The following is a 57,671-nucleotide window of genomic DNA, read 5'->3' as shown; positions in this document are numbered from 1 at the left end:
CCGGCAATTTCTTTCGATAGCTGCCTGGCTTTCTTAATTTTGCTTTTATCAAGATTTAGTTTCGAATCCATCATATTGTCTTCCCTAAATAATCATTTGCATTTTTAATAATATCTTTATTTAAACCCAGCAAACTGGCAATACTCAAGGCATCTTGCTTATAGCTTTCTTGCTTGTCAATCTCCACTTCAAATTGCATAAATGAGTTGATGAGTTTAATTCTATCTTCAATGGTTTCCTCCTGATTGTGGAGGTAATGTTTTTCAAATTCCTTTCGGTTCAAACCTTTCATTCTATATTTACCAACGCCTTCTATTATTGGTAGTTTGATGAAATGTGTAGAGAAAAATCCGGTATAGTTAGTATGCGAGGCTACCCATTTTAACACACCATATAAAATGGCTTTTGCCTCAGTAGCATTAGTTGTTTTGGCTAATTCGTCAGCCAGAATTAAGGTGGTTTTATTTTCGTTTTCAAGCGCTGATGATAAGCTAAATACTTCTTGTCCGAATGAACTCAAACCTTCAACTTCTTTATTTTCATAGGTGCTAAGTATATGAATGGAATCATATAGTTTGGTTTTGAACTTTAATGCGGGCACTCTAAAACCTAATTGGGTAAGCAGTTGTAGAAATCCAATGGTTTTAAAAAGCACAGTCTTTCCTCCCATATTTGATCCGGATAAGAGTGAGGTGTTAGTATCGAAAGTAGCGCTAAGTGGCGTGTATTTGGCTCCGTTTCTATTTTGCCTGGCTTCCAATGAAAGAAATCTTCCTTCATCGATTTGAAGTCCATCGCAGTCATCTATTTCTGGTTTTATTAGATTGAATAAATTCGAAACACGCGCTTTAGCCAAATGCGAGTCAATGTTTTCAATTACTTCTATATATTGTTTTAGTTGTTCTCTCTCTTTAGAAACACTAGCACTTAGTCGCTTTAGTACCTTAACTTCTGCTTCCGCTTCTTGTTGTAATAGAGCTTTCTTTTCCATTTGGGCAATTGTGTATGATTTTGGGAAAAGTGCTTTTACTTTTAAAAGGTTGGCATCATATAGTTCAATGTAAAGAAGTGCAGAGTCTAGTTTTTCTGATTTATTTTGATCGACCAGAATGAATTCCCTGCTTTCAAAATCAAGCTCGAATTTATCTTTTATATCACTGAGTGTTTCTTTTTTTATTTTATTGAGAAGCTCATCGGTTTGAGAAATTCTATTACGGACTTCTAGAAGCTCATCACTAAACGATGATGAGAGGTGAAAAGCTTCCGAATCATCATTATCAGGCATTAATTCAGTAAGTAGCTTTTGTGAATTAAATTCTGAATTAAAAATCGTTTTCCAAATGTTTGGCATAATGGAAGCGACTGCCTTAAAATGGATAAGTAATTTTTTTATTAGGAATAAATCAGCTGCATCGAATACCTCTTTATCCAAATCATTTAAACGATCTATTCTGCTTAAATGATGCTCTATTTTTAGGACAGCATTATTGTCTTCCTCAATAAAACTTAATACCGTCTCACCGATGGCATGTATTTTATTAAGTTCGTTGGCATTAGTAATGAATCGACACTTTATTTTTGCATCAATGCCATAAGGAGTCAGTGGTTTGTACTTCTCGTAAAACCAATTGAACTCGGTAAATTCTATGACTTTATTAATGCCCATAAGGATTGTCAATTAATTCGATGTTTAGATTGCACTGCTCATACAGTTTTCTAAAAGTTAGTTTTTCAACATCTTTCGTTACAAGAACAAAGGCGTTGAGTTTGCAGTTGTTTTCTGCCAAAATATTATGTTTCTGACTTAACGCTTTTAGTTGTTTGAAGGGTAGAAAGACTGATGTAAGGTTGTTTATAGAAATGGTTTTAGTTTTGTCAGGTATGGTGGATATTTTATTAGCTGTAAGTGCCCCATCAATTTTATATGGTGTTTCCTTTTGCGATTTGTCGTAAATAGGAAACGATGCAGATAAGCATAGCAATTTTAGATTTTCAAGTGCTTTATTCATGTTTCTTTTATCGACGTATTGCACGTAAAAGAAGCCCGCTTCTGATATGGCACTAACAGGAGTGAGACGGTTTGCTGCTCCATCTATCACTATTGTTTGGCACTTGATTTCATTCTTTAAAAAGTCAATTATATCGGATAACTGAGCATTGTTTTCGGGGCCAACCAATTCGATGGTTCCGCCGCGAAGTGTTTTTGCTACCACTAATTGGCCAAGAACAGTTTTGTATGGGAATACTTTTAAAAGTTCAAAAAGACCATTGCTTTTATCCAATAAAGGACGAGTGGTTACCAGATAATCGCCCGGAAGTGTTGTTATTAGAGGTTTGGCTCTGCCATCAATTAAATCATTGCCTTCTCCATCAACACCAATGGTTGCAAATGCAGGTGCTTCAACTTTACGAATCTGGTTTAAAGCCACATTCATAAAAGTTGTTTTGCCAGCATTTTTTTTACTTCCAAGTATGAAAGTAGTGGCACCTATAAAATGATATGTCCAAGGTTTTATCTGCAATGTTTTAAAGTAAATGTAGGAGCGGCTCTTTATTTTAATAATTTTATAGAGAGAGCCGCTCCTTAAGAGTTTGTTTATTAATGCTTGCCGTTACCATTGGTACGAATCTCGCGTCGCATTGACTGCGGACGAATTGTACCACCTTCGTTTAGCAACTTAGCTACACCATCTTTAGCTACTAATGATTCATCATTACAGAAATCACAATCTTTCATTTTATGCCCTTGGTAATCCGAAGGCTGCGTGTAACTGGTAATCATACCTTCGTAGTTACGCAATACAACACGTTTTTCAGTTTGTGAAATCAAGTAGTCAGGCATAACCGGAATTTTGCCACCACCACCTGGTGCATCAACCACAAAAGTAGGTACTGCCATACCAGAAGTATGTCCACGCAGATTTTCTATAATCTCAATTCCTTTTGATATAGTTGTTCTGAAATGAGAAATACCTTCCGACAAATCACACTGATAAATGTAATAAGGCTTAACACGAATTCGCAGTAGGTTGTGCATTAGTGATTTCATGATATTTGAACAATCGTTGACCCCTTTTAGAAGCACAGATTGGTTACCCAATTGAACACCACAGTTAGCAAGCTTTTCACAAGCTTCACGCGCGTCATCGGTTATCTCTTTTGGATGATTGAAGTGCGTATTTACATATACCGGATGATGCTTTTTAATGATGTTGCATAGTTCGTCGGTTATGCGTTGAGGCAATACAACAGGCATACGGCTTCCGATACGAATAACTTCAACATGCTCAATTTTACGAAGCTCAGTCAAAATGTAATCGATACGGTTATTACTTAGTATTAGTGGATCACCACCTGAAATAACCACATCCCTAATTTCGGGCGTGTTGGCAATGTATTCAAAGGCTTTCTCAAGATTGCCTTTCCCCATCTCTTCATCAGTTTCGCCAACTATACGACGACGCGTACAATGACGACAATACATCGAGCATTCGTGTGTTACAAGCAAAAGAGCACGATCCGGATAACGATGTGTTAATCCAGGTACTGGCGAATCAACATCTTCATGCAAAGGATCACTTAAGTCCGATTCATCAATATGTAATTCGTTTAAGATTGGAACGGCTAATTTACGAACTGGACATTCACGATCTTCCTTATCCATAAGTGCAGCATAATAAGGCGTGATAGCCATTTTAAACTTACCCAATGTTTGAGAAAGGTGCTCACGTTCCTCTTCGCTTAATTCAAGAACTTTTTCTAATGTTGGAATGTCGCGAATGGCATTACGCATTTGCCATTTCCAGTTATTCCAATCATCCACGCTCACATCCTTGAATAATGGAATGCTTTTATAATCGACTTTTGAGAATTTTATTTTCATTTGTTTTAATTTTAAAGCAACTAGCTGCCAGCTTCTAGCTAATAGCTATGGACACGGCGCTTTTAAAAATCTGTTTATTATTTCTTCGGACTTCTCCCTTCTGCTTTCAAGCATCGGACTTCGGACTAATTAGGTATACAACTCTTCGTATAGTTTTCTAATCTTTTCATCCTTGCGAAGAATATCAATAGCCATGTCGGCATGCCCAATTGCATATCCGTTACCTATTAACATATCCACATCTTTGCCAACACCTTCAGCACCCAAAGCAGCTTTTGTGAACGAAGTTGCCATACTGAAAAAGTAAACGGTACCTCTGTCCTTACACATCAGGATGGTTCCCATTTCGGTATTTGGAATATTAACGTTGTTGATAACCACATCAGCAAGCTCACCTTTTGTGATAGCTTCAATCGTTTCATAACAATCAAGCGCATCTGTAGCATTTAGCTTTATAGCTTTATCACAGACTCCAACCTGAATTAAACGTTCGATATTTTCATCGGAATAATCAGCACCAATTACAAGCCCATCATCGCCAACAATAGTCTTCGCTACTGCACAACACAAAATACCTGATTTTCCACCTGCACCTAATACTACTACGGTGTCACCTTTCTTAACCAAACGCTCTGTTTGAGCTGGTGCACCGCACACATCTAGCACGGCCAATGATAATGTTTCGGATAAATCAGCCGGAAGTTTGGCATAGATGCCACTTTCGAAAAGAATAGCTTTCCCTTTGATCTTAACCTGATCTATCTCTGGTTTAATATCAATTATCTCTTCGATGAACAAAGGTGTTAACGATAAAGAAACCAAAGTTGCAATACGATCTCCTTCTTTTAGGTCGATACTACCCTGCAAAGCTGAACCAATTTTGGCAATTGATCCGATCAACATACCTCCAGATCCTGTAACAGGGTTTTTCATTTTTCCCTGCTTAGTAACAATATCCAAAATAATGCATTTGATTTCTTCGGTATTGCCTTTGGCTTGTTCTTTTATTTGCGTGAAACTGGCTGAGTCAATATTTAGTACATCAACGTCAATCAAAATCTCGTTATCGAAAAGCTGACTCATATTATTATCAACTTTTGTAGCCGGTTGTGGTAGAACTCCTTGTGGCTCAATAACGCGATGTATTCCGTATTTATTTCCTGTTTTCATTTTATTTCAAAGCTATTAGCTACTAGCTGCTGGCCACTAGCTTAATGCATTCTTTATTTTTTATAGATAATAAAGAGCTATAAGCTAGTAGCTATAGGCTATAGGCTTTTTACATTCCCTTCAATTGCAACATCTCTCTCACATCAGCAGGCGTTGCGATTTCGTAACCTGCATCTTTTGATAATTTGGCTGTGCGTTCAACAAGTTGTGCATTGCTTTCTGCCAATACGCCTTTCTCGTAATAAACATTATCCTCAAAGCCAACACGGATAAAGCCATTGCCAAGTGCATAAGCCCCATAATGAGCTGGTACACAAGCACGACCAACGCCCATAACTGTCCAGTTAGCACCTTCAGGAATTCGGCTAACTAATAAGTTTAGTAACTCTATGTCGTAAGGAATGGCCCCTGGGACGTTCATTACAAAACCATAATGGTAAGGAGGCTTAAGAAGTCCTTCTTTAATTAAAGTGTCAGCAGCCACAACGTGAGAAATATCGAAACACTCTAATGTAGGTCGTACATTATACTTAATCATTTCTTTGGCGAAACGACGCATTGTAGGAAGTGTATTAACAATGTACTCATCACCAAAATTAACGGTACCGCAATCTAAAGATGCCATTTCTGGTTGGATGGCTTCGATAACAGCAACACGCTCATCATCGCTCATACCCACAGCACCACCAGTCGTAATTTCAACAACTATGTCGCAACGCTCACGAATCAATTTAATGGCCTCTTTAAAAACTTCAGGATCTTGAGTTGGACCGCCATTTTCGTCACGCACGTGAAGATGAACAATGGATGCACCTGCTTTGTAGGCATCAAAAGTTGCATCCGCAATTTCAAGGGGAGTTAATGGTAAGTTTGGATTGTGCTCGCGAGTGGTTTCTGCTCCACATACTGCACAGGTGATTATCATTTTTTTCATTATAGTAGATTTTTTTATTTTATTACGGAACGGTTCTTTCAACACTATTTTTGATTAGAGAACCGTTCCCTAGTTTCATTTAGTTTATTACCCTCGGCCAATTATTACACCCGATGGATCTACCTTTTCTCTTAAAAGCTTTAATTCCAATTCGCTTGGCTCAACAGTTGTTTCGTAATTATCAGGAATGATCACTTCGAACTCTGCATTTGCTTTCACATCATCAATGGTTTTACCTGGATGTAAGGATAAAAGCATCATGGCTTTAGAATCAGGATGATAGCCATAAACACCTATGTCGGTAATTACTTTGTAAGGACCAGTGTTAGCAGGTAGTCCTGCATCAACACGTGAAGTGCCGCCTTCAATAAAGCCTGGTGTAGTTACAAAATCAACCTTATTGGCAAAGCGTTTTTTGTTTTGAGGCGTTACAACCATTGTTTTCCAACAAAGTGAGGCTAAGTCGTTAGCACCACCACTTCCAGGGAAACGTGTTTTAGGTTTTTCATAGTTATCGCCAATTAGGGTAGAGTTAAGATTACCATATTTATCGATTTGAGCACCACCTAAAAAGCAGTAATCCACGATTCCAGCCTGACACAATTCCATAATTTCAGCCATGGATGTTGCTTTCAGACCTTTATGTGTGGTTCGTGAGTCACCTACTGAGATTGGCATGGTAGGTAAAAGTGGTGCGATACCACCTGCTTCAAAAAGGATGGTCAAATTTGGTGACTGTGTCATTTGTGCCAACATCGCTGCTGCTACCGGAACACCTGTTCCGACCACTACCATTGCGCCGTCTTCTAAGTTACGTGCAGCAATCGTAATCATCAACTCCATTGGATTATATGTATTTTCCATGTTGTCTTGGTTTTAAAAGATTAATACAAATGTTCAGCTTGCATTAGTTTTCGCATCTTATTCATGCCGCCATTTTTCTCCAGATATTCGTAGAAGTCCTTCGACGACAAAATGTGATGTCCGATAAATTCCTCCAACTGCATTTCATCTTTTTCAGCCTTCAGCCAATCGGCTAAATGTTCTTCATCTGAGAAATATTCACCTGGCATATTACCTGGGTAGGAACCATAAGGCATTTCAATTACCGCATCAACACACCAATATGGAATTACTGTTTTAGATGGCTCACGTCTGATTTCTTCATTCGAGATAATCTTTTCAGTTGTGATGATAACACGTTTCGAAGCTTTTGCTATGTCATCGTCAGCCACTAAAATACCATCGATCTGGCAGTTGCCATGTACATCGGCACGGTGCACATGTATCATTGCTACATCTGGATATAAAGCGGGCAAAGCAGCCATTTTTTGTTGCGTGAATGGGCATTCAACCTCAATTGCAGCTGATCGCTTAAAAGTATCGGTACCAAGCATGGTGCGTGATGGTAAATAAGGTAAACCCATAGCTGCAGCTTTGAATCGCCATGATAAGGCACCGTTTGTCCACTCAGTAACTTTTACATTACCCGACTCAAACATACGTCTCGAGTTTTTCGATAAACCTCTTGCTTCGAGGCCAACAATATATGCCGCATCGCAGCGGTTGAATGATTTACCAGCACTTAATAACTGACAATCGTGTGTCGATACGTGACCAGCAAAACCAAGGTTTTTAATTTCTTTACGAATAATTTCATGTATAAGAGCTGTTGGTATACGAACGCCACCAAATCCACCTATTGCGAGGTAATCTCCATCTTTTACAAATTGATCAATTGCTTCCGATACAGAACTAAGCTTGTTTTTCATTTGCTTGCTCTTGTCCTTCAGAAAGGCTCTCATATCATCAGCATTTGGTGAAGTGAACAATTCACCAATACCCTTTTTTAGTTGTTTATCACTCATGTGTGGAATATTATAAAAAGCTAATAGCCCCGATAGTTATCGGGGTTGATAGCTATTAGCTTTTAAATATTAATACTTATCTTTTATATACTGTAAAGCTTCTTCAATTGCATTAACTGTGTAATCCAGATCTTTCTCCGTGTGACGATAGCAGATGTATCCATGATGATATGGCTGTAAGAATACTTTACGTCGGATTAACTGCGTGTAGAAGTCGTTACGCTTAGCTTTGTGTGTACCATCAGAACTTCTATCGAAGGTGATGAACATCATTGGTGGAATACCACTGATTCTGGCACCTATGTCATATTTTTCTAGCAAATCAGCAATGCGATTATTAAAAGATTCGCCACGCTCCCAAATTTTATCAAGTACTTTGTCGCGCTCTAATACTTCTATGGTTTTAAGGGCAGCTACGTAACTCAAACTATTAGGAAAGAAAGTTGAGGAAATAAATACGTTAGATTCGCCTTCTTTCATGATTTCGGCTTTACCAGTTACAGCACCAATAGGATACCCATTGGCCATAGCTTTACCAAATACAGCCAAATCAGGAGTTACCCCATAATGTTTTTGTGCTCCACCCAAAGAAACACGAAATCCAGTACGAATCTCATCAAAGATTAAAACAACCTTATATTTCTCACAAAGGGCTTTAACACCTTCTAAGAAACCTTTGTTTGGCTCCGTAATAGGTGCAGCTAAAGGATGACCAAGAGGAGTAATGATAACGGCTCCTGTATCATCGCCATGTTCTTTTAGTAATGTTTCAAGCGACTCAAGGTTGTTGTATTGAAACTCAAATACATCTTCGTATAATTTTTCAGGTACACCACCTTTTACCTCCACACACCAGTCATGCCAGCCGTGGTAACCACAGCGCATTACTTTTGTTTTTCCAGTATATGAACGAGCCAGTCGGATAGCAGTAGATGTGGCATCAGATCCAGTACATACAAACAAACTCATCTCAGCGCAAGGGATAAGCTCATTCATTTTTTCGGCTAGCTGGTTTTGATATGACTGAGTAAGCGAAAAACAAAATCCTTTATTCTGAATTTGATTTATAACAGCGTTGTCAATTTCTTCTTCACGATTACCAAGAATCATTGGACCATAGGCACACAAATAATCTATGTACTCGTTACCGTCGATATCGGTTACACGACCACCTTTTCCTTGATCAAAATAAACAGGAAATTCACCTTCAACAAAATTGTAAGGGCGACGAATACCAAGAACGCCACCAGGAATAAGTGATTTTCCTTTTTTAAGTTCGTTTAAAGAATTGTCTAATTGTAATTTTTTAGCTTCCATATCTGTATGTTTTGGACTTTAGCAATGTTAAAACCGGATGATGTCCAACAGTACAGCTGAAATTGACACAAGGGATGTATCATTTAAATAAGTGATGTAAATGTGGACAATATAATAACTACATAATAGCTGCAGCATCGGTAATTTCGATGCGCTCAAGTCTATCGTTCAGTAGTTTGTATATCCAGCTCATTGCCAACTCAAAGTTTTAAGAATAACAATATTTAAATCAACGGTGTAAAAATAATAACAAATACACGATTTTTGTTAAAAAACCAACATGTTTTTTAGCATGTTTGTATTTCTTAATGCTAATAGCTTGATGGTTTTTTAATTCGCATCGTTGATTTGACATCTATAGCATCAATACAAAACGGTCCTCTTTGAGCTATTCTCAAGGAAGACCGCTTTAGTGTATTTTCGAGTTAATAGTTAGTTGTTATCACTGGGTAAAAAATAACGAACCATTAATTATCAAGGTGATAAATTTACTTAATCACTTTCGCAGTTTGTATTAGTTTGGCCAGGTGTTCCTGTGTCACCTAGGCCTATGTCGTTTACAGAAATACACCAGTTTATAGGATCATAAGGGTTTGAATTATTGTATTGTGAGGGATCAAGTTGGAAGGAATCTCCTGCCGACAAAGGAAATGCAGAACTGTATTCTAAACGCGCCACTTCTCCCAAAACAGGGAAGGATAAAATGATTTCGTCAGCACTGTTGGTCAAAGTAAAGCCTGCATATTGGTAATCACAATGAATTCCACCATTTATATTTATATCTGCATTTCGGCCCAATACAAAACTTTGTTGCGGATAAATTATAAGATCTTCTGTTATTGTATGTGAATTTGAAGAATTGTCTGTTAGTTGTAATCCATTTAAGTTAATAGCTTTTTCACCAGGATTGTATATTTCAAACCATTCACCATAAGTATCGCTTACTGCTGACGGATTACTCATTACTTCCGTTATAATTAAATGCCCTTCGCAAGCAATTAGCATACCATCACAATTTCGATCCTCTAATTCATCGCATAGCTCTGGGGCTCCCGGATATATCGAAGCATCACTATCATTGCAATCGCCATCACTGATTGTAAAACCATCTCCGTCATTGTCTATGTTGTTGCTATTATCGTCTTCATCAATTAGACCATCGCAATCGTTATCGAGTCCATCGCCTGCAATTTCTTGAGCTTCTGGGTTAATTAAATTATTGCTGTCATTACAGTCGCCACTTTGAGTTATAAATCCTGCAGGTATATTTACTCCATCTGGTAGGTATATTAAATTAAAATTGTCACCAAAACCATCCTGATCTTTATCCCCAAAATAGAAATTGCCTTCGGCATTAGTTGTACCTACAGGCAATTCAACGCTGCCACCATTATCAAGCGAAAGCGTATTTTCCTGCAGTGATAGTTGTTGAGCATCTGTATTATCGATGTATGTGCTTAAGTCTATTTCTATTGGAGCACCATTTGTTGAGAGTGAAAGGATGTTGTTTTCAAGACTTAATACTTGAATTTCATTCTCAGGATTGGCATCAGCATCTTCAACACCATCTTGCAAACTAGATAAGTCTGTTATGATGGTTTCATCCCCTTCAAAAGTATATAGTGTTGTTCCGGATAAATACATGTCATTAATTTGCTCATTGTGAGGATCAGAATCTAAATCGTTATGATTGGATACTTTGCCCGCATAGAGAGCATATGGTACTGAAAGTAGTCTATCGCCTCCTTGTAATTTATAGTTTGAACCGCCTTTTGGGTCAATCTCGACCTTTAAAGAATAGGCACCGGCACCCCAGTCAATTCCGTCGAATATACCGTAAATGGAATTTCCCTCTCCGATGTTAACATCCATTAAGCCATATCTATTAGTTGTTATTTGATGATTCTCTTGATATACACCTATGTCATCTTGCATAATTGTAAATCTTAAGCTTACGTTACGCGACGACAATGGAATACCCCATTTACCTTTTGCTATGGCTTTGTACTTTAGTGCTTGTGGAACCTGAGCTTGAATAATCATTAAACTGGCGCATAGTAATACACCACCGAGAAGTAAAAAACGTTTCATATTGTACAGTTTGAGTGGTTACTTTTTGATGACTTTGAATGTGGCAATTGTTTGTTGATCGGTATCGATTAAATGAATAATGTACATGCTAGCCGGGAGCTTGCTAAGGTTGATTTGCATGGGGTTATTTGACCATTTTTGAGATAATACTCTCTTGTTTGAGGTGTTGTATATTTGAATAAGAACATCATTGTCAAACTCTGTTTTAGATTTAATTTGTACAAAGTCTGGAGTAATTGTAGGGTAGGCTGAATAGTAAGGTTGGTAGGAATGATTAATGGAATCCTGAAATGAGAGTTGTTCAAATAGTACGTCGTAATCAATTAAATTTTCTCCAACAATCCAATTAATACTGATGTCGCTTGAAACAATGGAATTACCAGAACTAATGATTATTTCTTCACTTTTTTCCTGGGCTTGAAGTTTAAAGAAAGTGAACAATAGAACTAATAGAAAGCTGTATTTATTCATGATATGAAGTTGTTTTAATAATGATTTTTAGAATTTTATTAGTGATCAAGATTTTTATTATAAAATCTCAATTTATTTAGTGTTTTTTTATCAGGCATGATTTATGTAGTTTAAATCATTAATATATAGAAGTTAGTGATTTGGTAATTTAGATTGCTGGAATAATGATATTCCTATTTTTTTAACAAAGTTATGTGTACGTTAATGTTTTGTCAATAGATTTTTGTGATAAAAAGCTATTTTAATAGAAGAAAAACGAAGTGTTTATATCTAGTTATTTTGATAGGTAGATTAAGTGGGTGTTATTGGTTTTGTAAGGATATTTTAAAAGGTACGTCCAACCGGGAAAACATGTAATTATGAAAGCAAAAAAAATGATACTCGGTATAGGATTAATGTTTCTTGCCATAGTAGTGAAGGCTCAGGATGAAGTAAAATATTTTAAAGGCACATATGATGAAGCTTTGGAGTTGGCTGCGAAACAAAACAAGCCCATCTTTATTAAAACGTATACCGATTGGTGTTATTACTGCAAGAAAATGGATAAGAAGACAATGGTGGATGAAAAGATTGTTCGTACTTTAAATGAGCAGTTTATCACACTAGCTATTAATATGGAAGCGGAAGCTGGATTGGAGCTAGATGAAAAGTTCAATATATCGGCTTATCCAACCCTGTTAGTTATAGGTTCAGATGGTAAGATGTTGGCAAAATTAGTAGGCTACCATAAGGCACTAGAATTGCAAGCTGAACTGGAAAAAGCATTGCCTTATTAGCATAGTTTCTTGATGTGGAAAATTATGAATCTATAATATGCCTTGATCGATTAATGTTTTTTCAACGTCGATCATTTCGTCGAAGAAGGCCTGGCCATACTTTCTGACAATGGGTTCCTTCAAGAACTTGTAAACCGGAACGCCTAACTTTCCACCTAGTTCACGTGCCGGGTGGCAAATAGGCCAGGTGTGATAATTTAAGGCTTCAAAATCGGGATATTGTGTAATTCGAATAGGGTACAAATGGCAGGAAATTGGTTTCTTGAAATCAACTTTACCTTCTTGATGAGCTTTATCAATGGCACATTTACAGATTCCATCTTCATCGAAATAAGTATACACACACTCTTTGCCATTAATAATTGGTGTTACCTTATCACCATCAGAGTCGATAACCCAGGTGCCTTGTTTTTCTATTTCAGCAATTGCCTGATCTGTTAGGTAGGGTTTTACGATGGGATAGATGTCTTCAATGATTTTTGTTTCATCATCTTCAAGAGGTGCGCCCGATTCACCTTCTACACAACAGTCGCCTTTGCAAACTGCAAGGTTGCAAACAAAACGTTTCGAGAAAATATCTGTACTAACTATTTTATCATCTATCTGAATCATCTCTATACCTGCTAAATTTTGAAGTTGCAAAGATAAAATAAATAACGAGCATACATATAAATACAAAAAAGGCCTTCTGTTCGTTAACAGAGGCCTCTTTATAACCTAAACCCAAAATCTATGAAAAAAAATCTACGCAAGTGAAGTTGCAATCGCTGTGCCAGAATTTAAAACGGCTGTGTTAAAGAGTGCAAAGAAAAACAAAAAGGTGTACCTCTCTAGTTCTGAAGAGATACACCTTAGTAATATATTCCAGCTGTTTAAAAGCTATTTGGCAGCTTTTTTTGCACGCTTTTCTGCTCTTTTTTCTTTAGGCGTTTTCGCCGCTTCCTTTTTTACATTTTTCTTAGCGTCTTGACCTTTTCCCATGATATTTTCTTTTTAAGTTATATGATCATTTTTTTCTCACCGAAATATGGAATTATAATCCAAAACGGTATTGAATACCCATTAGTACAAAATCGTTACCGTGGCCTTTCCCAAATTCCCCACGTGCTGTAAGGCTTTCATTTATTTCAAGGTTGAAACCAAACTGAACGCTCCAGTGGTTAATAATATCCTTTTTAATGCCATAATTAACATCCGATGAAACAAGGCCTTCAAAGGCTGTGTTGATTTCACCCAGTATTTCGTTTTTTCTCTCTAATTTCGCTATTTCTATTTGATCCCATATGTTATCAGGGTCAAGTTCTGCTATGGCATCGTTGTTTGCTTCTATGCGGCGGTCAATTTCAGGGAAAAGACGGCTGCCAATTTCGGGCAAAGCTTGCTGAATTCCAATGGCACCAAAGTTACCATCGTTATCTAAAAAACCTCGATACATTCCTCCAACATAGAGGGCAAGCATAGAATTTTTTCCAAGTTTAACACGATCTCCAACCCTTGCTGAAACAACACCAAATTTGGCGGGTTTATCCAAAAGCTCAGAATGCGACCAGGTAAAATTAGCATCAACCGAAAAGAAATAATCGTCGTATATCTTACCAACTACAGTTGTTCCAAGTCCATAGGTATTGGCCGAAAAATGAACATCACTTGTTATTTGAGGTAATGATAATACCAGGTTGCCATCATCATCGAACCATTGTGGTTGTAGCGATACATGTGTAGAGCCTGAGCTATTCGAATAAAGGCCGTAGAAATTCAGAAAAGGAAATACCCAAACATCTGCTCTAAGGTTCATGCCATTTGTTTTGGCAATGGTATTGGTAAAGTTTAATGTTTCGGTAGTGACATGTTCATTTATTAATTGGTTGATGTTTGAGTTTGGGTCATCTCCTATAGTCATTCCAAAAGATGAAATTTCCAAATCCATTCGATTGTAAACGTAGTTAATATTCAAACCATAAGGGAGCTGTATCTTATATCCTCGTTCAGCAGCCTTTTTACCAAAAATTGGCATGCTATATGGCCATTCATAGCCTTTTCGTGTGGTATCGATCTGTCCATAAGTTAAGGTAGAAGAGACCACCAATACAGCAAGTAATAATGTTTTCATAATTCAAGTTTTGGCTTCTATAATATTATTTTCTTTATAATCAGAATACATATCTATATACAGTCTGAAATTTACTTATTTCCAACCTAGCAAACAAAAAACCATGTAGTTCAAAATGCAAATAAGATAAACAGGCACCGTTTGTGTTGGTAAACAAGGTTTTGTTTTATAGGTTTTTATATTGTTTTTTAGCTCCAATACGTCCTGAGTATTTATAACAAGCGAAGTATTATAAATGATTAAGCTCTGGGTAAAATATCTCAGCAAAAGTTTTCAAAGCGATATGTATACGAGGCCCATTGAGCTGCACCAAATGGTGATCGACGGCAAAAACTTTATTGTTCTTAACAGCTCTAAGTTGATTGTAGTGTTCGTGCTGGCAAAAAGCCTCTTTCATGCTGTGTTGAATAAGAATGATGTCTGGGTCTTTTTGAATCAAAGCTTCAAGATTATAGGCCCAGCCGGTAATATCACTAGCGATGTTATTGCCTCCTGCCATAGTGATTAACTCCGAAATAAAAGTATCACTTCCTGCAGTGTAATCACCTCCTTTTCCAAATCCAACGGCGTAATATACACTTGGTTTTTTTACGTTTTTTGGAACTTGATTCATGGTAGCTTGCATGCTGTTTTGCATCAAGTTCCAGAGTGAATCTGCTTTTTCTTTTTCACCAATTAAGGTGCCAATGTTAATAATCAAATCACCTGCCCCGGCAACCGATTCCTGACTCATTAACCAGGCAAATGGCATTCCTAGTTCTTCGATGCGATTAGCGGCTTCTTTTTTGAAGTGAGTCGAAGCCATAACCAGATCGGGCTTTAGTTGCAGCATAATTTCCAGAGATGGGTCCATTAAACCACCAATGGCTTTTATATCGAGTGCTTCTTGGGGGTAATTGCAGAAATTGGTTCGTCCCACTAATTTGTGCTGTTCATTTAAAGCAAACATTACTTCTGTAATGGCTGGTGAACATGATATAATGCGTTGAGGAACTGATTTGAGCTTTAATTTATTACCTCTTGAATCGGTAAATTGAATGCTTTTCTGTTCCTTGTTTTTTGTGTTCGAACAGGCAAGTGTAAAAACGGATAATATCAGTATAAGTAGGTGTTGTAGTTTCATGGTATATCAGTGTTAATGCTCACTCGTATTTAATTTTTAGAGCCTTATTTTAGTAGTGAAATATGAGGTGTGGTTTTGTGTCCTTGGCGCAGATCCATTCCGAGTCTACTTTAAAAACCGATTTCAGCAATTCGGGGTTTAGCACTTCAATAGGTTCGCCATAGGCAACAATGCGACCTTTATCCATCACCATTACTTCATCGGTGAATTCGGCTACCTGATTGAGGTCGTGAAGCACGGTTATTATGGTTTTATTTTCCTGATCGGCAATTTGCCGCAATAATTTAAGTACTTCAATTTGGTGAAAGACATCCAACTGCGAAACAGGTTCGTCTAAGAACATGACTGGCGTATCCTGTGCCAGTGCCCGGGCTATGATGGTTCTTTGTTTCTCGCCACCGCTTAATGTGGTTACTGAGCGCTTTCGGAAGTTTATCATGTCAGTCATTTCCATAGCGTCCAATACTTTTTGTTTGTCTTCGCTGTTCGGACCTGTAATGCCTGAATAATAAGGGTATCGTCCCATCATAACAGCTTCCTCAACAGAGAAATCGAATTCGAGTTGTGTGTTTTGAGGTACATAACTTAAATAATGAGCTTTGTTGGGATAGTAATCTGGCACATGAATATGACCAGAACTTGCCTTTTTAATCTGAAGTAAGGTTTGCAACAAAGTTGTTTTGCCTGAGCCATTGCAGCCGGCAATGCTATAGAAGCGGCCTTTTTTTAATTCATGCGAAACGGTATTTAAGATGGCCTTAGAGCCTGCTTTAAAGCTCAAGTCCTCAAAGGCCATGACGATATCTCGTTCTAATAATTCTGTTTTCACTTTAAACATGGCTCTTGCTTCTTTTGATTAAAATGAAAAAGAAATAGGGAGCTCCAAACAAAGCGGTGATGCTACCTACGGGTAATTCGCCTGGCTGCACAACTGTTCGGGCAAGCGTGTCGGCTATAATAAGAAAGATTCCACCCCATAAAGCAGCCAATGGTAGAAGTTTTCGATTATCGGCACCAACGGTGAAGCGTACCATGTGCGGCACAATTAAACCAACAAAGCCGATAACACCGCTATAGGCCACCACTATGGATACCGAAAGTGCAGATATTAATAGAATTACCGCCACTTTCTTTTTTACATTGATACCGAGCGAATGGGCTGTTTCGTTACCCATGGCCAGCAGATTAAGATCTTTGGCGTATTTGAAGAGCATGATTAGTGAGAAAATAACAACGGGAGTTACAATCCATATCTGCTGCCAACTAATGGCATTAAAGCCACCAAGTGTCCAGAAGATAATACTCTCCATTTGGTCGCGATGAATAACCAATAAGAGGGAAACGATGGCTCCCAACATTAAACTCATGGCAATACCTGCCAATAGAAGCGTATTTTGCTCAGATTGTTTCAAGCTAAAAGCTAACCAGTACACCACAATCAAAGCTGAACAAGCGCCTAAAAATGCGAAGATAGGAATGCCCAATAATCCTCCCTGAATCCCAAGTACGATGGCTATGGTGGCACCGACTGAAGCGCCTGATGAAATACCCAGTACATAAGGGTCGGACATAGGGTTTCGGAATATGGATTGAAACGCACTTCCCGAGGCCGATAAGGCTGTGCCTGCAAGAATGGCCATAACAACACGTGGCAAGCGAATCTGTGTAATCACCTGCCAAATACCATTGCTTTGACTGTTGGCAGAATCTCCTGATAGACTATCATACAGAGCCGCAAAGTCAAGATTAGTAGGCCCCAAAAGCAAGGCAATGCAAGATAGTAGTACCAACGCCACAAGTGTTGCTATTACAATCCATTTATATTTAGCCGCGCTTATCATTCAAGCTTTCATATTTAATAATTAAGGTAGCTAATGGAGGGGAGAAAGAAGAGAGATAAGATATGTGAAATGGCTTGTCTGTCTTTTGCTTTTACTCCCGAAAGCTACATTACTGTTGACTATGGCAGGTCTTCTGACTTTCCCTTCTCCAGAACCTTCCCATTCGCCTTGAGCGAACAGTGGTGCTTTTCTGAAATGATTCGATAATAACATCGAACCGGGTACACAGCAGCGGGTACTGTTCAGGACTTTCACCTGATTCCCTTGCAACCTGATATGATGCATCAGGTTTACCGTAATCGCTTGCAAAGTTATTAAAAAAACTTACATCACGAAGGACACCACAGGAGAGTAGTATCCTATTTTTTTTGCCTATTGATTAATGTTTTATATTTTCATTCTCAATTAACTTTTAAACAACCAACATTTGAAATGAAAGAATTTATCCCCGTAATATTTGTTGCTGTATTTGTGCTGATTGTTTTGGTCTCTGTTTTTTATAATAAGAAAGCCATAATAAAAAGAAAATTAAAGAAAGCACCACTTAAGCGTATTTCATCATTTAAAGATGGAGAACTTGCCAAGTTAGTTGGTAAGGTTGAGTTTGTTGAAGAAGCACTTAAAGCGCCCTTGTCGGGTAGAGAATGTGCGTATTATCATATTCGTGTTGAGCAGCAAGTGTCGTCGGGCAAGAGTTCGCATTGGAAAACCATTGTTGATGAGGTGGTGGCCAACAAATTTGTCATTCGCGAAGGAAACGAAGCAGCTTTTGTTCACAGTACAAAAGTGAAAAGCCATGTAGTGGAAGATCGCAAGTACCGTTCCGGTTTTTTAAATGATGCAAGTGAAAAATTAGAGGCCTACCTGAACAGACATGGTTTGGAAAGTGAAAACTTTTTGGGCTTAAACAAAACCATTCGCTACAGGGAGGGCATACTTGAAAAAGGAGAGAAGATAGCTGTATTAGGTACCGGTAAATGGACGGATGCGAGTCAACTTGATTTACCCGATTATTATGGCCGTGTTCTTTACATGAGTTCGCGCGACGATCAGCAAGTGTATCTGAGTGACGATCCGGAAACACTTGGTGCTTTGGTGTAAGGGTTCAATGCATGACACAATCCTGGATTTTGATTTTCTTTATAGCAATAATATCTACATACGAAGTATATATAAAGGGCGCTGACCATACTTTTATCAAGTTGTTAATTAGTAATGTTAAGCTAGCTGGTAAACACCTTATGTGTATCGATAATGATATGCATGATTTCTACCCAGAAAAATATTAAGCGTTATTCTTAATATGCCAAGACTTTACATTTGATTATAATTAGATTAAATTACAAAAAGCATTAATCTTCAATTTTATCATTTGTTATTCATTTAAAGTTTAAGCATATGAGAAAAAATATCAAAGCATTAGCAATGCTTGCTGGAATGATAATTATTCTGGCAGCCCAATCGTGTGAATACCTAGATAAAAGAGGTGGCTCAAAAGCTCTGAAAGATAAACTCAAAAAAGAGCGAATAAAAGTGGGGCGTGCCTTATTGGAAGTGACAGGAGGTGGAATAGATGAAATCCTTCCATACTACACAGACGATATTGAATATCACGATCCCGTTGTTGATATCTATGGAAAGGAGCACATGACAGGTTTCCTTTATCAACTTATCGAAAATTCATCTCCTGATCTTGAAACAATAGTGGAAGAAGAAACCCTTATTGACGATGTCTATTCAGCCACATGGGTTATGAAAGGTACGTTTAACGGCATTTATTACGAGGCCAAGGGCATCTCTATTTTTAAATTTGAACCATACTCAATAAACGTATACTACCAACGCGACTATTATTCAGAAGGCGATATAATGGCTACAATTGCTAGTCCAGATCCGAATATTCCCGGTCTCGATCAGTTAATGTATTTCTTTAGAGAGCAATACAAGTGTTCTGTTGTTCCTGACTATCCTTGTTCACTTCCTCCACCTTCGAGTGATTCAAACAATCAAATGCATTTGAAAAGCCGGAACTTAAATCATCAACTCGATGTTGGTCGACTATTGGTTCAACTCGATGCGGAAAATTGGCCAAGCGTCATCCCTTATCTGGCTGATGATTATGAATACCACGATCCTATTGTTGATATCTATTCACCCGACACTATGGCTGAATTTCTGGCTCGTTTATTTGCCGGATCGACCGACTTATATACTGTTGTAGAGGACGAAACGCTGGTTGATGACATTTACATGGCTACATGGACCATGACAGGTATTGTGAACGGCGCCGTAATCGAAGCTCCAGGTATGTCAATCGTGAAATTTAAACCAGGGACTGAAATGGTTATGTACTCTCGTGATTATTACTCTGAAGGAGATATTATGATTGGCATCGACCAACTACGTGAAGCAATCTTAGGTTTCCGCGAATATTACCTTTGTGCCGTCGATCCAAAACACGATTGCCAACTTGTACAATAGTGATAGTTTGAGTATTGAAATGTTTTTAAAATCAATGAGGCTGTCTCAAAAGAGAATTTAAAATCCAGACAACTATTAGATTAAAACTTAACCGTTATTTCTACCCCTCCTAACCTCCCCTAAAGTGGAGGCTTAAGTCCCCTTCAGGGGAATCGAAGATCGGCAAAGCCAATTAGGGGTAACAAATATTGAAGTTAGTAACAATTGATAAGTTTCAAAGATTCTTTTTTGACTTTTGAGACAGCCACATTTGTTTGATTGAACAAAATAGTCTGAAAGCTCTTAAACGAAATTGACAACTTCGCTTCATTACGAATGAAGTTTGTTACTACTTATGCGTATTTTTCTTTTCATGTTGGTTCGACAATACCATACTCACTATCAACAAAAGCATTGAAACGATACCTAAATAACTTCCTGCATTTTCTGTCCAGCTTAAATCTGAATAGTCAACAACCATACATTGGCCAACTATTACAATGCAAGCAAAAATCATTAGTCTGTTTCTAAATTTTTTCATCTGTAAAAATTTTGGAACTCGCCAATCTGGTCATCTTCGTGTGTTATCTTTTATTTCAAGACCTGGAAATTTTAAGACCTTGGAATCATCCATCATAGCCTTTTTCTTTTTCGATATGTCTGAATATGCACAATATTTATTCACCCCAATGCTTCTTCGCCCAGTCTCGTTGCTGGTCAATGGTTTGAAAAGTCCATGCAAGTATTCGACTGATCTTTGTTCCCTGACTCATTTTAATGGCTTTTACTTCCACAGCGCCCACCGCTTTAAGGGCTTTTCGGAAAGTTCTTAGGTTGCCTTCTTTCGAAACCAAAGTAGTAAACCAAAGGCAGGCTTCGCTGAATTCCGAACTCTGTTTAATCATATTAGTTACAAAACGTTCTTCGCCACCATTGCAGTACAGTTCTTTTCCGTTTCCGCCAAAGTTTAAAACGACTTCCTTGACTTCGGTCTTATTTAAACTATTCACTTTACTTTGCGATGCCTTCTCAGCTTCCTTAAGTGAGGCATGGAATGGAGGATTGCAGACACTAACATCGTAACGCTCGTTGTCTTTAATCACTCCTCTAAAAGTATCGTATGTATTGGCTTGTAAGCGAAGTTCGATCTTGTCTTTTAAGGTGCCGTTGTTATCAACAATTGCGCTGGCAGAATTAATGGCAGCTTCTTCGGTATCGGATCCTACAAAAGACCAGCCATATTCTCTAGTGCCAATTATGGGATAAATACAATTGGCTCCCACACCCACATCCAGACATTTTACATTCTTACCCAATGGAATGACTTCCCTATTTTGACTGGCCAATACATCGGCAATGTTGTGAATGTAATCTGCTCGGCCAGGTACTGGTGGGCAAAGGAAGCCATCTGGGATTGACCAATGATCCACTCCGTAGCTTTGTTTTAAGATGGCTTTATTTAGCATTAAAACGGCTTTAGGGTCAGAGAAGTTAATGGATTCATCCTTAAATTGATTTAGCGAAACAAAAGGTGCTAAGTCAGGACAAGCTTCTATCAGTTCTTTAAAATTGTAACGCTCACGGTGTTTATTTCGTGGATGTAAGCTTGCTTTTACTTTCGGATGTACTCTCTTTTTTTGAGCCATTGTGGACCTGTGTTGATGAATGTAATTGATAAGAGAGCAAATATACGTAAACTATCTTCTAGTAATTGGAAATGTGAGTGGACAAATAAAAAAGGTAGTCCAATTACGGACTACCTTTCTTAATATGTAAATCTATTCGTCTTACCAACGTCTTCTTGAAGTTGGATTGTTATATAAAATGCCACCAGCTTCTTCAAATTCTTTTTCTAAAGCAGGGAGCTTTGTTTTGAATAAAGTATTTAATTCCTGTTCTTTTTCAGTGTATGATTTTAGTGCTATTTCATACTGTTCTTTTTGAGCGCCCGTAACATCAACTTGCGCATATGAGGTAGTGTATAGCGCAAAACGAATTCGACTAGCTACCGTATTTTTGGCTCCAAATCCACCAATAATAACTTTCGATACAGCATTAATTTCTTCTTGCAAAGCATCAATTCTATTTGTTAAAACACTTGCTTCAACAGCTGTATTGGCTAGTATTGTTTCCATACTCTTCAATCGAGTATTCATATCCTTAATTTTACCTCTTGCAGAAGTGACTTGAGCATTTAAATCACTTACATCTTTTAAGAAAGCAAAATTAGCATCATAGTTAGCCATACCCAATGCGTTAGGAATAGAAATCACATTGAATGGTTTTGGTTCGACTAAGCGCGTAAATGTTCCTGCAATGTTTTTATCAATAGCCACTTTGTATTCCCCAGGAGGAACTTTAGGCCCACGTCTTGTTAAGTACGCAAAATCCCAAGTAATGCTGGCATATCCTTTTTTTAGTCCGGTCGTTAATTTTCGCATAATGTTACCATTTGCGTCATAAATAGTGAAAATTAATTCTGGTTTTGCTTCTTGGCTTTCTGCTAATAAATCTTCCTCAGAAGCATATTTAAATGTGCCTCCCGATTTTTCAGCTGCTTTCTGAGCCTCTTTTCGTTTATCTTTTAGGCTTTTGTATCCATTTTTAATATAATACTCAAAGGTGGCCGAAGGATCAGGATAAGGAACCCTATAATGCACATCACCTTGGTTATTTAAATTACTTGATGGAAAATAAAGTAAGGCATCGTTAATTTCAAACAGGTGCGCCTCTTTGTTGTTAACTTCTTCGCTTAAAGACCGTAGTGCAGAATAATTATCCAAAACATAAAACCCACGTCCAAAAGTTGCTACAACTAAATCGTTTTCTCTTTTCTGAATCGTTAGTTCTTTTACCTGAATCGGTGGAATACCATTTTTTATTTGCACCCATTTTTCACCACCATCAATACTTGTCCATACGCCCCATTCTGTTCCAATAAATAATAAATTATGGTTTACATGATCTTCCTGAATACAATACACTGTACCCGACGGAAGATTAGATGCAATTGATGTCCATGATTTACCTTTGTCCGTACTTTTTAATAAGTAAGGTTTAAAGTCACTGCTGTTTTTACGGCCATCGAAACAGGCATAAACCACATTTTCATCATGCATCGAAGGAGTTATGTAATTCACAAAGGTCATCTCAGGAACACCTGTGAACTTATCATATTTGGTCCAATTTGTACCGTCATCCTCAGTAATCCAGATTAATCCATCATCGGTACCAACATACAACATACCCTGTTTTAGTGGCGATTCGGATAATGCGAATATATTTCCAAACTTAGATGTTGACATGTTTTTTGCAACCGCTTCAGGAGGCCAAATTTTACCCATCATTGGTAGGGTGTTTTGATCAATTTGCCTTGTTAAGTCCCCTGATATTTTCTTCCAGGTACCACCCATATCGGTACTTTTTAGCACATAATTACCACCGATGTATAGTGTTTTTGAATTAAACGCACTTAGTAAGTATGGTGTGTTCCAGTTCCAGTTGTATTCCTCATCAATGGTAGGTTGAGGTTTGATTGAAATGCTATTACCTGTTGTTCTATCATATCGTCTAATACCACAATACTGCGATTCGCAATATTGAATATCAGGATTGTTAGGATCAGGAATTGACAAGTAACCATCGCCTCCGATAGTATAAGTCCAATCACCATTTACAATGTTTCGACGATGTGTTTGAGATGGGCCGAACCATGAACCATTATCTTGAGCCCCACCATAAACATTGTAAAAAGGATAGTCATTATCAGTTCTGGCGTGATAGTATTGAGTTATTGGCAGATTACTAGCAAATTGCCATGTAAGAGCAGCATCATAAGTTTCATATAGTCCTCCGTCGCAACCCATAATATAGTGATTTGGATCATCAGGATTCATCCAAATGGCGTGGTTGTCCACATGTTTATTTCGTCCTTCAATGTTCTCCCATGTAAGTCCGCCATCAACAGAGCGAGCTGCACGTGTATCCATTAGTATTATCATATCAGCATCGTAGGGAGCTGCATATAACTCATTGTAATATTGTGGACTGCCAGACACTTTGTCGCTGCGTTTCTCCCAGCTTTCTCCCATGTCGCACGAACGATAAACACCACCTTTGTTACCAGGTAATTCTATAACGGCATAAATAATGTTAGTATTTACTGGAGAAAGCGCTAATCCAATTCGACCAACATCACCGCCTGGAAGTCCTTTTTTAAGCTTTTTCCATGTAGCGCCTGCATCAACTGATTTGTAGATTGCTGATTCGGGTCCACCATCAATTTTTGAATAAACCCGACGCTCGCGTTGATGAGAAGCAGCATATAATATATCGGGGTTTGTTGGATCCATTTCCAGATCTGATACACCGGTATATTCTCCAATTTCAAGAATACGATTCCATGTAAGACCACCGTCAATCGTTTTATATAATCCCCGTTCACCACCAGGGCCCCATGCTTGCCCTTGAGAAGCTACGTATACAACGTTGCTGTTTCTAGGGTCAATCATAATTTTACCAATTTGCGAACTGGTTTTTAATCCCATGTTAGTAAATGATTTACCACCATCTGTAGTTTTATACACACCATCGCCATAGGCAAGATTGCGTTGAGAATTATTTTCACCTGTACCTACCCAAACCACATTCGAATTATTCGGATCCATTGCTAAACAACCAATTGAAAATACGGGTTGGTCATCAAAAATAGGTTCAAAAGTAGTTCCATGATTTGTTGTTTTCCAAAGACCACCAGAAGCAACGCCAACATAATATTCAGAGGTGTTTTCGGGATTAACAGCAAGATCAGAAATGCGGCCGGAATATGCAGCAGGCCCAATACTCCTGAATTTATACATATTCAACATTTTACTCGAAAGCTCAAAGCTTTCTGTATCCGAAGAAGCTTTCTTTTTATTTCTCTGAGCATTAGATGGCAAGCTGAACGACATAAGGGCTATGCTTAAGATACTTGCTACAATCCATGCTTTGTTTTTTGTTGTGTGCATGTTTATGTATTTAGATGAACTATTCTTTTTTTATTTAAGAGAGGAAAAAATGCGTTTGTTTGTAAATTGAAGCTTAAAGGTGAAGAATATTAAGAATATAGGCAAATGCTAAAATTAAATTAGGAAGCATTCTCTTAAACTTTAGTTTGCTAGATTCTAGCGATAGTTTGAGTTGTGATGCGTTAATATATCTTGAAATATATTATGTTTTATTTTTTCAATAGTATGGGGATTATTAGCTCCGCTGTAACAGGTTTTCCTGCTTCCAAGCCATATTTCCACTTGCCTATATTTCTTAGTATCTTATCTAATTGATTCTCGATCATTGTGTGTTCTATCGATGGTTTATAGTAATTAGCATAGGTGCCATTGAAATAGAATTCTCCATTAATATCAATAATGACCCTTGCGTTTATCAGATATGAATCACCTATACTCATAAAATCTAGAGGTAGTACAAGCTCCTCGTTAATAATTTTATTTATAGTGTAGATATCAAGAGAACTTTCGGGCAGAAAATCACAATACGTCATGTATTCAAGTCCAATTTTACTTCTACTTTCTTTTAATCTTTTCGAGGGTCTTTGAAGGGGATAGTGTAAAGGATTTTGTATGAGATTCTTTATGAATTCGTAGTTGTATGTTTTTGATTCATTCTTATCGTACCATCCAAATATTTGGCCCTGTACTTTTCTTTCCTTTACAGGAACATAGAATTCCCCGCATATAGATATTTCATAATTATTACGCCCTGTATAGTCAAGTCTATTCAACGCTAAAATCCATTCTGTATTTGGTTTAAAATGCTCAATATATGGCCTGCATTCAAACCCATTATCGCCCCAAACTATAATTGTATCATGTTCTTCAATACCTCGTAGCTTTTCAATGATTAAGAATTTCATTGAATATGGATTCTCATGTAAACTACGAGTAACCATTGAGTCATATTCAATAATCTTTCCATATACGACTATGTCAGCTGCTTGACTTGAATAAACAAAGCTGCCTAAGTATCCACAATCACAGGCTTTTGATGTGTGTGCAATTGTGCATATTAATAGAACTAATACTATTAGAATTCTTTTCATTAGTATTCGTTAAACTGAAGTTCTTTGTTCGATGGCGATTTAAGACTAATTCACTTAAATATGTTACATCCCAATAAAAGAAAATACAAGAAGTGTTACTAAACCAATTAGCCAAACAAAACCATACATAAACCAAACGAGTGTCATTTTAAAGAAGGTAGAAACCCACTTGCGTTTGTAGAGGCGGCGAGCACCTATCACCTGGTAGATTGGTAAAGTCCAGAATAAATAGCCCATCCACGTAGTGTCGTGATTTGGAAAAATAAGTGCAACAGCTATAACCAATGATGTAATAGTAAATATGTAAGAGTGAATATTTAAACCAAATATCAAATGTCCAATGTAAAGCTTTTTGCTGCGCAAGAATGATATCCACAGAAAGAAGGCAAAGAGGGGCATAAACAGAAATAAAGACCACGAGGTGAATTGAAAGAGTTTATTCATATATAACTCGGGGTGCTCTTTTATTAATTTGGTGGTGGCTGCATACTTCGAGTCATCATCACCTTCAACAGCATCCTCAATACCTTGCATGAAATCATCCATTTTATCTGGAATCGAATCCACAGTCATGCTATTCTTCTTATAGGTGGCATACTCTGCTGAATCAAGGTTATTCTTTAATTCATGATCAACAACATTCATTACAGAATCCTTAATGACTTGGGCAGAGTCTCGGTCAATTTTAACCATGGCATTGTCGTTGTCATCGCCAAATACTGTAAAATTATTTTCTTTGATCGAACTGTTCGTAATGGTTGAAACAAGAAGAAACATCACAAAACTAATGAACACGTAAAATCGAAAAGGAGGCATGTAACGCGCTCTTTTTCCATCCAGAAAATCTTGTGTTAGTTTGCCCGGTTTAAAAAGAATGGCAACTAAGGTTTTTATTAGTCGTGTATCAAAGGATACCACCGTTCCCATGAAATCGACAAACATAAAACGAATTGGACGTTCGAGCTCTTTTATATGCTGCCCGCATTGTGGGCAATACGTACCGTCAAAAATCGTTTCACAGTTTTTACAGACGATTGTTGTTGATTGTTTCTCTTCTGTATTTTGATCAGGGCTATGCTTGTCTTGTTCCATTAGGTGTGATTTTTACTCATAGGGATTAATGTAGCCAAAGATAAAATTTTTTAAGAATATGTAACTAAGTCTCTTTTTAAAGAGAGCTTTGGAGGCAATGTCATTTAGTTAATTATCCCTTTTATTTATAAACAATTGGGAACCTCCCCTTTAGGGGATAAGAGGGGTATGGCTAGGTATTTCTCTACATCTCCGTGTCTCCGTGTTTAGTTAAGCTATTTCTGATTCACGTTAAATACAAATGTTGAAAAAAGTGATTTGAAGCTTTAACAAGACGCTATTTGTATATCTTTGCGCAAATTTTTGTGTCGACCATGAAACAGCTTAAACCCATCATGATTGTTGGAACCTGCTCCGATGCAGGTAAAAGTGTTATAAATGCCGGTATCTGCCGTATTCTCAAGCAAGATGGCTACTCGCCAGCTCCCTATAAAGCGCAGAATATGTCGCTTAATAGTTACGCTACACCCGAGGGTTTGGAGATAGGCCGGGCACAAGCCACACAGGCCGAAGCGTGTGGAATTCCTTGTCATTCCGACATGAATCCGGTTTTACTAAAGCCAACTGGCGAAATGGTTTCGCAAGTAGTTTTGAATGGTAAACCAATCGGTAATCGTTCGGCTTACGAATATTTTCGTTCCGAAGATAGCAATGTCTTGTTCGATGCGGCCTATGCTGCTTTTGAGCGTTTAAGTCAACGCTTTTCGCCCATTGTGTTAGAAGGTGCGGGTTCAATATCGGAGTTAAACCTAAAGAAGCGTGATATCGTAAATATGCGCATGGCCATACGTACCGGAGCCGATGTGTATTTGGTGTCGGATATCGACAGGGGCGGTGTTATTGGCAGTGTGTACGGTTCCATCATGCTGCTCGACGAGGAAGAACGTAAACACATTAAAGGCATCATCATAAATAAGTTCAGAGGGGATATTACCTTGTTTGATGATGGCAGAAAGATAATTGAAGATTTAACGGGTGTTCCCGTGGTAGGGGTTGTTCCTTACTTTCGCGATATATATGTAGAAGAAGAAGACTCAGTGGTGCTGGAGCAAAAGAAACGAACTGCCATGGCCGGTAAGGTGAATGTGGCAGTTGTTCTACTTAATCAGATGTCGAATTTCACCGATTTTGATGCGCTTCAACACGATGGCAGAGTAAACTTGTTTTATTCCGATCAGTCGTCTGAAATTCAGAAAGCCGACATCGTTATCCTTCCCGGTTCAAAAAGCACATTGAAAGACCTGAAAGGACTGCAAACAAAAGGTCTGGACAAGCTAATAAAAAGCATGCATGCCAATGGTAAAACAGTGATTGGTATCTGCGGAGGTTATCAGATGCTGGGCAAAAGCATTAACGATCCCGAAGGCATTGAAGGAAGCATTAAGCAACTCAATGGACTGGATCTTTTGCCAGTCGAAACCACCATTACTGACGAGAAGCAAACCGTTCAAACACGTTTTCAGTTTCTGGATAAACAAGATTGGTGCGAGGGCTACGAAATTCACATGGGGCAGACTAAGGTACTCGATGAAGCTCCTTTCTTATTAACACTCGATGATGGATCGCAAGAAGGTGTTTACAAGAGCGAACGTTGCTGGGGCTCTTATATGCACGGCATACTAGATAACCAGGTAGTGATTAATCAACTGCTCGAACCTTATGCCAATGCGACAGAGAGTGGCATGTCTTACAAAGAGTTTAAAGATAAAGAATACGATAAATTGGCTGATCATCTTCGGGCTAACCTCGATATAGATTACATGTATCGTACTATGCATGGGGAGGAGAAGAAATGATAAACCGTTTTGAACATGGCGATGATGGCTACCAGTTTGAGCAGGAGGTAATAGCCGACTTCAGTACAAATACCTGGAATTTAGGACCCGATCCTCAATTATTAAGTGTTTTGCAAGAACAGTTAAACACTATTGGTCATTACCCTGAAGTAAAAGCCGAATCGTTGGCCGGCCTCATTGCCGAGAGCTATGGTTTGCATAGTAATCAAGTATTGGTTTGTAACGGAACCATTGAGTCCATCTTTCTGTTGGCCCAATTATATGCTGGGAAAAAGAGCCGTATTATTTCGCCAACTTTTTCGGAATACGAGCACGCTTGCGAAATAAATAATCACAGCATTAGTTTTTGCGGCGAGAATTTCATCAATGCCGGTTTAAATACTGAGAGTGATATCTTTTGGTTGTGCAATCCTAACAATCCATCAGGACAATTGATAAAAGCAGAGCCCTTAAGAAAGTTGATTAAGAATAACCCTCAAACGCTTTTCGTGATCGACGAAGCTTACATGGATTTTTGCCTGGAGGATGAGTCATTGATATCTTCCTTGCAACTCATGGATAATCTGGTGATCTTAAAATCAATGACCAAGAACAGTTGCTTGCCTGGCTTGCGATTGGGATACCTACTATGCAGTACCCAATTGTATAAGCGCTTGTCAGCCATTAAATCGCCCTGGAGTGTGAATGCTTTGGCGGTGGCAGCGGGTAAGTACACCATTTCAAATCCACGAATTACCGACACACTGCGTTTGCAGTATCATTCCGAGGCAAGGGCCTTAGCCAACGAATTAAAGGCATTGGGTTTTGAAGTAACACCTTCGCATACTGGTTATTTCTTGGTGAAAACACCAATAGAATCAAGTGTCTTAAAGGCACATTTGTTAGAGAAGTACCATCTGCTAATTCGTGATGCAGCAAACTTCCGAACTTTGAGTAAGAACCATATTCGTGTTGCTTCGCTCGGCACTAAACGTAATACTTTATTGATTGATGCGCTTAAGATGAGCGTGAAAAAACTACAAGCCGTTTCTTGCTAATGACTTTTCAAATTGAATTACTCGTTGTTTTTGTAGCGTATGTTCTCGATTTAATACTTGGAGATCCGCCTTATTTGCCCCATCCCATTGTTTATTTCGGACGAAGTATTTCTTGGTTCGAAAAACGATTCAACAAAGGGGGAAAGCGTTTTCTAAAAGGGCTCTTAGTCACTGTAATATTGGTGACAGCTGTACTAGTCTTTTTTATGACAGCCCAATATTTGCTCTCACTAGTCGATGAGCTATTATCCTACCTCTTCATTGGGCTATTCTTTTTTTATGGATTGGCAAATCGTACCTTGATCAAAGAGGGACAAATGGTGTTTGAGAAGTTGGAAGAAGAGGGCTTGGAAGCAGGACGTAAGCAACTGTCTCGCATTGTAGGCCGCGATACATCGCAGTTGAGCGCTCAACAGATACGAACAGCGGTGTTGGAAACCATGGCCGAGAACCTAAGTGATGGTGTTGTGGCACCTGTGTTTTGGTTTGCCATTGGAGGCATACCCGCCATGATGGCCTATAAAATGGTAAATACTCTGGATTCGATGATAGGCTACAAGAGTGAGCGTTACCTGTATTATGGGCGTTTTGCGGCACGCCTCGATGATGTGGCTAATTATATCCCAGCTCGCCTTACTGGTTTGTTGATGGTGATGGTGACTGGCTCGTTACGAGCTTTTCGGTTTATGCTAAAGTTTGGTAACAAACACAGCAGCCCTAATGCTGGTTATCCTGAATCGGCCTTGGCTGGCATCTTAAGTGTGCAATTTGGTGGTTCAAATATTTACCATGGTAAAAGAGTGGATAAACCACATATTGGTATAAATAATCGTGCCATTACGATGCAGGATTATAGCGTAAGTGCTCGCGTAAATCATGCCGTATGTTTTGTTGCTATAGTACTGGCTTTGGCCTTGAAGTATGCATTGTATTATTAAAAATAACCTTCGATAAAAATGGACAAGTTGATCATCCCTGATTTACATTTAGAACTAAAGGAAGATATACAAAATAAAATTGATCAGAAAGCAAAACCAATTGGTTCCTTGGGGCAAATGGAGGAGATTGCTTTGCAACTTGGGTTGATACAAGGTACGCTTGAACCACAGTTATTAAAACCAGTCATGTTGACTGTTGCTTCTGATCATGATATCTGTGAAGAAGGTGTGAGTCCTTGTCCCATAGAAATAACCTGGCAGCAATGTTTAAATTTCCTGGATGGAGGAGGGGGAATAGGCTTATTTTCGCAAGTTTATGGTTTTGATCTAAGAGTAGTAGATGCTGGCGTTAAGTTCGATTTCAAAGCACACCCTAAGTTGATCGATGCCAAGGTGCGTAAAGGCTCACGCAATTTCCTGCGCGAGCCAGCCATGACAATGGATGAATGCCAACAAGCCATTCAGAACGGACGCGATATTGTGGCTAAACTTCATATCGAAGGAACAAACGTAGTTGGTTTTGGAGAAATGGGAATTGGTAACACATCACCCGCTTCGGCTTTATTGTCCGTTTATACGGGTATGGATATTCGCACCTGCGTGGGACCTGGTTCGGGCTTAAGTCCCGATGGTGTGAACCACAAAGCCGATGTGTTAGAGCAAGCCATCTCTAAACACGGGGTTTCTGACAATGCCATTGAAAACCTGGCACGTTTTGGCGGTTTCGAAATTGCAACGATTGCAGGCGGAATGTTAGAGGCCGCATCGCGTCGCATGGCGATCATCACGGATGGCTTTATTACCACTTCCGCTCTATTGGCTGCCCATGCCATTAACCCAAAGGTGGTGGATTACGCATTCTTCTCACATCAATCAAAGGAGCAAGGGCATCAAAAAATGGTTAGCCACATGCAAGGTGAGCCTATCTTAGATCTGGGGTTCCGCCTGGGAGAAGGAACAGGTGCCGCCGTAGCTTATTCAGTAATGCAAGGTGCCGTAGCCATGATTAACCGTATGACTTCCTTCGACGAAGCAGCAGTTTATAACACAGCTAATGACGATATTCGGATAGAGGAGTAGAGAGTTGAATCTTAAGAAAAGAGAACTCTGATGATTGGCCTTACCCCTCCAACCTCCCCTAAAAGGGAGGCTATAGTCCCTTTTAGGGGATTTAGGGGTAAAAGAGCCGCTCCTAGATTACTCACTCAACCACTACTTGTTTCATTCCATTTCTTCCATAAAATACAGGGAAATACATTTGCTCTATTTTAGCCGGATTAATATTAAACTTACCATTAAAGCGAGGCACTAATTCAATGGTTTTAATATAAGTACCTGGCTCCAACGATCGGAAATAGATATTTACCTTTTCCTTGTAATACTCCCGATGAGCTTCATTATGAGCATGGCTTTTTTTGTTAGCATATGAACAGCCTGCAGGGATCGGAATTTCTAGCATTAAGTAATCGCTTTTGTTTTTAACCTCAATACTTACCTCTAGTTGATACTTCTTGCCTGCTTCTAATTGTTTTACACTTTCACTGTTATGCTGCCAAGCGGTGTTAAGAACAAAGTAATCGGTTTTAGGCTCAGGCTTGGGATTAAATACTTTTTGATGATAGCCTGCAAAGACTGTTTGTTTTCCTTTTTTAGTAATGGTAATATAATCACTATTTGCAATGGACTTTTGAAATGGCAACTCCTGTATGTTCTCACTTCCTCCATCCCAAGAAACGGTGATGCTATTATTTTCACTTTTATCTTTCAAACTAATTAATTCTGGTAGTAAGCCTCTAATAATATTTGAAGCTTGATACGTATTAATCCAACCCGAATTATCCCTTTGCTCAAAGAACCAGTTTCTAATCTTCGGAAGCATGTCTCTGTATCTGCCACTCTGCTTTATAAGTTGGTACATTTGTAGGGTCTGCATCAAGTCGTTCGAAAAAAGCCAGTAGCCTTTATTACCCCAATAAACACTTCCGTACAAAGTAGTTTTGTGTTTATTAACCAGAGCTGTGATATCATCCTTATAACCCATTTTCTGACGTAAGGAATAAACCAGTATTGAATCATTAAATGTGTGGCATTTTTGAACTAAGTCATCTGTGTGCGAAGTGTAATTGCTTATTGAATCTACCTGAATAAGAGTGTTTAGTAATTCCACTTTATTGTGTAATGAATAGGTCGATTGCAATCGACTAACTAAATGTCGAGCTAATGTTTGTTCGTCCATTGTAATATCATAGCCCTGAACTTTAGCCAGTGACAAGGCTTTAATAACATGGTGGCTCACCCAGTAAGAAGTTGTATTGCCTGACCACCATCCCCAAAGGTCTTCAGAATTCTTACTTTTGTTAAGTTTCTTTATAAGAGATTTAATATCCTTCTCATACTTGAACTTCTTATCCAGAGCATCACATATTTGTTTTTCAGCTAATAAACCAATTAGTTTTGATGCCTTCTGCTCGTTACATAAATAAGCATAATGACGTAGCCGCTTAGTTTCACGATACAGAATATTTAAAGGGTTTGATTCGATGTAAAGTTCGGCATCAAGGCCATTGTTAACATTCCAAGTGATGCTAGTATCGGATTGTAATACTGTAAACTCACCAATATTATCGATTGATCCAATAGGAATAATTGGGATGTCGCGATTTTCACCGTCCTTAAATGTTTCCGTGCTTAATTCATATTTCAGGCTGAGCGTATCTACCTTAGGGATTGATACTGACATCGTATCGATAGCCAATTGTTTCGTCCATCTTTTTGTTTCTGACATCAAGCTATCTTCTTGGTAAAAACGATGTTTAGTTTTTATAGAATCACCCAGATAGTTAATGGTTTTGCCAATAATGTTTATGCTATCTCCCTCGACAGCAAAACGTGGTACAACGAGATTCGCTGATAGAGGTAAGAAAGCTTTAATATTACCAGACCATTTGGCACTTAAGCCATTTGGCGACATTGCTAATAAGTGTGTATCCCAAGAAGTAATATCATCGGGGAAAGTAACCTTAAAACTTGCTTCTCCATTTTTATCGCTTAATAAAGCCGGTTGCCAATAAGCCTCGTCTTTAAAGTTTGTTCGTAAACCTTTATTATTTGTTGGCAACAGAAGAGGTATGCTTTTTTCAATGGTTACGCGCTTAAATGGGATAACGGTATTGTCTTTTAAAGTAAGTATAACAGCACCATTGGCTGCTCTGGCTCCGTACAAGGCGGCCGCCGATGTTTCTTTTAGAATTTGAACCTCAGCAATGCTGTTAGCATCTATATCTTTCAAATCACCTTGGTAGGGAACGCCATCAATAATGTATAATGGTTGTTTATCTGCTTCAATACTTGATAATCCGCGAATTCTTACTTGATGAGAAGCTCCAGGTGCTCCCATTGAATTGACTATACTGATACCCGCTACTTGTCCTTGTAACGCACTTTGAACTGTAGTTACACTGCCTGTAAGCGAGTACTTCTTCGAGGTGCCATAGCCAACAACCACCACTTCATCTACGTTGCATTCATCAGCATTAAGTCTAATGTCGCTGTGATTGCCCATGCCGACATTCATATTGATAGACTTATATCCAATAAAACTGAAACATATTTCAGGAGTACCTGCTGGTACCTTGAGTTTGTAATAGCCATCTATATTGCTTATAGTGCCATGACTTGTTCCTTTTAGAAAAACGTTTGCACCGGGTATTGGCAGGCCGTCTGCATCATCATATATGTAGCCACTTATTTCTTGCTCAAACCGTGTATTTTGACTTAGGTTATTAATTATGCTTTTTTTGATTTTGTGTTCGGTGTTATGACCTTTTTTAGCAATAATTCTTTTTTGCGAGATGAGCTGAGTAAGGTATTTCAAATCGATGTTGGTCGATAAGAATTTAGGTTCCCTTACCTGTAGAAAATGGCGGCCACCTTTTTTTAGTTCAATATTCTTTACTTCATAACAGTGGTGGTTGCTATACACCATCATAAGACGGTAGTTGCCTTGTTCTAAGTCATGGAAAATGGATTGATTATTATTGTAAATACGTACTGATTCTGATGCATCGTTGAAAAGCAAAGTATAGAGTAAAATGTCTTCTCTTTTCTGTTGTTTATAATCCAATCTTAGACTTGTATTCCCCTTGCTTGTCGACCATGGGTTGCTGAAATAAACACTCTGTGCGATTGACTTATTTTTTCTTTGTGTTATTAATTCATTTATTTTTTGTTGCGTCCATGTTTCATCTGTGAGTTGGGGTAGGCTTGCATCATTGATCAATAATTTATTCGTTATGTTGACAATGGCTTCATCCGTTTTCATCTTAAGGGCATCACCATTGATGCTGTACATATAATAAGGTTCGTAAGAGAAAGTCCAGGTACGATCGCTGGTGTAGTTTAGATTACCCAACTGATGAAATGGGCCGGCTGTAATGTATCCCCTGTAGCCATAGTTGCCGTTTGAGTTAAGAATGTTGTATTGGTCGAACTGGCGCGTGTAACTCAGGTGCCTACCTTTGGGATTAAAACGCACAAAGGCCGTTCGTAACAAGCGTTTTTCGTTGGATGAAAACTCATTTTTCATGTATTTGATCTTGGCTTTTACATTGTGTTCAATGTCAATTGAAACAATGTTCTTTTTGTTTGCCTTAACAAGTATCGAGTCAAGTACAATGTCGTATTCCTTTGTTCTGATACTGATGCTGTGGTAGCCTTCCTGACATTTAAAGCTATATGGTGGATTATTGTTACTAATAGAAGCATAAACAATGCTATTGTCTATCCAAATGATGTGGGCTTGTTGTAATACGCCTTTTTTGAAAACGAATGGAGCTAGTTGTGTTTGTTCGTTATTTGCTTTCCATTGCGTTTGATATAGTCCGTTTTTAGGATGACTAAACTTAAAGAACTCAATGGTGTCGAGTTGCATAATGCTGTTCCAAATGTCGTAATCCAAGGAGTCGCTTCCTAATTCACCAAATAAAGCATTGCCATTATTGACATAGTCGTTTCGCATTGCTCTTTCCTTCTTTTTCTTTTCGAAGTTAGGAACTGATGGAGGCGTGTATTTAAATTTCTTGGTAAGTCCCATCGCTGTTAGGTCAACATTGCTAACAGCTTGTCCTTTGTAGTCAGTTGCTTTAATTTTAAATTCAACACTTTGGCCAGGGTAAATACGATTGACTTGCTCCACTTCAAGGTTTAGTTGTTTCGTGAGGAGGGGAATAGTATAGTTTAGGGAGTGTGATTCTCCTGCCCATTCGTATTGAACCGATAAAAAATAGTTCGCCTTATTCTTTGCCGTTATTGTGGTATCTAGATTAGTCGATTGTTGTCTTGCCAGTTTACGACTCTTTTTGTAAAGGTGATATTTAAATGGAATCTGATCAGGGTTAATCGAAGTGATTTCAATTGTTTCGTGATTTCTGTTGATGTTAAAACCCAAGTTAGGCAGGTGATCTTTCAAGTAGAAATCCTGTTGCAAATCCTGCGAAGTAATGGTGTAGTGACTAATTCGAGCATGTATTTTTTGTTGGTATGGCAATTCAACCCAATGTGCCTTAAGTACATTGTTATTAATGTCTTTCTGTTCGATATAGGCGCTTCGACTTTGAGATTGATTCAGGTTGAGGTATTCTATTTTTATTGAATCGCTTAGTTTCTGAGTGCGAAGTTCTTCCTTTTTGTACCAATAGTTGAAACTAGCTCGTTTCACTGTTCTTTCATTTGAGGCATTAGTAAAAATGGCTTCAATGTTATAATTAGAGTTAATTGCCTTGAATATTGTATCAGGAATATTAATGGTGGTTTCGCCTTTACCTTCAAGCGAAATGGTTTTATTCCATGCCGTGTCTGGTAGATGCGTTAATCGTTTTTGATATTGGCTCTGTTGATTGCCTGGCTTTACAATAATCTGTACTTTCCCATCAGGAATAACATAGCCGTTCATGTCTTCGCCTTTTGCAAATAGTTGTATGGTATCCCCGGGGAAATGATCATTTCCTTCACATCGAAAACTGTATTTAATGCCTTTTAATTCATAATCCTCATAGTAGAATGATGAGCTGGAAAGGTGCGTCCATGGATTTGGCCCAAAATAGATTTGTACACGAGTATCTAATTTTAAATTAAGCGAATCATGTATCGCAAAAGAATAATGGTAATTACCTTTGTTAGAATGAATGGCTTGGCCAAGGAGTTTATAGGTTTTGTCGTGATAGTATACGTTTAATGGCTTATTATATGGTTTCCCTTTTTTGTTCGCGATATAGGTTTTCACTTTCACACTGTCACTTGGGCGATATTTTGGTTTGCTATAAACGGTATAGCCGTAATCCCACTTGCGTTCTCTGTCGAATCGATTAGCCAACTTATCCACAAAACCTTGGGGATATCCATTATCTATTGAATGGTAAATGTCTTTAAATGGTTTCGAGATATAGTAGGGAAGTCCGTATATACCATGGTATCGAATACTACGATATATATCATATGGCAACAATAAAATCAACTTAACTGGTACGGTAATGTATTTAAGTGGAAAGGAGTAAAGTATTTTTCTTGTAAGACTTACTTTCCCAGCTATATTGTCGATGTAGAAAAAAGAAGTAAAGCCCTGATGTTCGACTTCAATCAATCCTTTAATTTGTTTTTTAGGTAGAAAGTAACATTGTGTCTTTTTATCAAATGAGATTCGTCGATTTTGAAAACGAACATCCGCATTCGTAATAAGTTCGCCTTCTTTATTACGAAGACTAAAAGATAAATCGGCATAGTTATTATGTAGGATGAGATCGATGTCGCTATACGATCTGAACTGATAATGTAGGTTGCTATCATCGGCCCAAACAGATAGATAATCGCCTTGAGGTAGTTTCTTAACAAAGGCAGAATCAAGAGTAATACTATCAACAAGATTATGAAAGTAAGATTGGTTAACGCTTTCAAGTCCTTTAGTGTGAATTTCTTTAGCTTGCTCCTGATTAATGGAGTAAATGTATCTGTGATGGCTTGTTCGGCGACTGTTAATTAGTTCTTGAGCTTGTGAATTGGCTTGAAATGCAAAAAGAATGATCGTAAGATATACTAGTCGAGATATTAAATTCATTGAGTCCGGTTTAGGCTTATTACAAAATCGTTTACAGGTAAGATGCAACGTTTGTAATTATTCCATAAAAATAAAATAGATTTTTTGAAAAAAAGTATGATTAAGCTTTCAATGAAGGCTTTTTGTTTTCATGCTAGTATGTAAGATTGATTTCTTTAATAGAATTCACATTCCCTTCTCTTTGATTGTTAATGTGCTTAATGGAAGTATTAAGAAGTGATGTTTGCGCACTTATTCAGTCAGTTATGTTATTACCTAGTATTATTAAATGAGAATATTCTCATTTAAGTTGCGATTAATGAGAATATTCTCACTATATTTGAACAATAATTATTAAGATATGCCAAGAAGAAGACGTTTAAGAAGAATTGTAGCTCCTCCCGGCTTTAAAGGTTTTAAACCTTACGGCCATGTTGAGAATAAAACTGCAATTGATCTTAATTACGAAGAGTACGAAGCTATAAAGCTGGCTGATTATGATTTAATGAATCATGCTGAAGCCAGTAAATTAATGGGTGTGTCACGTGCTACTTTTGCTCGTATATATGAAAGTGCTCGACGCAAAATTGCAAAAGCATTGGTTGAAACAAGCGAAATAAAAGCTGTCTATGGAAATGCTCACCTCGATAATGATTGGTTCGTGTGTAATAAATGTCATGCACGTTTTAACCTCCCTAATAGTACCGAAAATGCATGCCCTATCTGTCAATCAGAAGTGATTGAACGAATACAGGAAAAATAAATTCAAGAAAATTAAAATGGAAATAGTAATTACATCAGCAGGAGATAAGTTAACGGACAAATTCGATCTTCGTTTCGGACGTGCCGCTTATTTTTGTGTCTACAATACCCAAGATAAAACAAGCAAGTTTGTTTCTAATGATATTGTAAATGTCCAAGGAGGTGCGGGAACCAAATCGGCAGAGAAAATGATTGAATTAGGAGTTAAGCGTGTTATCTCCGGCGATTTTGGACCAAAAGCAAAACAACTATTAAATAAATTTGAAATTCAAATGGTGATGCTTGATGAAAGTGACAGTACCATTGAGTCGATCATTGCCAAGATTTCTAAATAATTAAAAATTATGCCACGATTTGATGGAACCGGTCCATCAGGGCAAGGTCCTGATACCGGACGAAGTAAGGGAAAATGTCGTTCAAACGACAAAAAAAATGCTGATCAACCTGGAATGGAAAGAGGCATGGGACGAGGACGAAGAGGAGTTGGCAACAATGCTGGCTCTCGTTTTAGATTTAGATCTGGAGACTTGTAATGGTTTCGCAGATTTAAAACACCAAAGATGAGTGAAAAGCAGGTGATGATTTTCATTGCCTGCTTTTAAATTAAAACATTCAGATCATGAAGAAATCAACCATCAATTACTTTATTGATGCCCTCCTGCTTTTGTGCCTATGTGCCATTACCGGGATAGGCATATTAATCAAGTACACACTTCCACCTGGCCGAAGCAAATGGGCTGAGTTCGGTTCAAACCATAACATGCTTTGGCTTAATATGGATCGTCATCAATGGGGGCAGATACATTTCATTATAAGTATGGTGTTGATAGCTTTATTAGTGTTTCATATCGCATTACATTGGTCCTTTGTCACGAATGTTACAAAGCGATTGATAAAATCATCATCGATTAAAATTGTTTATACGGCTCTATTTATAACTCTATCAGCACTTTTCATTTCATTCCCCTTTTTTGTAAGCCCTACACTTGGAAGTGAATTTAAACATAGTCAGCATTTAAAGGTCAATAGTGAAACCGCTGTAAAAACACATGAAGCAACTAACGAAACCATAGTTGTAAGTGATGTCGTAAACGTAAATACTTCTCAAGTTACCAAACATGCTTCGCACAAAGATTCCGATCATCGCTATCAATCTCATGAGATTAATGGTAGAATGACTTTACAAGAAGTAGCTGAAACCTATAATGTACCACTGAGTTTCTTCAAAAAAGAGCTTGAGCTTCCGGATGGAATTGACCATGCAGCAAAATTGGGCCGGTTACGAAAGCAATATGGTTTTCATATGTCGGATGTTGATAAGGTGATTGAAGCGTATCACAATTAATACTTTAATGCGATTATGCTTAACGCTTGTTAAAATGTCATTGTTGAAGTATTGTTAATTTCATTAATCATAATGCTCAGGCAATTAATTTAGTTTGATGTCAATAAAAATAGCAATTGCAAGTGGTAAAGGAGGAACAGGCAAGACCACTGTTTCGGTTAATTTGTTTCATTTTATAAAAGAAAACATTACTCAATCAGTGCAATTGGTAGATTGTGATGTTGAGGAGCCAAACGATGCTATATTCTTTCCAAACTATCAAGTACAAGAAGTAATTGATGTTAATCAGCTAATCCCTACAATTGATCACGTTAAGTGTACTTATTGTAGGAAATGTGTTGAATATTGCGAGTTTAATGCCATCGTCATTATTGCTTCTAAACATTATGCTGATGTAAACCCAGCATTGTGTCATTCATGCGGTGCTTGCGCATATATTTGTCCTGAAAATGCCATTGAGGAAAAAGCACATTTAATTGGTGAAATTCAGCCATTTAACAACAGTTGTCAACCTCCATTGTTGGAGGGGCGCCTGGTAATTGGTTCACCTATGCAAACAATGGTTATAAAAGACCTTGTGAACAGTTCGTTGTTAAAAGCTGATATTCAGTTATTGGATGCTCCTCCAGGAACCAGTTGCCCGGTTGTTGCCACGCTTAGTCAAACAGACTATACAATTTTGGTTACAGAGCCAAGTCCTTTTGGCTTACATGATCTAAAACTTATGATAGAGTTGCTTCACGAGATAAAACAACCTTTTGGTGTAGTAATAAACAAAGCAGATGATCAGTTTCCTGAGATGGAGGAATACCTTCTGAAAAGTAATATTGAGGTAATTGGTAAAATTCCTTTCTCAACGAATTATGCCTACCTGTATGCGCAAGGAAAAATACTACAGAATATTTCTGAAGATATACAAAAAGTATATGAACAAATACTAACACAGATTAATAGTAAAGTGCAGATATATGCATGAGATAACCATATTAAGCGGGAAAGGAGGAACGGGTAAAACCACTATTACAGCTGCATTTTCCTCGTTGGCTGAATCTGTCGTGATTTGCGATAGCGATGTAGATGCTGCCGATTTGTTTTTAATTATGCAGCCTGAAGTAAAGCAACAAGATGCTTTTATTAGTGGATGGAAATGTACTATTGAATCAACTAATTGCATCCAGTGTGGCCAATGTGTAACACAATGTCGTTTTAATGCGATTATCGAAAATAAAGATGGTCGGCTTGCGATTGATCCTTTTGCGTGTGAAGGGTGTCGTCTTTGTGAGCGTATTTGCCCTCAGCAAGCAATAGTAAGTACCAAAAATAGTGGTAATACATGGTTTGAATCCGAAACTCGATTTGGTCCTTTTATTCATGCGCAGATGGGTGTTGGAGAAGAAAATTCAGGCAAATTAGTTTCTTTTATCCGCAAGAAAGCAAAGGAAAAAGCCATTGAAACTTCAGCTCAATATATCATCAGTGACGGACCACCCGGAATAGGATGCCCTGTGATTGCTTCGATAACAGGTGCAAAACAAGTGCTTTTAGTTATCGAGCCAAGTCAAAGTGGGTGGCACGATGCCAGTCGTTTAATCAATTTGATAAAGAATTTTAAAGTGTCTGTATCGGCCATTATCAATAAAGCTGGCATTCATCAGGAATTGGAATTAGTAATCAAAGATGAATTAGAGAAATTAGCCATTCCAGTACTTGGCGAAGTGCCATTTAGCATGCTTTTCAGGCATGCAATGATTGAACAGAAGAACATCATTGAATATGCCCCGAAATCAAGTGAAGCTGAAATAATTCGATCGATATGGAAAGCTCTGATAAATACAGATAAAGTATTCAAACTAAATAAACAAGAAAGTGAGTATGTCAGATTTTAAAATGGTTACTCCAATAAAAGAAGAAAAGTTTTTACCTAATGTCAAGAATATTATTCTGGTGGCATCTGGTAAAGGAGGAGTGGGAAAATCAACTATTGCGGCTAATCTTGCAGTAAGTTTGTCGCGCGAAGGTTTAAGAACAGGTCTTTTGGATGCCGATATATATGGGCCATCAAGCCCTATTCAGTTTGGTATTGCTGATCAAAAGCCGGAAATTATTCAAGAAAATGGTAAGAATTACATTAAACCTATAGAAAAATATGGGGTTAAGATTATGTCCATTGGCTTGTTGACCAATAAAGAAGATGCAATGATTTGGCGCGGACCAATGGCATCAAATACCTTAAAGAAGATTATTAGCGATACTCTTTGGGGCGAATTAGATACACTTGTAATTGATATGCCACCAGGGACAGGTGATATTTGTATTACGCTATCACAGGATATTAAGCAAGCTCAGGCTTTAGTGGTAATCACACCTCAGCAATTGGCTGTAGCTGATGGCCGTAAAGCACTGGCCATGTTTGATCATTCAAGCATTCAGATACCCATACTTGGCATTATCGAAAACATGTCGTGGTTTACACCTGCTAAACATCCAGATGAAAAGTATTTCATCTTTGGAGAAGGGGGAGGACAAGAGTTAGCCAAAGAATTTGGAGTGCCTCTTCTCGGACAAATTCCATTGGTAATGGATATTGAAGAGATGAGTGATAAAGGTTTGAGTGTTTATCATTCTACAAATAAAAAAACACATCAGGCTTTTGAAGAGCTGTCAATTAAAGTAATTGATTGTCTTGCTTTAGCAAAGTAATATTTACGGAACGGTTCTTTATTTTAAACTGTAATTAAAGAATCGTTCCATAATAATCGAAACTATCTAGTCATCATCATCACTCATGTCCGATGATTCAACGTTATACATTTCGTCGGTGTAGTAATAAACGATAACCTGGGCTGTGTCTCTCAAAAAGTTCATCTTGCCTAGTTCGTATCGATGAATAGGTAGGCCAGTGCGTTCGCGCAGGTCGTCGAGCAATTCGTGTTTCTTTCCCAGCTTAATCAGTTCAATTCTCTCGTAGATAACCAATTTGCTTGATTCGTGTTCGAGCAACCAAACACGTTCAAGTGCAAAGGTTATCGCTATAACAAAGAAGTTTGTTAAAGCTATTTCAGCATAGCTAACATGATTACTACTTAATGCATTAATTACCGAAATACCAATTGTAATAAAAAGGTAGGTCATTTCCTTAATAGGAATTTGAGTTGTACGGTAACGAATAATACCGAAGATGGCGAATAGGCCAAGGGCAAATCCCAATTGTAGTTTAACACTTTCGAGCAAGAAACAAAGTAAAAAAACGATTGTACTTATAAGGATGAAGGTGAATAAATAGTCCTTGCGTTTGGCTGTTTGGTAATAAAGTAATCGAACCAAAACAAGTGTTACAAATAGGTTAAATGAAAATCGAAGGAATAATTGAAGTAGATCTGTCCAGTTGACTAAACTGGTGTTTAGTAGATAAATATCCATATATGAATTACTATTTATTTAATTGTTTAAATTTTTGAATCATCCCAAATTTCTTTTTGAGGCGATTCGATTTTATGTGCGAATTCAACGACGCTGCACCAAGGCAATATTTGCTGCACGATTCGGGCTGTATTTTATGCTTCCGGAGTATTTGCATGCCAAATGAGGATGCCGAAAAGTGTTCTTGTTTTAATTCAATAATGACTGCCTCGGGGTAATTCACTTTGTTTCCGGTGTTATCAAAAAACGATAGCTTAAAATCAATGGTTAAACGTTCTGTTTCACCAACGAGTGTTACGCGATTGAATTGGTTTGAGAGCTTCAGTTCCAGTTCATCTGTTTTATAGGGACTATTTTCTTCAATGAAGCTCATCTCCATTTCGTTGATTGAGTTTGCTTCTTCTTTCTCAATGCGTTTCTTGATTGTACGACGTTTATTGTTTTTAAACTTCACTTCAAGAAAGTGTTGACCTGAGGCTACGTATTCTCTTTTTCGAACTTTAAATCGATTCAGTTTACCATTTTGATGTGCCTCGTACATGCCAAATTCCTTGGTGTCGTAGTATTCCGTTTTGTATTCGAATAATCTGTCGCTTTCAATCTCAAGAATTTTATAATGCGTCGACATTTGTTCCAATATAACAGGCAACAGACCAGCAGGAGCAATGAATTTCGTGTCAATCCGATTCATTAAACTTACGCCGTTCATATCATCCAAGGAAATGGGTGAAAACCGTTTAAGTACAGTTACGATGTCCATTTTTTCTAATGATAATGCTTCTGTCATATTTATTTTGTTCTATTTTTTATTTTTCTTTTTGTGCTTCAGGAATTTCGGTTTGTACTCAATTCCTACAAATAATACATTAACTAAATCAGGTTCTGCCACATTAAAGTCACTTTGGCGGCGATACGATACTTTGGCACTTGTTCGTTTGTTAATCTTTTTCTCTACGGTAACATAATAGCGCTGTTTCCATTCTCCAACATCTTTTGCCGGCATCAGGCTGAAATAATATTCAATTCCCATTGATGGTTCAAAATACCAATCCTTATCATCGTATTTAAGCGCAAATTTATGACGATGCCCCATGTAATTAATCTGGCCATCAGCCGATGTGTTATAATTTACCCATTCATTTTGCAATTGCCCACGATAACGCCATTTAAAATGACCTGTTTTAAGCTGGTACTTTACAAAAATGGCAAATCGATGAATGCGCCTATTATAATTTTGCTTTTCATAATTTACTGCATAACGGTATATGCCTCCCACATCAAACTTCTTGGGCAAATCATACGACAAGCTAAATTCGGTTTGCCAATTACTCAACTGACCAGCATTCTCAAAAAAACGAAGTTCAGGCTCCAGACTATAAGTCCATTTTTTATTGATTTCACCTTTAATTGTCAGATTGTACCAAGTTTCAAAATCCTCATATTGAGCTTTTGTACTATGATACAAGAGGAACAGGGTTAATATTGTAAGAAACAGTTTTTTCACCATGATTCTTACTTAATAACCACAATGTCATCAACAATAACTTCTTGTTTTTTCGATGATATTGTTACTTCTCTTTTTATTGCAACCAGCTCTGATGTTGTATTGTAATCGAAACTTTTATCCTTTGAATAGGCAAAGATAGTATAGCTTCCTTCGCGTAAATATGAGAATTCGAAATAGCCATCGTAGCTTGTTGCCACTTTATCGCCATAATAAGGCTCATCGCCATAGATGATGTATACGTCATAGTCCTGAGCCGGATAGGTGTCGCGTAAAATGGTGAAATCGAAATTGTAATCTTCAATAATTACTTTGCCTCCTATTTTAGCAGATCCTCCTTCACCGGGTCCTTTCTCGCAAGAAGAAACAAACAGGGTGATGAATATTATTAATAGGTTGAGATATCGTTTGTGTTTAGGTATTGCCATTTTTTTGTTGCTTAGTTAATGATGATAATCTTAATACACTCTTGTCCTTGTATACTGCTCAAGCGCAGAAGATAGATGCCATTGTTTAGATTGGAAGCACCTGTCCACATAATTGTATGTTGATCGGCATGAAATACTTCATGTCTGATAGTTTCGATTTTTGTTCCGTCAATATTTAGTAATTCAAGCTGGTATTCTTCTGTTTGTTCCGCAGTAAACTGAATAGTTGCTGAATTATGCACCGGGTTTGGCAGGCATTGTAAGTCAGCATTTAATTGAGTTGTTGGATTAAAAATACCTACATCATCATATGCTCTGTTAGGGTCTCCTGGCGTTCCACCATCTTGTGAAGCCTCCCAGTTTTCGCCCAATTCATTTTTTTCTGAAGGGCTGAGTAGTTCGATGGACGCTCCCTGTCCATTGGCTTCGTCAGGCCAATCTCCGTTAGGATAGTAATCAACGGCATCTACCAAATCACCATCGGAATTATACAGACGCAGATAATCACCCGAACTGCTCAGACCAAATTCAAAATCACCTACAACATTATTCACCATGGGGTAGGTTGTTTTAAACTTGACTTTGTCTTTACATACTACAAAATAGGCTTTGGGCGCCAATAATATGTCATGGGGAATAACAAATGCTGAATCCTCTTGTGTATCGCTAAATACCCAATCTTTTAGATTTACCGATGTCTTACCTTCATTGCATAATTCTATCCAGTCTCCTGGTTTAATGGTTTCAGACGACTTGTAGAATACTTCATTAATAACAATGGAAACATCATCTTCGGATGCGGCTTCAAATACGGCTGTTTGCGATCGTTGTGTATTCAGGTAAAAATCCCATTCGGCTTTGCTATATGATAAATCACCTTCCCATTTGACAAAACGATATCCAGGCCTAGGCACTGCATGTATTCTTGTTAAATGATTGCTATAGAAGGAAGCAGAATGAGGGTAGTCATTAATTGTTATATCATTGATAATTATATGGCCACCTTCGCTTGATGAAACATCTACACTTAAATAGTGTTCATCGTCGAATCCAAGTATATCTTTTACATGCTGTTCAAAATGCCGAGGACGATAATTAGAAAATGTCTTTAGGCGTGCCACTTCGTTACTCCAATGTGTGTAATCCAAATCCCACCTGTCACAGTGCGCTTTCATTTCCTCGGAATAGATGTTTTTGAGCGAATCAATTTTTTCATTCATCATTGATGGTTTCCAGTAGTGCTCCAGATAATCATTCGCCCGCTGCGCCATCTTGGCCTTAAATTTATTATTGGCTTTTAGGGCTCTGAATAGTTTGGTCGACCAGGGTGGATTTGGCCAATTTGGACCATTGCTAGCAAGTGCATCAGCCAATGAGTTGTATTGGTAATTATTTGTATCGTATAAACCGAAGCCAAAATCCGTATCGTACATGATCCATCTGTATCGGCTTTTAGAACTAGTCGTGTTCCAGAATTTGATATTATTGCCTGGCCAATCTCTATTATCAATAAATGTTTGAGCTAGTAAATAATCGATGTAATTATCAACATCGATGTACTCAGCCACTTTTTCGTAGTTTTCCTCTATCGTTAAACTATTTTTACTGATAAAATCTAAAAGTTCTTGATAGGCCTTATCATTACCATTCACAATTTCACCACCTAATTCAAGAATGTTTACACTGTCGTTACGTATAGATGTGTGATCGGAAATAAAGTGCTCATTTATTTTTTCACGCAAATTTAAAATTCCCCAATATTCCCCATTGAGATAAATGGCTGTAGGTTGGAAACCTTGATTTTCTATATCAAGGGGCTCCATAATTGAGGCCACTAACCCATCTCTGAGGTGAGTGCTGTAAAAATCGTTACCCGAATTACGAATAACAAGTGCTTCAAACTTGTCGTTATCTCTGTTTTGAAAGAACTTATAATTAAATGAACCATCTCCGTATTCTTTACGGGCGAAGAGTGCCATTGATTTTAAAGGATGAGCTCTCGACCAAGCGCCATAAATTTTAACCCCTGCACCCTGATCAATTTGTTTAGTGCCATCTTTATCGTAGTACTCGAAATGAGCAGGTTTCTCCCAATCTTGCCAAAAATTTGCTCCCCAAAATGGATTGTCCGGACTTGCATTTGGTCCTTTCACATAAATGCCTGTTTGATAATCCCATAAATTATTGGGATCAGTTGAAAGACTGATAATAGGAAGTGTATGTTGTTTGTTTAGAATATATGTTTGTGTTAATACCGGACCTGCTAATACCCCATCATCCATAATTCTTGCACGAATAACTGTGTCGGTGTTAATCTTTATTTCATCACTGAATAGGTAACTTGTTTTATCAGGTATTGAACCATCGGTACTGTAATAGATTTTACTGTCACCTTTATTTGGGTTCGATAAGACTAGGCTTAACTGCCCCTGATGATTTCCTCCAGGTATTGAAAACTGTACTGAATCTGTTGTCAGTTCGTTTGATGAGTTTCCTATGTTAGCAGCTCCCGGAGTAGGTGTGTCGAAATAACTCCATTGTTCATCTCCGTCTGTTTGACGTCCGAGAGATATGTCAGCTAATAACTTTTTTCCTTGTATAGAATCAATAAATACTTTGTTTTTGAATAGGTATAATGATTCTCCTCCAGCTTTTATTTTAAAGTTGGTATGCAGGTATGATGTTGGTAAATTGATGTGCTCTGAGGCCTCATGTCCTTCACTATTTTTTAAACCCAGGCTAAAGAATGGAATGCAGCTTAGATCGGACGAAGTATTGGAGTAATTATGAATCTGAATGGCTAATACATTAATACCTTCCGTTAGTATGCTTTCCCAATTGTGTACCTCAAACTGATTGGGAGGAAGGCCTTGGTACATTTGTGCCTCATGCTCCCAATTGTCAGCCGTTTGATCAAATGAAACAAAACTGCCTGCAGTTCCAAGATTATCTCGAGCTATTTCTACGCCATTGAGGTAGGCCACAAAACCATCATCATAATCAAGGTGTAAGACAGCCTGAGCAATATTATCAAAATCAGTAATGGTAAATTGTTTTCTAACGAAAAAGCTTATGCACGATTCAATAATTGTTTCATCATCATCATCTCCATAGCCAATGCCCGAAGCACCATTTAACCATTGACTGTCGTCATAATCTGCAGTTTTCCAAGTTGTTTCTGGCTCTTGATCAGGAATTATATATTTTAATTCATCACCTTTATCAATGATGGTATTCCATTCATTAACAATATTGAAACGATTTTTACCCGAAGCAAAAATAAGCATGTGCTTTTTTGATGCGAGAGTTGTTGATGGTAAAGGCCACTTTAACGTGTCGGATAAATCGTCCGATAAAAAATAATTACTAAGGTCTACAGTTTGTTCAGAGCTATTGTATAATTCAATCCAATCCGGATAATCACCATCTTCATCTGTTAAGCCAGTAACATTGGATGAGACAAATTCATTTATTTTTATTTGACCGATGGTCAGTTGGGGTATAAGTAATGTTAAAAAATAACATAGTAATAGTATACTTCTTAAGCTTTTGGATTTATTCATGTATATATGTTACAGGAAATGTGCCTGTAATGTTACCTTTAATTGAGAAGAATACAAAAAAATAAACCTCACAATTATCTCACATATCTATTAAATTGAAAAGCATAAGGCCTTAAATAATAATTATTTGCAAATATTGACACTTACACTCTCTTACTAATTACGTCCTCAAAAGCAGCTTTTATGTCCTGCGATTCGGCCAGTTTGTCGTTAATAATACTCGTAGTTGTAATGACAGCTTTTAAGCACAATTTTTCATCTGGTAGGCGATAGATATCTTGATGGAAAATGTATCTAAGGCCTTTGTGCTCTACTCTTGTGCGTACAACAAACTGATCGTTACTGCGAAGAGGTGTTTTGTATGCTAAATCTGCGCGAGCAACCACGGCCACTATTCCTTTGTCATAAAGCTCCTTGAAATTAAGACCTATCTCATCCAGAAATTCGTGACGCGTATGTTCGAGGTAATTTTGGTAAACAGAGTTATTAACGATTCCCTGCAAGTCACATTCGTAATCTCTTACTTTAAATTCTAATTCGTAATCGTATATCATGGCAATGTTTTGCTTGTTAATCATCGGCATCAGCGTCCATGCCTTGTTTTGATTCTAAGTTGCTTAAGTCTGATGTTGGTTCACTCTTTTCATTCTCCGCATTTATAAAGTGTAGATCGCGCTGCGGGAATGGGATTGTTATGCCAGCTTCTTTGAAAGCTTTATCAATAGCAACTCCCACACGACTTTTGGTACTTAAGCCATAATCAAAGGCAGTCCAAAATAATACGCGAAAATCAAGCGAGCTATCACCAAAACCTTTGAATATAATGAAAGGTGCAGGTTTTTTTAATACACCTTCTTGCACACCTACTACTTCTTCGAGTAATTGCAGAACTTTTGTTGTGTCAGTTCCATAGCTTACCCCAATTAATAGTTCCTGTCGTTTTCTTCGATCAGATAGTGTCCAGTTAATCATCTCATTGGAGATTAAATTGCCATTGGGCACAATGACTTCAGCACCATCAAAAGTCCGCACCGTACTAGCTCTAATTCCTATTTCTTTCACCTCGCCCATCAGATTCAGGTTACTAATCTGTAGAATGTCGCCCACCTGAACAGGCCGCTCGAAAGCAAGGATTAATCCTGATACCAGATTGTTGAATATGTTTTGCAGGCCAAAACCAATACCTACACCTAAGGCACCGAAAATGATGGTAATATTACTGATATCTATTTCGGCAGCTCCAAAGGCCAGAACGAAACCAAAGGCAATTAGTATCAAACGAACAATCATAGATACGGCTCCTGGAACACCTCGGGGTAATTCGAAGTGAGTGAATATTTCGTCGTTGAGAATGAAGCGAATGAATTTGGACACATATAGTGCAATGGTTAGAGTAATAAAAAAAGCAAACACATTGCCCAGGCTAATGGCAACTGACCCTAAGGCTAATTCTTTCACCATTAATTCCTCGAGCCAGGCATATAATGAATCGTAGATCATAAATGAGTTTAAACTCATATGTAACCAATAGGCAATAATGGAAATGTTGGTTAGTTTATATAACCATTTTAATATTTCATCGGGATAATGCTCAAAGGTATTTAATTTACCAAGTGTTTTGTGGCGAACGATTAAAACGTAATAGCTTTTTAATACTTCTGAAGCTGATAATAAAAGAATACCACCAAAGATGAGGTTAACTGTGCCTCTGAATAAGATAGATGAGAGGTAAGAATTACCTATGGCATTAATAATTATTGAAAGGCTGATGGTAATAATTCCGATACGTAAGAAAAACGTATTGAAAGGGAATTTAATATCCTTGTTGATTTTTTTATTCCTTTTAAAGTGATTTAGTAAAGAGCCTAGAATATATAGTGTTATAAGGCTGTTTGAAAGAATTATCAGTCGGCTAAATATTATCAACTCGGTAAAAATATCGCTAAAAATAGAAAGGAAGAAAACGAGTGCCGATAAGTAGAAAAAGCGTTTGGGGATTTCGGTATAAATATTGGATGTTAATCCCAGAAGAGGAACGATTAAAAGCACTTTGTAAATATCTCGAACATCAGTTGGGACAGAATTAAAGAATAGGTTCAAAAATAAAACACTCAATAAAATAATCGAAGGCATTGGGTGTAAAATACAGTAAAGCCTTTTATCGATAGGAGCATTTTCTTTTTTTACAACAATTTTATCGTAACGGTATTTTATGTAGACAGTAAACCCAAATAATAATACAACAATGATAATGAATGAAATGAAGAGATCAGTGTAAACATGTTTTGTGTTTATGAGATCTTGTGTTCTGGAATCAGCTATGTTAGTTATTCGTTCTTTTACATTTGTTGAATCGGTATTTGTTGAGAAAAGCGCCCAAAGAGGTGGGCTGTCGATGGTGTAAATTTTTGATTTAAACGAATCTTGTATCTTATCTATGTTGGTTATTATTTCATCAAGATAGATTAAGGCTCCGGTTAACTTGTCTTGACCTCTTAGGAGCAGGTTGTTACGATTGGTTAGTTTTTTGTCTAAGTCATTTATGTTTTTAAGATTTGACTGAACTCGATCAATCACCTCAGCTGGACGTTTATTCTCTTTAACTCGTACCAATGTTTTTTGCCATTGAAGCTGGTATAAGTTTATCTCTTCTTTTTTCTCACCAAGTTGAGTTGATTTTTCTACAAGTCGCTTTCTTGTGCCATCAATTTGGGATTTAGTATTGACCAATTTCAGACGTAAACTCTCCGTTTGTCTGAAATTCATGTCTTCAATATCAATCGTTTTAATGTTTTCCTGATATTCTTTAACCTGTTCCAGTCTTCTGTTTACTAATGAGTCCAGATGTTCGAAATCCTTTTCAGATTCGAGATTCTGTTGCAGTTTTCTAGAAAAAGAAAGCGTTCGTTCACTTGCTGAACCTAAATCTTCGATGGCGAAAGCTTTTATTTTTTTTGTTTGAGCTGTATCCGTCTCAGATGTTAAATTCTGAGAAGATATATTGCCAATGCTGTTAAGAAATAAAACGAGTATTAATATGAACCTATATGTTAGTGGCATACAATATAATTTTAAATCAAATGAATTTAGTAAATGCAAAAATAGAAACTTATACCATTTGTATTCAAAATCCGATAGCTATCGGATGATTGATAAAGCATTTTGCTAATTATCCCGATAATTATCGGGAGTTAATGCCGAAATAAAACCATAGATTGATTTTTTATCAATCGTTTTGGTTCGTAATCGGATTACTATCAAAGATAGATAATTATTTCTTTAACAGTCGTAAATTCGTTGGAGCAAAAAAAGCAGCAGACAATTTTGCCTGCTGCTTTACCAAACTAATGAACAATCTATCTTTAGATAATAAATTTGTACACGCAGGTGTGTTTGTAAGTTTCTTCCGGTCTTAAAACAGCATTTGGGAAGTGCTCTTTGTTTGGCGAATCTGGGAATATCTGAGTTTCCAAAGCTAAACCAGCCCACTTTACAATAGGTGCTCCTAACTTACCAGTTTCTGAACCATCAAAATGACTTCCGGTATAAACTTGAATACCTGGCTGATCGGTATATACTTCCATTTCACGACCACTTTCAGGATCCGACATGCGAGCTGCTAAACGTAACATACCATCATAGCCATCAATTACAAAGTTGTGATCAATGCCATCTACTATTTTTACCTGTGGGCAATCTGCAGCACATGCTTCGCCTACGGTTTTTGGCTCAACAAAATCCATTGCAGTGTCTTTAACCTCTGCAATCTCACCGGTTACTGTTCCTATTTCGGCAGAAATTGGAGTGAATTTTGAAGCATTTAGTTGTAGATTTTGTCCTTCAACGGTTCCTGTACCAGCACCTTTTAAGTTAAAATAGGCATGACTGGTTAGGTTAATGATGGTCGCTTTTGTTGTGTTGGCAATGTATTCAATTACAAATTCATTCTCTTCTGTAAGACCATAAATCACTTCAACCTTAAGTTCACCAGGATACTTCTGATCACCGTCTTTGCTTGTAAGGCTTAATTTGTATGCCTGAGCAAATTTATTCGTGTCATAGGCTTCAACTTCCCAAATGCGGTTGTTAAAACCGTCGCTACCACCGTGTAGGTGGTTTTGGTCGTTATTGCATTCCAACTGGTATTTTTCACCGTCAATCTCGAATTGGCCTTTTACCACTCTATTGGCGTATCTTCCGCAAAGGGCACCAAAATAGCCATCTCCGGCTAAAGCTTCTTCAATGGTTTCATAACCAACCACCACATCTGCTATAGAGCCTTTCGAATCAGGTACATTAATAGAAGTAATTTGCCCACCGCGACCAATGAATGTTACTTCAACATTATTTCTATTCTTTAATTTGAAAACGTCTGCTGCTTTTGTCATCGTGAATGTTTTAAGTTTAAACAGGCACATGCCTCTTACTTCATGTGCCTGGTAACACTATTACAACTCTAATTTAATAGATCCTTTTGAACGGATAAACAATTTATGACAGTTACCTTCACCAAATACAGACTCTAAAGTTGAAGTGTACTCATCTAATAAATCATTTGGTACAAATGCCTGTATAGTACCAGCAAATCCGCCACCATGAACACGCCATGCGCCTTTCCCTTTTAATATCAATTCACTCATTGATAATGCTAGGGCTACATTCTGATGTTTAGCTTCACCTCCAACAAAGATATTTTGGTTGTACATGTATGAACTGTAACCCGACTCGACTACCATTCCCAAGAAATCTTGAAATTTGTTAGCTTCCAAAGCAGCTACCTGCTCTACAACACGAGCATTATCTCCCTGAAAGTGAATCGCACGCAAGATTGCACGATCGCCAACTTTTTCGCGGATAGTAGGTATTCCTTTTACTACATCTTCCATTGATAAAGGACGAAGAACTTCGTGTCCGAGTTCTTTGGCAACGGCTTTCATTTCTCCTGGAAGCGAGTTGTACTCTTCGTCTAATCCACCATGACTTCCGCCAGTGTTGGTAATAACTAAAGAGTAACCTGTTTTTGCAAAGTCAAAATCTAGTGCCTTAACAATAGGGTTTGCTTTATCAGCAAAGTCAATGGTAATGAAACCACCAACAGCACAAGCTGTCTGATCCATTAATCCACAAAACTTCTTACATGCATGCTCAGCCTTCTGACCAATTTTAGCATTGTCAACTGGATCTAATTTGCCATCGTTAAATAAGTTACTAAAGATGGCTCCGATTAATACTTCAAATGATGCCGAAGAGCTTAGACCTGATCCTTCAGGTACACAGCCATGAATTACTGCATCAAAACCAGCAATTTCGAAACCAAGTGCTTTAATCTCTTTAGCAATGGTTCTAACAATGTTTCCAGGAGTTAATTTAAATTCAGTAACCTCTAATTCACCAAGATCAACTTCGAAAGGATCGAAACCAACAGACGTAATTCGTACTTTGTTTGTGTTGTTTGGTGCTGCAACTGCAATGTTATCAAGGTTTACTGCGCCCGCCAATACGCGTCCTAATTGGTGATCGGTATGGTTGCCACCAACCTCGGTACGACCAGGTGAACTTAAAAGTGTTAGATCATCTGTTCCATAAATGCTCTTAAATTCATTGATATACTTGATGTAACGATCAGCTTGTTCTTTTAATACCGCTGTATCTGTTCCATATAACTCTTTAAAAGGGGTATTATCACCACCGTTTATTTTTGCAATTAATTCGTTAATCTTCGACATAACTTGTTGAATTTAGTATGATTGATTATTTAGCTTTGTAATGAGTTGTTGGTAGGGCACGTAAACGATCAGCTGCTTGTTCTGCAGTGATATCACGTTGTGCATTGGCCATCATTTCGTAGCCCACCATGAATTTCTTAACAGTAGCTGAGCGTAATAACGGTGGATAAAAATGCATGTGAAGATGCCATTCTGGATGATCTTCGCCATCGGTTGGCGCTTGGTGTATACCAGCTGAATAAGGGAACGAAACTTCAAACAAGTTATCATACATGATGGTTAGTTTCTTATAAGCATCAGCTAATGCCATCTTTTCATCCTCGTTAAGTTGAGATAAGCTCGAAACAGCTCTTTTGCTTACAATCATTGTTTCGAAAGGCCATGTTGCCCAAAAAGGCACTAATGCGACAAAATGATCGTTCTCAACTAAGATGCGCTCTTTGTCTTTTAGTTCTTCCTTAAGGTAATCGCCCAATAAAGTTTTTCCATTGGCATCGAAGTACTCTTTTAGTTTTATTGATTCTTTCGCTGGCTCAACTGGTACTGAGTATTGTCCCCAAATCTGACCGTGGGGATGGGGATTACTACATCCCATTATGTCACCTTTGTTTTCGAAAATCTGAACATGATTGATATAATCCAGTTTTCCAATTTCCTTGTATTCTTCAGTCCAAAGATCAACTACTTTTTTAATGTTTTCAACCTTCATTTCAGGAATGGTTAGATCGTGGCGAGGAGAAAAGCAAATAACCTTGCAAAAACCTTTTTCGCTTTCAGCACGGAACAAGTCTTTTTTCTCAAATTTACCTTGCGGTATGTCTGGAACCAAGGCGCTAAAGTCGTTCTGAAAAACAAACACATCTTTGTATTCAGGATTACTATGCCCACCTATGCGCTCGTTGCCAGGGCATAAGTAACATTTTTCGTCGTATTGAGGACGTTGATCGGCAGCAGGTTTTTCAACCTTACCTTGCCATGGGCGTTTAGTGCGATGGGGTGACACTAATACCCAATCTCCATTTAAGGGATTGTATCTGCGATGTGAATGTTCTGTAAACTGGAAAGTTTCCATTGTAAATTGATTTATAATTTCTTAGTGTGTTATAATTTTAAGGTATTTTTAAAAATGGGCTCAACTGTATTGCTTTCAAAATCATCTTTAAACTTAAAGTAGTATGCACCTTTCTTAGATTCTGACATGTCTTTTTCATCGAGCTGTTTAAGCACTTTTAACGAAAGTACTTTCTTTCGAAAGTTGCCCGGATCAAAGCTTTTTTGAAAGATGTCGTTATATAAATTGCGTAATTGCGTAATTGTGAACTTTGATGGAAGTAATTGTCTGCCTATTAAATTGTAAGTAGCCTTTAAGCGCAGTTTTTTTATAGCGATTTCCAACATCTCGTTATGGTCGAAAATTAAGTTTGGTAACTCCGAAATAGGAAACCATTTAGCACCATATTTTTCGATAAGCTGATTGCTGTGTTCTTCAATGTTAATTAGAGCATTGAAGGCTACAGTTAACACGCTTCCCCCCGGGTCACGATCAGGTTTTGAGAAGGTTTGAACTTGCTCCAGGTAAACATCGCTCAGCCCTGTGATAAATTGTAATACACGTCGGGCAGATTGTTCGGCCGATTCATCTTCCTTTATCCAGCCGCCTATTAATGACCATTCGCCTATGGCGGGCTCAATGATTCGTTTGAACAATAGTATTTTAAGTTGTTCTTGTTCGTAGCCAAATATTATACAGTCAACTGAGAGGTATCTTTTACTTTTATCGTATTGGTCGTAAATCATAACTGGAAAATTAACGAATCAAATATAAAAGTAAAAATGACTTTTAAAAAGTTTTTAAAGGTATTTTTTACTTTTATTAAAAATAAGGTTCAGTTATACATTGGAAAATTTGTGTGTTATATGATTTTTAGAAATCTGGGTTAAGTAAAAGTTAAGAGACCAATGGGGAAGTGAAATATATCAAAAAGGCTGTCAAATTGTTGACAGCCTTAGATGATTTTACCTTTTAATATAATTAGTTAGGATTTTGAATGTCGCCGCCGCCAAAGCCGCCACCGCCTGTGCCACCTCCTGTTGAAGAAGGTTCGCGTTTGCCCTTGTACATAAGTTGTCCGAAGAATTGTAATTGTTGTCCAGCCGTAGCATAACCTGAGAATGTAAAGTTTATATAGCAATTGTTCTCAATGCCAAAAACTAGATTAGAAGCTAATATGCTTCCATAGTTGAAACCTATGAGTGATACATTTTTTACATTGGATACTTCTTCGTATCCATTTGGATGAAGAGTGTAGTCATAGTCAAACTTAATGGTTACAATTGGGTTGATTAGTGGCGGGCTGTACACAACCACTTCTGTTGATACTGATTTGTTATTCCAAGTTTTTTGAGAGAATATATTTGTTGCACTGATGAGCAATGCTGTTAATAGAATGTACTTTTTCATAATTTAAATTTTTGTAGTGTTTTAAGGTAAAATCATTATTAAAATCTTAAACGTTAATAATGTATTTATTAAAACGTAACAGGTTGTTTTAATCAAATAAGTACAGCTCCTTGGTGAATGTGATATTTTAATTGATGAATGCAGTTTTTTTGTTGATAAATAAAATAAGCAAAATAAATATTATATAAACATCTATATTAGGTGTTGATCCCTGATCCAAAAAAAGAGCTGCTTTATATCGTATAAAAAAAGGGTCATCTCAAAATTTCTTTTGAAATAACCCTTCATCTCGGTGGTGCCACCTGGAATCGCCCCGATAGCTATCGGGGCAGGGACACCTGGATTGTTTTTAATAGTATTTTTCAAGA

At 37.7% G+C, this 57,671-nt stretch carries 48 protein-coding genes and 1 riboswitch (1 of these 49 running past the window's edge); of the genes, 14 read left to right on the top strand and 34 right to left on the bottom strand.

Annotation, left to right across the window (positions count from 1 at the left end):
• The 11 genes from kamD to ACRD7B_RS11340 all read right to left on the bottom strand — a co-directional run.
• Positions 1-74 carry the 5' end (the start) of a lysine 5,6-aminomutase subunit alpha gene (gene kamD, locus ACRD7B_RS11390; RefSeq protein ID WP_430824684.1) on the bottom strand. 1,486 nt of this gene lie to the left of the window's left edge, so the window shows 74 of its 1,560 coding nt (coding positions 1-74); it begins with the start codon at positions 72-74; its stop codon lies off the left edge, out of view.
• Positions 71-1,666, bottom strand: a complete 1,596-nt coding sequence (kamC, locus tag ACRD7B_RS11385) for a lysine 5,6-aminomutase reactivase ATPase KamC (protein WP_430824683.1) — start codon at positions 1,664-1,666, stop codon at positions 71-73. Before kamC ends, kamD begins: the two co-directional genes overlap by 4 nt.
• On the bottom strand, positions 1,656-2,435 hold the full coding sequence (locus tag ACRD7B_RS11380) for a hypothetical protein (protein WP_430824682.1): 780 nt from the start codon (positions 2,433-2,435) through the stop codon (positions 1,656-1,658). The genes kamC and ACRD7B_RS11380 overlap by 11 nt, the downstream gene beginning before the upstream one ends.
• Before the next feature lie 164 nt (positions 2,436-2,599).
• On the bottom strand, positions 2,600-3,883 hold the full coding sequence (kamA, locus tag ACRD7B_RS11375) for a lysine 2,3-aminomutase (RefSeq protein ID WP_430824681.1): 1,284 nt from the start codon (positions 3,881-3,883) through the stop codon (positions 2,600-2,602).
• Positions 3,884-4,012: 129 nt separating this feature from the next.
• Positions 4,013-5,053 (bottom strand): L-erythro-3,5-diaminohexanoate dehydrogenase, encoded by a 1,041-nt coding sequence (gene kdd, locus ACRD7B_RS11370; protein WP_430824680.1) that lies wholly within the window; start codon positions 5,051-5,053, stop codon positions 4,013-4,015.
• A gap of 109 nt (positions 5,054-5,162) precedes the next feature.
• Positions 5,163-5,987, bottom strand: a complete 825-nt coding sequence (kce, locus tag ACRD7B_RS11365) for a 3-keto-5-aminohexanoate cleavage enzyme (protein WP_430824679.1) — start codon at positions 5,985-5,987, stop codon at positions 5,163-5,165.
• An 87-nt stretch (positions 5,988-6,074) separates the two neighbouring features.
• Positions 6,075-6,851, bottom strand: coding sequence for a CoA-transferase subunit beta (locus ACRD7B_RS11360; protein WP_430824678.1), 777 nt, complete (start codon positions 6,849-6,851; stop codon positions 6,075-6,077).
• Positions 6,852-6,871: 20 nt separating this feature from the next.
• Positions 6,872-7,855 (bottom strand): CoA transferase subunit A, encoded by a 984-nt coding sequence (locus ACRD7B_RS11355; RefSeq protein WP_430824677.1) that lies wholly within the window; start codon positions 7,853-7,855, stop codon positions 6,872-6,874.
• A 69-nt stretch (positions 7,856-7,924) separates the two neighbouring features.
• Positions 7,925-9,172: an aspartate aminotransferase family protein gene (locus tag ACRD7B_RS11350; RefSeq protein WP_430824676.1), complete on the bottom strand. Its 1,248-nt coding sequence runs from the start codon at positions 9,170-9,172 to the stop codon at positions 7,925-7,927.
• A gap of 492 nt (positions 9,173-9,664) precedes the next feature.
• A complete protein-coding gene (locus tag ACRD7B_RS11345) occupies positions 9,665-11,263 on the bottom strand; it encodes a lamin tail domain-containing protein (protein WP_430824675.1) in 1,599 nt (532 codons plus the stop codon).
• An 18-nt stretch (positions 11,264-11,281) separates the two neighbouring features.
• Positions 11,282-11,734, bottom strand: coding sequence for a T9SS type A sorting domain-containing protein (locus tag ACRD7B_RS11340; protein WP_430824674.1), 453 nt, complete (start codon positions 11,732-11,734; stop codon positions 11,282-11,284).
• A gap of 359 nt (positions 11,735-12,093) precedes the next feature.
• Between ACRD7B_RS11340 and ACRD7B_RS11335 the strand changes: the two genes are divergently transcribed.
• Entirely contained in the window at positions 12,094-12,510 is a 417-nt protein-coding gene (locus tag ACRD7B_RS11335) for a thioredoxin family protein (RefSeq protein WP_430824673.1), read from the top strand.
• A gap of 30 nt (positions 12,511-12,540) precedes the next feature.
• On the opposite strand, the gene ACRD7B_RS11330 is transcribed toward ACRD7B_RS11335, so the two are convergent.
• The 5 genes from ACRD7B_RS11330 to ACRD7B_RS11310 all read right to left on the bottom strand — a co-directional run bounded on the left by ACRD7B_RS11330 (position 12,541) and on the right by ACRD7B_RS11310 (position 17,584).
• Positions 12,541-13,122, bottom strand: a complete 582-nt coding sequence (locus tag ACRD7B_RS11330) for a DUF3109 family protein (RefSeq protein WP_430824672.1) — start codon at positions 13,120-13,122, stop codon at positions 12,541-12,543.
• Positions 13,123-13,543: 421 nt separating this feature from the next.
• A complete protein-coding gene (locus ACRD7B_RS11325; protein WP_430824671.1) occupies positions 13,544-14,620 on the bottom strand; it encodes a hypothetical protein in 1,077 nt (358 codons plus the stop codon).
• Positions 14,621-14,849: 229 nt separating this feature from the next.
• The gene (locus ACRD7B_RS11320) at positions 14,850-15,743 is read right to left on the bottom strand and encodes an ABC transporter substrate-binding protein (protein WP_430824670.1); all 894 of its coding nucleotides are present in this window, start codon (positions 15,741-15,743) and stop codon (positions 14,850-14,852) included.
• Positions 15,744-15,792: 49 nt separating this feature from the next.
• Positions 15,793-16,581 carry an ABC transporter ATP-binding protein gene (locus tag ACRD7B_RS11315; protein WP_430824669.1) on the bottom strand — a complete coding sequence of 263 codons (789 nt, stop codon included), beginning with the start codon at positions 16,579-16,581 and terminating at the stop codon, positions 15,793-15,795.
• Positions 16,574-17,584: a FecCD family ABC transporter permease gene (locus tag ACRD7B_RS11310; RefSeq protein WP_430824668.1), complete on the bottom strand. Its 1,011-nt coding sequence runs from the start codon at positions 17,582-17,584 to the stop codon at positions 16,574-16,576. Before ACRD7B_RS11310 ends, ACRD7B_RS11315 begins: the two co-directional genes overlap by 8 nt.
• Positions 17,585-17,690: 106 nt before the next feature.
• A riboswitch (cobalamin riboswitch) is annotated at positions 17,691-17,897 on the bottom strand.
• Positions 17,898-18,016: 119 nt separating this feature from the next.
• On the opposite strand from ACRD7B_RS11310, the gene ACRD7B_RS11305 reads away from it, so the two are divergent.
• On the top strand, positions 18,017-18,685 hold the full coding sequence (locus ACRD7B_RS11305; protein WP_430824667.1) for a hypothetical protein: 669 nt from the start codon (positions 18,017-18,019) through the stop codon (positions 18,683-18,685).
• 297 nt (positions 18,686-18,982) lie between these two features.
• On the top strand, positions 18,983-20,065 hold the full coding sequence (locus tag ACRD7B_RS11300) for a nuclear transport factor 2 family protein (RefSeq protein ID WP_430824666.1): 1,083 nt from the start codon (positions 18,983-18,985) through the stop codon (positions 20,063-20,065).
• A 328-nt stretch (positions 20,066-20,393) separates the two neighbouring features.
• Here ACRD7B_RS11300 and ACRD7B_RS11295 read toward each other — a convergent pair whose 3' ends face one another.
• The 5 genes from ACRD7B_RS11295 to ACRD7B_RS11275 form a co-directional block, all read right to left on the bottom strand.
• On the bottom strand, positions 20,394-20,585 hold the full coding sequence (locus ACRD7B_RS11295; protein WP_430824665.1) for a hypothetical protein: 192 nt from the start codon (positions 20,583-20,585) through the stop codon (positions 20,394-20,396).
• Between the two features lie 136 nt (positions 20,586-20,721).
• Positions 20,722-21,690, bottom strand: a complete 969-nt coding sequence (gene rlmF, locus ACRD7B_RS11290; RefSeq protein WP_430824664.1) for a 23S rRNA (adenine(1618)-N(6))-methyltransferase RlmF — start codon at positions 21,688-21,690, stop codon at positions 20,722-20,724.
• 141 nt (positions 21,691-21,831) lie between these two features.
• Complete coding sequence (locus tag ACRD7B_RS11285) at positions 21,832-25,053, bottom strand: WD40/YVTN/BNR-like repeat-containing protein (protein WP_430824663.1); 3,222 nt, start codon at positions 25,051-25,053, stop codon at positions 21,832-21,834.
• A 209-nt stretch (positions 25,054-25,262) separates the two neighbouring features.
• Complete coding sequence (locus tag ACRD7B_RS11280) at positions 25,263-26,144, bottom strand: hypothetical protein (protein WP_430824662.1); 882 nt, start codon at positions 26,142-26,144, stop codon at positions 25,263-25,265.
• Between the two features lie 63 nt (positions 26,145-26,207).
• Positions 26,208-27,236 (bottom strand): DUF3667 domain-containing protein, encoded by a 1,029-nt coding sequence (locus ACRD7B_RS11275; protein WP_430824661.1) that lies wholly within the window; start codon positions 27,234-27,236, stop codon positions 26,208-26,210.
• A 314-nt stretch (positions 27,237-27,550) separates the two neighbouring features.
• On the opposite strand from ACRD7B_RS11275, the gene ACRD7B_RS11270 reads away from it, so the two are divergent.
• The 4 genes from ACRD7B_RS11270 to cobT are packed head-to-tail and all read left to right on the top strand — an operon-like array spanning position 27,551 to position 32,087.
• Positions 27,551-29,032: a cobyric acid synthase gene (locus ACRD7B_RS11270; RefSeq protein WP_430824660.1), complete on the top strand. Its 1,482-nt coding sequence runs from the start codon at positions 27,551-27,553 to the stop codon at positions 29,030-29,032.
• Entirely contained in the window at positions 29,029-30,069 is a 1,041-nt protein-coding gene (locus ACRD7B_RS11265; RefSeq protein ID WP_430824659.1) for a pyridoxal phosphate-dependent aminotransferase, read from the top strand. The genes ACRD7B_RS11270 and ACRD7B_RS11265 overlap by 4 nt, the downstream gene beginning before the upstream one ends.
• Complete coding sequence (gene cbiB, locus ACRD7B_RS11260) at positions 30,069-31,007, top strand: adenosylcobinamide-phosphate synthase CbiB (RefSeq protein ID WP_430824658.1); 939 nt, start codon at positions 30,069-30,071, stop codon at positions 31,005-31,007. Before ACRD7B_RS11265 ends, cbiB begins: the two co-directional genes overlap by 1 nt.
• A gap of 18 nt (positions 31,008-31,025) precedes the next feature.
• Positions 31,026-32,087, top strand: coding sequence for a nicotinate-nucleotide--dimethylbenzimidazole phosphoribosyltransferase (gene cobT / locus ACRD7B_RS11255; RefSeq protein ID WP_430824657.1), 1,062 nt, complete (start codon positions 31,026-31,028; stop codon positions 32,085-32,087).
• A 121-nt stretch (positions 32,088-32,208) separates the two neighbouring features.
• Here the strand turns inward: cobT and ACRD7B_RS11250 are convergent, their stop codons facing one another.
• The gene (locus tag ACRD7B_RS11250; protein ID WP_430824656.1) at positions 32,209-38,115 is read right to left on the bottom strand and encodes a carboxypeptidase-like regulatory domain-containing protein; all 5,907 of its coding nucleotides are present in this window, start codon (positions 38,113-38,115) and stop codon (positions 32,209-32,211) included.
• Between the two features lie 340 nt (positions 38,116-38,455).
• On the opposite strand from ACRD7B_RS11250, the gene ACRD7B_RS11245 reads away from it, so the two are divergent.
• The 7 genes from ACRD7B_RS11245 (at position 38,456) to ACRD7B_RS11215 (ending at position 42,901) form a co-directional block, all read left to right on the top strand.
• Positions 38,456-38,857, top strand: coding sequence for a DUF134 domain-containing protein (locus ACRD7B_RS11245; protein WP_430824655.1), 402 nt, complete (start codon positions 38,456-38,458; stop codon positions 38,855-38,857).
• A 16-nt stretch (positions 38,858-38,873) separates the two neighbouring features.
• Positions 38,874-39,191 carry a NifB/NifX family molybdenum-iron cluster-binding protein gene (locus ACRD7B_RS11240; RefSeq protein ID WP_430824654.1) on the top strand — a complete coding sequence of 106 codons (318 nt, stop codon included), beginning with the start codon at positions 38,874-38,876 and terminating at the stop codon, positions 39,189-39,191.
• 9 nt (positions 39,192-39,200) lie between these two features.
• On the top strand, positions 39,201-39,389 hold the full coding sequence (locus ACRD7B_RS11235) for a DUF5320 domain-containing protein (RefSeq protein WP_430824653.1): 189 nt from the start codon (positions 39,201-39,203) through the stop codon (positions 39,387-39,389).
• A gap of 86 nt (positions 39,390-39,475) precedes the next feature.
• Entirely contained in the window at positions 39,476-40,201 is a 726-nt protein-coding gene (locus ACRD7B_RS11230; RefSeq protein WP_430824652.1) for a DUF4405 domain-containing protein, read from the top strand.
• Positions 40,202-40,298: 97 nt separating this feature from the next.
• Positions 40,299-41,177 carry a nucleotide-binding protein gene (locus ACRD7B_RS11225; protein WP_430824651.1) on the top strand — a complete coding sequence of 293 codons (879 nt, stop codon included), beginning with the start codon at positions 40,299-40,301 and terminating at the stop codon, positions 41,175-41,177.
• Complete coding sequence (locus ACRD7B_RS11220) at positions 41,170-42,087, top strand: ATP-binding protein (protein WP_430824650.1); 918 nt, start codon at positions 41,170-41,172, stop codon at positions 42,085-42,087. The genes ACRD7B_RS11225 and ACRD7B_RS11220 overlap by 8 nt, the downstream gene beginning before the upstream one ends.
• Positions 42,074-42,901 (top strand): Mrp/NBP35 family ATP-binding protein, encoded by an 828-nt coding sequence (locus tag ACRD7B_RS11215; RefSeq protein WP_430824649.1) that lies wholly within the window; start codon positions 42,074-42,076, stop codon positions 42,899-42,901. The genes ACRD7B_RS11220 and ACRD7B_RS11215 overlap by 14 nt, the downstream gene beginning before the upstream one ends.
• Positions 42,902-42,967: 66 nt before the next feature.
• Here the strand turns inward: ACRD7B_RS11215 and ACRD7B_RS11210 are convergent, their stop codons facing one another.
• From ACRD7B_RS11210 to ACRD7B_RS11155, 12 genes are all read right to left on the bottom strand, one after another.
• Entirely contained in the window at positions 42,968-43,621 is a 654-nt protein-coding gene (locus tag ACRD7B_RS11210) for a DUF4956 domain-containing protein (RefSeq protein ID WP_430824648.1), read from the bottom strand.
• Between the two features lie 10 nt (positions 43,622-43,631).
• Positions 43,632-44,408 carry a polyphosphate polymerase domain-containing protein gene (locus ACRD7B_RS11205; RefSeq protein WP_430824647.1) on the bottom strand — a complete coding sequence of 259 codons (777 nt, stop codon included), beginning with the start codon at positions 44,406-44,408 and terminating at the stop codon, positions 43,632-43,634.
• 12 nt (positions 44,409-44,420) lie between these two features.
• Positions 44,421-45,128, bottom strand: coding sequence for a DUF2490 domain-containing protein (locus ACRD7B_RS11200; protein ID WP_430824645.1), 708 nt, complete (start codon positions 45,126-45,128; stop codon positions 44,421-44,423).
• Positions 45,129-45,133: 5 nt separating this feature from the next.
• A complete protein-coding gene (locus ACRD7B_RS11195) occupies positions 45,134-45,553 on the bottom strand; it encodes a hypothetical protein (protein WP_430824644.1) in 420 nt (139 codons plus the stop codon).
• Between the two features lie 11 nt (positions 45,554-45,564).
• Positions 45,565-49,116: a CotH kinase family protein gene (locus ACRD7B_RS11190; RefSeq protein WP_430824643.1), complete on the bottom strand. Its 3,552-nt coding sequence runs from the start codon at positions 49,114-49,116 to the stop codon at positions 45,565-45,567.
• 143 nt (positions 49,117-49,259) lie between these two features.
• Complete coding sequence (locus tag ACRD7B_RS11185; protein WP_430824642.1) at positions 49,260-49,700, bottom strand: acyl-CoA thioesterase; 441 nt, start codon at positions 49,698-49,700, stop codon at positions 49,260-49,262.
• Positions 49,687-52,176, bottom strand: a complete 2,490-nt coding sequence (locus tag ACRD7B_RS11180; RefSeq protein ID WP_430824641.1) for a mechanosensitive ion channel family protein — start codon at positions 52,174-52,176, stop codon at positions 49,687-49,689. The genes ACRD7B_RS11185 and ACRD7B_RS11180 overlap by 14 nt, the downstream gene beginning before the upstream one ends.
• 302 nt (positions 52,177-52,478) lie before the next feature.
• Positions 52,479-53,504: an aldose epimerase family protein gene (locus ACRD7B_RS11175; protein ID WP_430824640.1), complete on the bottom strand. Its 1,026-nt coding sequence runs from the start codon at positions 53,502-53,504 to the stop codon at positions 52,479-52,481.
• Positions 53,505-53,564: 60 nt separating this feature from the next.
• Positions 53,565-54,842, bottom strand: a complete 1,278-nt coding sequence (locus ACRD7B_RS11170) for a galactokinase (protein ID WP_430824639.1) — start codon at positions 54,840-54,842, stop codon at positions 53,565-53,567.
• Positions 54,843-54,867: 25 nt separating this feature from the next.
• Positions 54,868-55,914, bottom strand: a complete 1,047-nt coding sequence (locus tag ACRD7B_RS11165; protein WP_430824638.1) for a UDP-glucose--hexose-1-phosphate uridylyltransferase — start codon at positions 55,912-55,914, stop codon at positions 54,868-54,870.
• 29 nt (positions 55,915-55,943) lie between these two features.
• Positions 55,944-56,639, bottom strand: a complete 696-nt coding sequence (locus ACRD7B_RS11160) for an NUDIX hydrolase (RefSeq protein WP_430824637.1) — start codon at positions 56,637-56,639, stop codon at positions 55,944-55,946.
• A gap of 235 nt (positions 56,640-56,874) precedes the next feature.
• Positions 56,875-57,303 (bottom strand): hypothetical protein, encoded by a 429-nt coding sequence (locus ACRD7B_RS11155; protein WP_430824636.1) that lies wholly within the window; start codon positions 57,301-57,303, stop codon positions 56,875-56,877.
• Positions 57,304-57,671: the final 368 nt, after the last annotated feature.

Origin of the sequence: Carboxylicivirga fragile (genome assembly GCF_050589805.1) — a bacterium.
GTDB lineage: Bacteria > Bacteroidota > Bacteroidia > Bacteroidales > Marinilabiliaceae > Carboxylicivirga > Carboxylicivirga fragile.
The sequence above is the reverse complement of the archived record's forward strand: the minus strand, read 5'-3'. Positions and strand labels throughout refer to the sequence as shown.

What these genes read in the sequence shown, in the direction of transcription:
- ACRD7B_RS11245 (WP_430824655.1), top strand. Translation starts at nt 38,456, where the DNA reads ATGCCAAGAAGAAGACGTTTAAGAAGAATTGTAGCTCCTCCCGGCTTT.
- ACRD7B_RS11205 (WP_430824647.1), bottom strand. Translation starts at nt 44,408, where the DNA reads ATGACAGAAGCATTATCATTAGAAAAAATGGACATCGTAACTGTACTT.
- ACRD7B_RS11190 (WP_430824643.1), bottom strand. Translation starts at nt 49,116, where the DNA reads ATGAATAAATCCAAAAGCTTAAGAAGTATACTATTACTATGTTATTTT.
- ACRD7B_RS11345 (WP_430824675.1), bottom strand. Translation starts at nt 11,263, where the DNA reads ATGAAACGTTTTTTACTTCTCGGTGGTGTATTACTATGCGCCAGTTTA.
- ACRD7B_RS11270 (WP_430824660.1), top strand. Translation starts at nt 27,551, where the DNA reads ATGAAACAGCTTAAACCCATCATGATTGTTGGAACCTGCTCCGATGCA.
- ACRD7B_RS11235 (WP_430824653.1), top strand. Translation starts at nt 39,201, where the DNA reads ATGCCACGATTTGATGGAACCGGTCCATCAGGGCAAGGTCCTGATACC.
- ACRD7B_RS11275 (WP_430824661.1), bottom strand. Translation starts at nt 27,236, where the DNA reads ATGGAACAAGACAAGCATAGCCCTGATCAAAATACAGAAGAGAAACAA.
- ACRD7B_RS11175 (WP_430824640.1), bottom strand. Translation starts at nt 53,504, where the DNA reads ATGACAAAAGCAGCAGACGTTTTCAAATTAAAGAATAGAAATAATGTT.
- ACRD7B_RS11165 (WP_430824638.1), bottom strand. Translation starts at nt 55,914, where the DNA reads ATGGAAACTTTCCAGTTTACAGAACATTCACATCGCAGATACAATCCC.
- ACRD7B_RS11310 (WP_430824668.1), bottom strand. Translation starts at nt 17,584, where the DNA reads ATGATAAGCGCGGCTAAATATAAATGGATTGTAATAGCAACACTTGTG.
- ACRD7B_RS11330 (WP_430824672.1), bottom strand. Translation starts at nt 13,122, where the DNA reads ATGATTCAGATAGATGATAAAATAGTTAGTACAGATATTTTCTCGAAA.
- ACRD7B_RS11250 (WP_430824656.1), bottom strand. Translation starts at nt 38,115, where the DNA reads ATGAATTTAATATCTCGACTAGTATATCTTACGATCATTCTTTTTGCA.
- ACRD7B_RS11240 (WP_430824654.1), top strand. Translation starts at nt 38,874, where the DNA reads ATGGAAATAGTAATTACATCAGCAGGAGATAAGTTAACGGACAAATTC.
- ACRD7B_RS11295 (WP_430824665.1), bottom strand. Translation starts at nt 20,585, where the DNA reads ATGAAAAAATTTAGAAACAGACTAATGATTTTTGCTTGCATTGTAATA.
- ACRD7B_RS11315 (WP_430824669.1), bottom strand. Translation starts at nt 16,581, where the DNA reads ATGTTTAAAGTGAAAACAGAATTATTAGAACGAGATATCGTCATGGCC.
- ACRD7B_RS11185 (WP_430824642.1), bottom strand. Translation starts at nt 49,700, where the DNA reads ATGCCGATGATTAACAAGCAAAACATTGCCATGATATACGATTACGAA.
- ACRD7B_RS11280 (WP_430824662.1), bottom strand. Translation starts at nt 26,144, where the DNA reads ATGAAAAGAATTCTAATAGTATTAGTTCTATTAATATGCACAATTGCA.
- ACRD7B_RS11180 (WP_430824641.1), bottom strand. Translation starts at nt 52,176, where the DNA reads ATGCCACTAACATATAGGTTCATATTAATACTCGTTTTATTTCTTAAC.
- ACRD7B_RS11300 (WP_430824666.1), top strand. Translation starts at nt 18,983, where the DNA reads ATGAGAAAAAATATCAAAGCATTAGCAATGCTTGCTGGAATGATAATT.
- ACRD7B_RS11335 (WP_430824673.1), top strand. Translation starts at nt 12,094, where the DNA reads ATGAAAGCAAAAAAAATGATACTCGGTATAGGATTAATGTTTCTTGCC.
- ACRD7B_RS11305 (WP_430824667.1), top strand. Translation starts at nt 18,017, where the DNA reads ATGAAAGAATTTATCCCCGTAATATTTGTTGCTGTATTTGTGCTGATT.
- ACRD7B_RS11215 (WP_430824649.1), top strand. Translation starts at nt 42,074, where the DNA reads ATGTCAGATTTTAAAATGGTTACTCCAATAAAAGAAGAAAAGTTTTTA.
- rlmF (WP_430824664.1), bottom strand. Translation starts at nt 21,690, where the DNA reads ATGGCTCAAAAAAAGAGAGTACATCCGAAAGTAAAAGCAAGCTTACAT.
- ACRD7B_RS11200 (WP_430824645.1), bottom strand. Translation starts at nt 45,128, where the DNA reads ATGGTGAAAAAACTGTTTCTTACAATATTAACCCTGTTCCTCTTGTAT.
- ACRD7B_RS11220 (WP_430824650.1), top strand. Translation starts at nt 41,170, where the DNA reads ATGCATGAGATAACCATATTAAGCGGGAAAGGAGGAACGGGTAAAACC.
- ACRD7B_RS11285 (WP_430824663.1), bottom strand. Translation starts at nt 25,053, where the DNA reads ATGCACACAACAAAAAACAAAGCATGGATTGTAGCAAGTATCTTAAGC.
- ACRD7B_RS11160 (WP_430824637.1), bottom strand. Translation starts at nt 56,639, where the DNA reads ATGATTTACGACCAATACGATAAAAGTAAAAGATACCTCTCAGTTGAC.
- ACRD7B_RS11155 (WP_430824636.1), bottom strand. Translation starts at nt 57,303, where the DNA reads ATGAAAAAGTACATTCTATTAACAGCATTGCTCATCAGTGCAACAAAT.
- ACRD7B_RS11170 (WP_430824639.1), bottom strand. Translation starts at nt 54,842, where the DNA reads ATGTCGAAGATTAACGAATTAATTGCAAAAATAAACGGTGGTGATAAT.
- ACRD7B_RS11355 (WP_430824677.1), bottom strand. Translation starts at nt 7,855, where the DNA reads ATGAGTGATAAACAACTAAAAAAGGGTATTGGTGAATTGTTCACTTCA.
- ACRD7B_RS11320 (WP_430824670.1), bottom strand. Translation starts at nt 15,743, where the DNA reads ATGAAACTACAACACCTACTTATACTGATATTATCCGTTTTTACACTT.
- ACRD7B_RS11265 (WP_430824659.1), top strand. Translation starts at nt 29,029, where the DNA reads ATGATAAACCGTTTTGAACATGGCGATGATGGCTACCAGTTTGAGCAG.
- ACRD7B_RS11195 (WP_430824644.1), bottom strand. Translation starts at nt 45,553, where the DNA reads ATGGCAATACCTAAACACAAACGATATCTCAACCTATTAATAATATTC.
- ACRD7B_RS11325 (WP_430824671.1), bottom strand. Translation starts at nt 14,620, where the DNA reads ATGAAAACATTATTACTTGCTGTATTGGTGGTCTCTTCTACCTTAACT.
- ACRD7B_RS11210 (WP_430824648.1), bottom strand. Translation starts at nt 43,621, where the DNA reads ATGGATATTTATCTACTAAACACCAGTTTAGTCAACTGGACAGATCTA.
- cbiB (WP_430824658.1), top strand. Translation starts at nt 30,069, where the DNA reads ATGACTTTTCAAATTGAATTACTCGTTGTTTTTGTAGCGTATGTTCTC.
- kdd (WP_430824680.1), bottom strand. Translation starts at nt 5,053, where the DNA reads ATGAAAACAGGAAATAAATACGGAATACATCGCGTTATTGAGCCACAA.
- kamA (WP_430824681.1), bottom strand. Translation starts at nt 3,883, where the DNA reads ATGAAAATAAAATTCTCAAAAGTCGATTATAAAAGCATTCCATTATTC.
- ACRD7B_RS11230 (WP_430824652.1), top strand. Translation starts at nt 39,476, where the DNA reads ATGAAGAAATCAACCATCAATTACTTTATTGATGCCCTCCTGCTTTTG.
- ACRD7B_RS11225 (WP_430824651.1), top strand. Translation starts at nt 40,299, where the DNA reads ATGTCAATAAAAATAGCAATTGCAAGTGGTAAAGGAGGAACAGGCAAG.
- cobT (WP_430824657.1), top strand. Translation starts at nt 31,026, where the DNA reads ATGGACAAGTTGATCATCCCTGATTTACATTTAGAACTAAAGGAAGAT.
- ACRD7B_RS11360 (WP_430824678.1), bottom strand. Translation starts at nt 6,851, where the DNA reads ATGGAAAATACATATAATCCAATGGAGTTGATGATTACGATTGCTGCA.
- ACRD7B_RS11380 (WP_430824682.1), bottom strand. Translation starts at nt 2,435, where the DNA reads ATGAATGTGGCTTTAAACCAGATTCGTAAAGTTGAAGCACCTGCATTT.
- kce (WP_430824679.1), bottom strand. Translation starts at nt 5,987, where the DNA reads ATGAAAAAAATGATAATCACCTGTGCAGTATGTGGAGCAGAAACCACT.
- ACRD7B_RS11340 (WP_430824674.1), bottom strand. Translation starts at nt 11,734, where the DNA reads ATGAATAAATACAGCTTTCTATTAGTTCTATTGTTCACTTTCTTTAAA.
- kamC (WP_430824683.1), bottom strand. Translation starts at nt 1,666, where the DNA reads ATGGGCATTAATAAAGTCATAGAATTTACCGAGTTCAATTGGTTTTAC.
- ACRD7B_RS11350 (WP_430824676.1), bottom strand. Translation starts at nt 9,172, where the DNA reads ATGGAAGCTAAAAAATTACAATTAGACAATTCTTTAAACGAACTTAAA.